54 protein-coding genes (2 of these 54 cut by a window edge) are annotated in these 56,123 nt (G+C 63.5%); 28 read left to right on the top strand and 26 right to left on the bottom strand.

The window, feature by feature from the left end; genetic code table 11:
- From J7359_RS10470 to murD, 5 genes are all read left to right on the top strand, one after another.
- Window positions 1–853 carry the 3' portion of a penicillin-binding protein 2 gene (locus tag J7359_RS10470; protein ID WP_209056588.1) on the top strand. It extends 980 nt beyond the left edge of the window, so the window shows 853 of its 1,833 coding nt (coding positions 981–1,833); its start codon lies beyond the left edge, outside the window; its stop codon occupies window positions 851–853.
- Window positions 850–2,349 (top strand): UDP-N-acetylmuramoyl-L-alanyl-D-glutamate--2,6-diaminopimelate ligase, encoded by a 1,500-nt coding sequence (locus J7359_RS10465; protein ID WP_209056587.1) that lies wholly within the window; start codon window positions 850–852, stop codon window positions 2,347–2,349. The genes J7359_RS10470 and J7359_RS10465 overlap by 4 nt, the downstream gene beginning before the upstream one ends.
- Window positions 2,346–3,731, top strand: coding sequence for a UDP-N-acetylmuramoyl-tripeptide--D-alanyl-D-alanine ligase (gene murF, locus J7359_RS10460; protein ID WP_209056586.1), 1,386 nt, complete (start codon window positions 2,346–2,348; stop codon window positions 3,729–3,731). The genes J7359_RS10465 and murF overlap by 4 nt, the downstream gene beginning before the upstream one ends.
- The gene (gene mraY, locus J7359_RS10455; protein ID WP_209056585.1) at window positions 3,716–4,798 is read left to right on the top strand and encodes a phospho-N-acetylmuramoyl-pentapeptide-transferase; all 1,083 of its coding nucleotides are present in this window, start codon (window positions 3,716–3,718) and stop codon (window positions 4,796–4,798) included. Before murF ends, mraY begins: the two co-directional genes overlap by 16 nt.
- Window positions 4,799–4,872: 74 nt before the next feature.
- Window positions 4,873–6,276 (top strand): UDP-N-acetylmuramoyl-L-alanine--D-glutamate ligase, encoded by a 1,404-nt coding sequence (gene murD, locus J7359_RS10450; RefSeq protein ID WP_209056584.1) that lies wholly within the window; start codon window positions 4,873–4,875, stop codon window positions 6,274–6,276.
- A gap of 6 nt (window positions 6,277–6,282) precedes the next feature.
- On the opposite strand, the gene J7359_RS10445 is transcribed toward murD, so the two are convergent.
- From J7359_RS10445 to J7359_RS10435, 3 genes are all read right to left on the bottom strand, one after another.
- Window positions 6,283–7,374 carry a hybrid-cluster NAD(P)-dependent oxidoreductase gene (locus tag J7359_RS10445; protein ID WP_209056583.1) on the bottom strand — a complete coding sequence of 364 codons (1,092 nt, stop codon included), beginning with the start codon at window positions 7,372–7,374 and terminating at the stop codon, window positions 6,283–6,285.
- A gap of 7 nt (window positions 7,375–7,381) precedes the next feature.
- The gene (locus J7359_RS10440) at window positions 7,382–8,614 is read right to left on the bottom strand and encodes an aromatic ring-hydroxylating dioxygenase subunit alpha (protein ID WP_209056582.1); all 1,233 of its coding nucleotides are present in this window, start codon (window positions 8,612–8,614) and stop codon (window positions 7,382–7,384) included.
- Between the two features lie 178 nt (window positions 8,615–8,792).
- Window positions 8,793–9,485: a DUF1045 domain-containing protein gene (locus tag J7359_RS10435; RefSeq protein WP_209056581.1), complete on the bottom strand. Its 693-nt coding sequence runs from the start codon at window positions 9,483–9,485 to the stop codon at window positions 8,793–8,795.
- A 41-nt stretch (window positions 9,486–9,526) separates the two neighbouring features.
- Between J7359_RS10435 and J7359_RS10430 the strand changes: the two genes are divergently transcribed.
- Window positions 9,527–10,654, top strand: a complete 1,128-nt coding sequence (locus J7359_RS10430; RefSeq protein ID WP_209056580.1) for an alpha-D-ribose 1-methylphosphonate 5-triphosphate diphosphatase — start codon at window positions 9,527–9,529, stop codon at window positions 10,652–10,654.
- 50 nt (window positions 10,655–10,704) lie between these two features.
- On the opposite strand, the gene J7359_RS10425 is transcribed toward J7359_RS10430, so the two are convergent.
- From J7359_RS10425 to J7359_RS10380, 10 genes are all read right to left on the bottom strand, one after another.
- Window positions 10,705–11,028 carry a protealysin inhibitor emfourin gene (locus J7359_RS10425; RefSeq protein ID WP_209056579.1) on the bottom strand — a complete coding sequence of 108 codons (324 nt, stop codon included), beginning with the start codon at window positions 11,026–11,028 and terminating at the stop codon, window positions 10,705–10,707.
- A gap of 100 nt (window positions 11,029–11,128) precedes the next feature.
- On the bottom strand, window positions 11,129–12,232 hold the full coding sequence (locus J7359_RS10420) for a M4 family metallopeptidase (protein ID WP_209056578.1): 1,104 nt from the start codon (window positions 12,230–12,232) through the stop codon (window positions 11,129–11,131).
- An 89-nt stretch (window positions 12,233–12,321) separates the two neighbouring features.
- The gene (locus J7359_RS10415) at window positions 12,322–13,329 is read right to left on the bottom strand and encodes a sn-glycerol-3-phosphate import ATP-binding protein UgpC (RefSeq protein ID WP_209056577.1); all 1,008 of its coding nucleotides are present in this window, start codon (window positions 13,327–13,329) and stop codon (window positions 12,322–12,324) included.
- A gap of 1 nt (window position 13,330) precedes the next feature.
- Window positions 13,331–14,179, bottom strand: a complete 849-nt coding sequence (ugpE, locus tag J7359_RS10410; protein ID WP_209056576.1) for a sn-glycerol-3-phosphate ABC transporter permease UgpE — start codon at window positions 14,177–14,179, stop codon at window positions 13,331–13,333.
- A complete protein-coding gene (gene ugpA, locus J7359_RS10405) occupies window positions 14,179–15,057 on the bottom strand; it encodes a sn-glycerol-3-phosphate ABC transporter permease UgpA (RefSeq protein WP_209056575.1) in 879 nt (292 codons plus the stop codon). Before ugpA ends, ugpE begins: the two co-directional genes overlap by 1 nt.
- A 59-nt stretch (window positions 15,058–15,116) precedes the next feature.
- Complete coding sequence (ugpB, locus tag J7359_RS10400) at window positions 15,117–16,430, bottom strand: sn-glycerol-3-phosphate ABC transporter substrate-binding protein UgpB (protein WP_209056574.1); 1,314 nt, start codon at window positions 16,428–16,430, stop codon at window positions 15,117–15,119.
- A gap of 186 nt (window positions 16,431–16,616) precedes the next feature.
- Window positions 16,617–17,597, bottom strand: coding sequence for a DUF808 domain-containing protein (locus J7359_RS10395; RefSeq protein ID WP_209056573.1), 981 nt, complete (start codon window positions 17,595–17,597; stop codon window positions 16,617–16,619).
- A gap of 154 nt (window positions 17,598–17,751) precedes the next feature.
- Window positions 17,752–18,303, bottom strand: coding sequence for a fasciclin domain-containing protein (locus tag J7359_RS10390; RefSeq protein WP_209056665.1), 552 nt, complete (start codon window positions 18,301–18,303; stop codon window positions 17,752–17,754).
- Between the two features lie 108 nt (window positions 18,304–18,411).
- Complete coding sequence (locus J7359_RS10385) at window positions 18,412–19,125, bottom strand: anti-sigma factor (protein WP_209056572.1); 714 nt, start codon at window positions 19,123–19,125, stop codon at window positions 18,412–18,414.
- Complete coding sequence (locus J7359_RS10380; protein ID WP_247740321.1) at window positions 19,122–19,643, bottom strand: sigma-70 family RNA polymerase sigma factor; 522 nt, start codon at window positions 19,641–19,643, stop codon at window positions 19,122–19,124. Before J7359_RS10380 ends, J7359_RS10385 begins: the two co-directional genes overlap by 4 nt.
- A 163-nt stretch (window positions 19,644–19,806) precedes the next feature.
- On the opposite strand from J7359_RS10380, the gene cobS reads away from it, so the two are divergent.
- The gene (cobS, locus tag J7359_RS10375) at window positions 19,807–20,778 is read left to right on the top strand and encodes a cobaltochelatase subunit CobS (RefSeq protein ID WP_209056571.1); all 972 of its coding nucleotides are present in this window, start codon (window positions 19,807–19,809) and stop codon (window positions 20,776–20,778) included.
- Window positions 20,779–20,940: 162 nt separating this feature from the next.
- Here the strand turns inward: cobS and J7359_RS10370 are convergent, their stop codons facing one another.
- Entirely contained in the window at window positions 20,941–21,522 is a 582-nt protein-coding gene (locus tag J7359_RS10370) for an NAD(P)H-dependent oxidoreductase (protein WP_209056570.1), read from the bottom strand.
- Window positions 21,523–21,667: 145 nt separating this feature from the next.
- Between J7359_RS10370 and cobT the strand changes: the two genes are divergently transcribed.
- Entirely contained in the window at window positions 21,668–23,536 is a 1,869-nt protein-coding gene (gene cobT, locus J7359_RS10365) for a cobaltochelatase subunit CobT (RefSeq protein ID WP_209056569.1), read from the top strand.
- A gap of 30 nt (window positions 23,537–23,566) precedes the next feature.
- On the opposite strand, the gene J7359_RS10360 is transcribed toward cobT, so the two are convergent.
- Window positions 23,567–25,348 (bottom strand): chloride channel protein, encoded by a 1,782-nt coding sequence (locus tag J7359_RS10360; protein ID WP_209056568.1) that lies wholly within the window; start codon window positions 25,346–25,348, stop codon window positions 23,567–23,569.
- 162 nt (window positions 25,349–25,510) lie between these two features.
- Here J7359_RS10360 and J7359_RS10355 point away from each other — a divergent pair, with 162 nt between their 5' ends.
- Window positions 25,511–26,071 carry a hypothetical protein gene (locus tag J7359_RS10355; protein WP_209056567.1) on the top strand — a complete coding sequence of 187 codons (561 nt, stop codon included), beginning with the start codon at window positions 25,511–25,513 and terminating at the stop codon, window positions 26,069–26,071.
- 8 nt (window positions 26,072–26,079) lie between these two features.
- Here the strand turns inward: J7359_RS10355 and J7359_RS10350 are convergent, their stop codons facing one another.
- Together J7359_RS10350 and J7359_RS10345 are read right to left on the bottom strand one after the other, a co-directional pair.
- Window positions 26,080–26,901 carry an NAD(P)-dependent oxidoreductase gene (locus tag J7359_RS10350; protein WP_209056566.1) on the bottom strand — a complete coding sequence of 274 codons (822 nt, stop codon included), beginning with the start codon at window positions 26,899–26,901 and terminating at the stop codon, window positions 26,080–26,082.
- Entirely contained in the window at window positions 26,901–27,794 is an 894-nt protein-coding gene (locus J7359_RS10345) for a glycosyltransferase (RefSeq protein ID WP_209056565.1), read from the bottom strand. The genes J7359_RS10350 and J7359_RS10345 overlap by 1 nt, the downstream gene beginning before the upstream one ends.
- 159 nt (window positions 27,795–27,953) lie before the next feature.
- On the opposite strand from J7359_RS10345, the gene J7359_RS10340 reads away from it, so the two are divergent.
- The 8 genes from J7359_RS10340 (at window position 27,954) to J7359_RS10305 (ending at window position 36,468) form a co-directional block, all read left to right on the top strand.
- A complete protein-coding gene (locus J7359_RS10340; RefSeq protein WP_209056564.1) occupies window positions 27,954–29,333 on the top strand; it encodes an FAD-linked oxidase C-terminal domain-containing protein in 1,380 nt (459 codons plus the stop codon).
- Window positions 29,334–29,382: 49 nt separating this feature from the next.
- Entirely contained in the window at window positions 29,383–29,661 is a 279-nt protein-coding gene (locus J7359_RS10335) for a hypothetical protein (protein WP_209056563.1), read from the top strand.
- 137 nt (window positions 29,662–29,798) lie between these two features.
- On the top strand, window positions 29,799–30,593 hold the full coding sequence (locus J7359_RS10330; RefSeq protein ID WP_209056562.1) for a GH25 family lysozyme: 795 nt from the start codon (window positions 29,799–29,801) through the stop codon (window positions 30,591–30,593).
- Entirely contained in the window at window positions 30,566–31,225 is a 660-nt protein-coding gene (locus tag J7359_RS10325) for a CPBP family glutamic-type intramembrane protease (RefSeq protein ID WP_209056561.1), read from the top strand. The genes J7359_RS10330 and J7359_RS10325 overlap by 28 nt, the downstream gene beginning before the upstream one ends.
- Before the next feature lie 60 nt (window positions 31,226–31,285).
- Window positions 31,286–33,061, top strand: coding sequence for an aspartate--tRNA ligase (gene aspS, locus J7359_RS10320; protein ID WP_209056663.1), 1,776 nt, complete (start codon window positions 31,286–31,288; stop codon window positions 33,059–33,061).
- 75 nt (window positions 33,062–33,136) lie between these two features.
- Complete coding sequence (locus J7359_RS10315) at window positions 33,137–34,507, top strand: DUF1800 domain-containing protein (protein ID WP_209056560.1); 1,371 nt, start codon at window positions 33,137–33,139, stop codon at window positions 34,505–34,507.
- Between the two features lie 4 nt (window positions 34,508–34,511).
- The gene (locus J7359_RS10310) at window positions 34,512–35,690 is read left to right on the top strand and encodes a DUF1501 domain-containing protein (RefSeq protein WP_209056559.1); all 1,179 of its coding nucleotides are present in this window, start codon (window positions 34,512–34,514) and stop codon (window positions 35,688–35,690) included.
- Between the two features lie 16 nt (window positions 35,691–35,706).
- A complete protein-coding gene (locus J7359_RS10305; protein ID WP_209056558.1) occupies window positions 35,707–36,468 on the top strand; it encodes a GNAT family protein in 762 nt (253 codons plus the stop codon).
- Between the two features lie 2 nt (window positions 36,469–36,470).
- Here the strand turns inward: J7359_RS10305 and J7359_RS10300 are convergent, their stop codons facing one another.
- Complete coding sequence (locus J7359_RS10300) at window positions 36,471–37,163, bottom strand: response regulator (RefSeq protein ID WP_209056662.1); 693 nt, start codon at window positions 37,161–37,163, stop codon at window positions 36,471–36,473.
- 173 nt (window positions 37,164–37,336) lie between these two features.
- Between J7359_RS10300 and mce the strand changes: the two genes are divergently transcribed.
- A complete protein-coding gene (gene mce, locus J7359_RS10295) occupies window positions 37,337–37,744 on the top strand; it encodes a methylmalonyl-CoA epimerase (RefSeq protein WP_209056557.1) in 408 nt (135 codons plus the stop codon).
- Window positions 37,741–38,010, top strand: coding sequence for a DUF1467 family protein (locus J7359_RS10290; protein ID WP_209056556.1), 270 nt, complete (start codon window positions 37,741–37,743; stop codon window positions 38,008–38,010). Before mce ends, J7359_RS10290 begins: the two co-directional genes overlap by 4 nt.
- On the opposite strand, the gene J7359_RS10285 is transcribed toward J7359_RS10290, so the two are convergent.
- Window positions 37,967–38,683, bottom strand: coding sequence for an EI24 domain-containing protein (locus J7359_RS10285; protein WP_247740320.1), 717 nt, complete (start codon window positions 38,681–38,683; stop codon window positions 37,967–37,969). The genes J7359_RS10290 and J7359_RS10285 overlap by 44 nt on opposite strands.
- Window positions 38,680–39,252, bottom strand: coding sequence for a nitroreductase (locus J7359_RS10280; protein WP_209056555.1), 573 nt, complete (start codon window positions 39,250–39,252; stop codon window positions 38,680–38,682). Before J7359_RS10280 ends, J7359_RS10285 begins: the two co-directional genes overlap by 4 nt.
- Before the next feature lie 97 nt (window positions 39,253–39,349).
- Here J7359_RS10280 and J7359_RS10275 point away from each other — a divergent pair, with 97 nt between their 5' ends.
- On the top strand, window positions 39,350–39,601 hold the full coding sequence (locus J7359_RS10275; protein WP_209056554.1) for a DUF167 domain-containing protein: 252 nt from the start codon (window positions 39,350–39,352) through the stop codon (window positions 39,599–39,601).
- Here J7359_RS10275 and J7359_RS10270 read toward each other — a convergent pair.
- The gene (locus J7359_RS10270; protein ID WP_209056553.1) at window positions 39,598–39,846 is read right to left on the bottom strand and encodes a hypothetical protein; all 249 of its coding nucleotides are present in this window, start codon (window positions 39,844–39,846) and stop codon (window positions 39,598–39,600) included. The genes J7359_RS10275 and J7359_RS10270 overlap by 4 nt on opposite strands.
- Window positions 39,847–39,986: 140 nt before the next feature.
- Between J7359_RS10270 and J7359_RS10265 the strand changes: the two genes are divergently transcribed.
- The 3 genes from J7359_RS10265 (at window position 39,987) to J7359_RS10255 (ending at window position 42,559) form a co-directional block, all read left to right on the top strand.
- A complete protein-coding gene (locus J7359_RS10265) occupies window positions 39,987–40,748 on the top strand; it encodes a M48 family metalloprotease (protein WP_209056552.1) in 762 nt (253 codons plus the stop codon).
- A 4-nt stretch (window positions 40,749–40,752) separates the two neighbouring features.
- The gene (locus J7359_RS10260; RefSeq protein ID WP_209056551.1) at window positions 40,753–42,045 is read left to right on the top strand and encodes a DUF2254 domain-containing protein; all 1,293 of its coding nucleotides are present in this window, start codon (window positions 40,753–40,755) and stop codon (window positions 42,043–42,045) included.
- 160 nt (window positions 42,046–42,205) lie between these two features.
- Window positions 42,206–42,559 carry a hypothetical protein gene (locus J7359_RS10255; protein WP_209056550.1) on the top strand — a complete coding sequence of 118 codons (354 nt, stop codon included), beginning with the start codon at window positions 42,206–42,208 and terminating at the stop codon, window positions 42,557–42,559.
- A gap of 39 nt (window positions 42,560–42,598) precedes the next feature.
- Here the strand turns inward: J7359_RS10255 and ilvN are convergent, their stop codons facing one another.
- The 3 genes from ilvN to J7359_RS10240 all read right to left on the bottom strand — a co-directional run bounded on the left by ilvN (window position 42,599) and on the right by J7359_RS10240 (window position 45,977).
- Complete coding sequence (ilvN, locus tag J7359_RS10250) at window positions 42,599–43,159, bottom strand: acetolactate synthase small subunit (protein WP_209056549.1); 561 nt, start codon at window positions 43,157–43,159, stop codon at window positions 42,599–42,601.
- 65 nt (window positions 43,160–43,224) lie between these two features.
- The gene (locus J7359_RS10245) at window positions 43,225–44,979 is read right to left on the bottom strand and encodes an acetolactate synthase 3 large subunit (RefSeq protein ID WP_209056548.1); all 1,755 of its coding nucleotides are present in this window, start codon (window positions 44,977–44,979) and stop codon (window positions 43,225–43,227) included.
- Between the two features lie 158 nt (window positions 44,980–45,137).
- Window positions 45,138–45,977, bottom strand: a complete 840-nt coding sequence (locus tag J7359_RS10240; protein ID WP_209056547.1) for an arginyltransferase — start codon at window positions 45,975–45,977, stop codon at window positions 45,138–45,140.
- Between the two features lie 212 nt (window positions 45,978–46,189).
- On the opposite strand from J7359_RS10240, the gene J7359_RS10235 reads away from it, so the two are divergent.
- Window positions 46,190–48,985 carry a glutamine-synthetase adenylyltransferase gene (locus J7359_RS10235; protein WP_209056546.1) on the top strand — a complete coding sequence of 932 codons (2,796 nt, stop codon included), beginning with the start codon at window positions 46,190–46,192 and terminating at the stop codon, window positions 48,983–48,985.
- Here the strand turns inward: J7359_RS10235 and J7359_RS10230 are convergent.
- The gene (locus tag J7359_RS10230; protein WP_209056545.1) at window positions 48,982–51,135 is read right to left on the bottom strand and encodes a glycosyltransferase; all 2,154 of its coding nucleotides are present in this window, start codon (window positions 51,133–51,135) and stop codon (window positions 48,982–48,984) included. The genes J7359_RS10235 and J7359_RS10230 overlap by 4 nt on opposite strands.
- A 71-nt stretch (window positions 51,136–51,206) precedes the next feature.
- Entirely contained in the window at window positions 51,207–52,355 is a 1,149-nt protein-coding gene (carA, locus tag J7359_RS10225; RefSeq protein WP_209056544.1) for a glutamine-hydrolyzing carbamoyl-phosphate synthase small subunit, read from the bottom strand.
- Between the two features lie 182 nt (window positions 52,356–52,537).
- Here carA and J7359_RS10220 point away from each other — a divergent pair, with 182 nt between their 5' ends.
- The 4 genes from J7359_RS10220 to J7359_RS10205 all read left to right on the top strand — a co-directional run.
- Window positions 52,538–53,002 (top strand): GatB/YqeY domain-containing protein, encoded by a 465-nt coding sequence (locus J7359_RS10220; protein WP_209056543.1) that lies wholly within the window; start codon window positions 52,538–52,540, stop codon window positions 53,000–53,002.
- 51 nt (window positions 53,003–53,053) lie between these two features.
- Window positions 53,054–53,245 (top strand): DUF3008 family protein, encoded by a 192-nt coding sequence (locus J7359_RS10215; RefSeq protein WP_209056542.1) that lies wholly within the window; start codon window positions 53,054–53,056, stop codon window positions 53,243–53,245.
- 132 nt (window positions 53,246–53,377) lie between these two features.
- Window positions 53,378–54,532: an RsmB/NOP family class I SAM-dependent RNA methyltransferase gene (locus J7359_RS10210; protein WP_209056541.1), complete on the top strand. Its 1,155-nt coding sequence runs from the start codon at window positions 53,378–53,380 to the stop codon at window positions 54,530–54,532.
- Window positions 54,533–54,615: 83 nt separating this feature from the next.
- Window positions 54,616–56,123, top strand: the 5' portion of a protein-coding gene (locus tag J7359_RS10205) for a PAS domain-containing sensor histidine kinase (RefSeq protein ID WP_209056540.1). It continues 592 nt past the right edge of the window; the window shows 1,508 of its 2,100 coding nt (coding positions 1–1,508); it begins with the start codon at window positions 54,616–54,618; its stop codon lies off the right edge, out of view.

The raw sequence follows: 56,123 nt of genomic DNA, 5'->3' as shown, positions 1-56,123 counted from the left end.
GCTGATTAACCCGAACTCGGGCATCAACTCGTCCAGTCCGATGAAGATCGGCAAGTATCTGATCCACGACTTCCACAACTACGGCAAGCAGCTCAGCGCGACGGATGTGATCGTGAAATCGTCGAACGTTGGGACGGTTCGCATCGCACAGATGCTGGGCGTCGAACGGCAAAAGGATTTTCTGATAAAACTGGGCCTGTTCGAACCGACCGCGATCGAGATGGTCGAAGCGCCGACCGGCCAGCCACTGGTGCCCCGGCGCTGGCCTGCGGTCACCTCGGCGACCGTGTCGTTCGGCCATGGCCTTGCAGCCAGCCCGCTGCATCTGGCCGCCGCCTATGCAACCATCGCGAATGACGGACGCCGGGTGACCCCGACACTGGTTCATGGCCGACAGCGCCCCGAAGGCGAGCAGGTCCTGTCGCCCCGTGCCGCCGAACTGGCCGTCGGCATGTTGCGGCAGGTGGTCACGCGCGGGACCGCCAGACAGGCCGAGGTCGAGGGATACGAGATCGCAGGCAAGACCGGCACCGCCGACAAGCCGCGCCCGTCGGGCGGGTATTACAAGAACAAGGTGGTCGCGACCTTTGCCTCGGTCTTTCCGGCCAGCGATCCGGAATACGTAATGATCGTGACGCTGGACGAGCCGTCGGTCTCGACCGCAGGCGGTGGCGAAAGCCGCACCGCCGGCATGACCGCCGTGCCGGTCGCCGCCGAACTTGTGCGGCGTCTTGCACCGCTGGTCGGGCTGAAGGCCAGAACCGACGAAAAGCTGCCTATCGTAGCGGCGCGGTTCCAGCCGCGTGTTGAACCTTCGCCGGGCGATGGGATAAAGCTCGTCTCGAACAAATGACGGGTGACAGGGTGAGGCACGCCACGAAGACGCTGTCGCAGCTGGGGCTGCGGGCAAGGGACGGGCGCGACCCGACGATCACCGGGATCTCGACCGACAGCCGCACCGTCAAGCCGGGCCATCTGTTCGCCGCCATGCCGGGCTCTGCGATCCACGGTGCCGAGTTCGTGTCCTATGCCCTGCGCATGGACGCCGCCGCGGTCCTGACCGATCGCGCCGGTGCCCGGATGGCCGCCGATGCGTTGTCGGGTTGGGATGGCGCCCTTGTCGTGGCCGAGGATCCACGCGCCGCCCTGGCCGGTGCGGCGGCGCTGTGGTTCGAGGCGCAACCCGATCACGTGGTCGCGGTCACCGGCACATCGGGCAAGACCTCGGTTGCCAGCTTTACCCGGCAGATCTGGCAGTCCATCGGCCACCGGTCGATCAGCCTTGGCACCATGGGCGTGCAAGGCGATTACGAGGCCAAGCTGGCGCACACCACACCCGAACCCGTCACCCTGCATCGCGTTCTTGCCGAAGCCGCCGAGGCTGGCGTGACCCATGCCGCGATGGAGGCGTCCAGCCACGGTCTGGACCAGCGGCGTCTTGACGGTGTGCGGGTCGAGGCGGGCGCGTTCACCAATTTCAGCCAGGATCATCTGGATTATCACGCGGGCTTCGACGAATACTTCGCGGCCAAGGCGCTGCTGTTCAATCACATTCTTGAAGAAGGCGATGCGGCTGTCATCAATGTCGATGACGCCCGCGGCCGCCAGATGGCCGATATCGCCGCCGATCGGCGGCTTGCCGTGACCTCGGTCGGTCGCGCCGAAAATGCGATCCTGCGAATCCTTGGCCAACGCTATGATGCGACGGGTCAGGATCTGCGATTTTCCGTGATGGGGCAGCCGCATATGGTCCGCCTGCCCTTGATCGGCGGTTTCCAGGCCGAAAATGTTCTGGCGGCCATGGGGCTGGTTCTGGCATCCGGTGATCCTGCCGATGGGGTTCTGCGATCTCTTCCCGAACTGCAGACCGTGCGTGGCCGCATGCAGCTGGTTGCGCAGCGCGACAACGGAGCGGCCGTGTTCGTCGATTACGCCCACAAGCCCGGAGCGGTGATCGCGGCGCTGCAATCGCTGCGGCCCCATGTGATGGGACGGATCGTCTGCGTCATCGGCGCGGGCGGCGACCGCGACAGGGGCAAGCGTCCGTTGATGGGGCAGGCGGCGCGGGACCACGCGGATGTGGTCATCGTGACCGACGACAACCCGCGCACCGAGGATCCGGCCTCCATCCGTGCCGCCGTCATGGCCGGAGCCGGATCCGAGGCTACCGAAATCGGCGACCGGGCCGAGGCGATCCTGCGTGGCGTCGATGCCTTGCAGCCCGGTGACGCCCTGCTGATCTGTGGCAAGGGTCACGAGACCGGTCAGATTGTCGGACATGACGTCTATCCATTCGACGATGCCGAACAGGCCTCGGTCGCTGTCGCGGCGCTGGATGGCCGGATATGAGCCTGTGGACCGCAGAAGACGCCGCCGCCGCCACCGGCGGAAAGGCACACGGCGACTGGACCGCTTCGGGCGTTTCGATCGATACACGGACCATCCAGCCGGGGGACCTGTTCGTCGCCCTGAAGGATGTGCGCGACGGCCATGACTTTGTCGCGCAGGCGCTGTCCAAGGGGGCTGCCGCTGCGCTGGTCAGTCGCATCCCCGATGACGTGGCCGCAGACGCGCCGCTGTTGGTGGTGCCGGATGTGCTGGCCGCGCTGCAGGATCTGGGCCGCGCGGGGCGTGCGCGGATGACGGGGCGGGTCATCGCGATCACCGGGTCGGTCGGAAAGACATCGACCAAGGACATGGGTCGCGTCGCGTTGGCCGGGCAGGGGCGCATTCACGCGGCCGAGGCCAGCTACAACAACCATTGGGGCGTACCGCTGACGCTGGCGCGGATGCCCGAAGACACGGATTTCGCGATCATCGAGATCGGGATGAGCCATCCGGGCGAGATTGCGCCGCTGTCGCGCATGGCGCGCCCGCATGTCGCTCTGATCACGACCGTCGCCGCCGCGCATCTCGAGGCGTTCGGCGCCATCGAGGGGATCGCCCGCGAAAAGGGCGCGATCTTCCAGGGGCTCGAGCCGCCGGGAACGGCGATCCTGCCCGAGGATCTGCCCGTCACCCCGATCCTGCGCGACTGCGCCGACGCGGCTGGTGCAATCGTCATGGGCTTCGGGCGCGAGGGCGTGGCCCGCCTGCTGCAGGCAAAGCCGCATGAAGGTAGCCTGTCATGCCGCGCAAGGATCGCCGGCGAGACGGTGGATTTCGTGCTGCAGACCAGCGGGACGCATTTCGTCCTGAATGCGGTCGGCATGCTGGCGGCGCTGTCGGCGGCCGGTGCCGATCTGCGGCGATGCGGCAAGTGCCTTGGCGACTGGTTGCCTCCGCGTGGGCGCGGCGCGGTCGAGGAACTGGCAGGCATTCGCCTGATCGACGACGCGTTCAACGCGAACCCTGCCTCGCTGTCGGCGGGCCTGGCGACGCTGGCTGGCCTTGATGGCGGACGCCGTGTCGCAATTCTGGGTGACATGCTGGAGTTGGGCGAGGATGAGATGTCCCTGCATCGCGCCGTTGCCGAAGACGCGTCGATCGCGTCCGTCGATCTGATCCACACCGCCGGTCCCCGGATGAGACATCTTCATGACGCGCTGCCCGACGCCAAGCGCGGCCTGTGGGCGGAAACCGCCTCTGAGCTTGCCAAGGATGCGGCCACCCTGGTCGCCCCGGGTGACATCGTTCTGGTCAAGGGCTCGAAATCCTCGAAAATCTCTGTCGTGGTCGACGCGCTGCGCAAAACCCTCAAGCAAGAGGACGACGAATGCTCTATTGGCTGAGCAGTTTTTCCGAAGGGGGCGACCTCTTCAACCTGTTTCGATACATCACCTTTCGCGCGGGCGCGGCGTTCTTCACGGCGCTGATCTTCGGGTTCATCTTCGGGCGACCACTGATCAACTATCTGCGGAGAACGCAGAAAAAGGGTCAGCCCATTCGCGATGACGGCCCCGAGGGCCATCTGATCAAGGCCGGCACGCCGACCATGGGGGGGCTGCTGATCCTGTCGGCGCTGTTCGTCTCGACCCTGCTCTGGGCGCGTCTGGACAACGGCTATGTCTGGGTCGTGCTGACGGTGACGGCTGGTTACGCCGCGATCGGCTTTGCAGACGATTACGCCAAGGTCAGCAAGATGAACACCAAGGGCGTGCCGGGCCGGGTCCGAATGGCGCTGGGGCTGGCGCTGGCATTTGTCGCCTCTGCCTGGGCGATGTGGCTGCATCCGGGCGATCTGACCGGACAGCTGGCATTGCCGGTCTTCAAGGACGCGCTGATCAATCTGGGCCTGTTCTTCATTCCCTTCGGCATGCTGGTGATCGTCGGCGCTGCCAATGCGGTGAACCTGACCGACGGCCTTGACGGGTTGGCGATCATGCCGGTGATGATCGCGGCCTCGACGCTTGGGGTTATCGCCTATACCGTTGGCCGCGTCGATTTCACCGAATATCTTGGCGTCCACCATGTGCCCGGAACTGGCGAGATCCTGATTTTCGTCGCCGCGCTGATCGGCGGCGGGCTTGGCTTCTTGTGGTACAACGCCCCACCTGCGGCGGTCTTCATGGGGGATACGGGCAGTCTTGCCCTGGGTGGTGCACTGGGTGCGATCGCCGTGGTCACCAAACACGAAATCGTGCTGGCAATCGTTGGCGGCCTGTTCGTGGTCGAAGCCCTCAGCGTCATCATCCAGGTGCTGTACTTCAAGCGGACAGGCAAGCGTGTCTTCCTGATGGCACCGATCCACCACCATTTCGAAAAGCTGGGCTGGAAAGAACCGCAGATCGTCATACGGTTCTGGATCATCTCACTGATCCTCGCGCTGATCGGGCTTGCCACGCTGAAGCTGCGCTGATCTTCTTCTTTGTCGAGATACCCTGCGGGGGTCCGGGGGCGCAGAACCCCCGGTCATAAGAGTCGGAGCCACGCATGATCCCTGTCGAAGGCGTCGAGGACCAGACCATCGCCGTGCTCGGCCTTGGCCGATCGGGCAAGGCCACCGCGGCCGCGCTGGCGGCGGGCGGCGCGCATGTGATCGCCTGGGATGATGGCAACGACACGCGCGAGGCGGCACAGGCCGACGGGTTGCGGATCGTCGATCTGACCCGCGACGAATCGTGGCACGGCGTCACCGCGCTGATCGCCTCGCCCGGCATTCCGCATCTGTATCCCAAACCGCATCCCGTCATCGCCAAGGCATATGCGCTGGGGGTGCCGGTCGACAACGATATCGGGCTGTTCTTTCGCAGCTACGCGACGCCCGACTGGGACGGGTTCGACCGCGCCCCGCGCGTGATCGCCGTGACCGGATCGAACGGCAAATCCACCACCACGGCGCTGATCCATCACGTCCTTGGCGAAGCGGGCCGTCCGACGCAGATGGGCGGCAATATCGGGACCGGCGTCCTGTCGCTGGAGCCTGCCATCGACGGAGAGGTCGTGGTGCTGGAACTGTCCAGCTATCAGACGGATCTGGCGCGTGCGCTGACCCCCGATGTCGCGGTCTTCACCAACCTTTCGCCAGATCATCTGGACCGCCACGCGGGACTTGGCGGCTATTTCGCCGCCAAGCGCAGGCTTTTCGCCGAGGGTGGCCCCGACCGCGCCGTGATCGGCGTCGATGAAGCGGAGGGATTGTATCTGGCAGGTCAGATGCAGATGGGTCCGGCCGACGACCGGGTGATCCGCATCTCGGCAGGGCAAAAGCTGGACCGCGCTGCGTGGTCGGTCTTTGCTCGCAAGGGGTTTCTGGCCGAGTATCGCAAGGGGCGGCAGGCCGGATCGATCGATTTGCGCCAGATCAAGGGACTGCCCGGCGCGCATAACCACCAGAACGCCTGTGCCGCCTACGCCGCCTGCCGCGCCGTGGGGCTGGCCCCCCGCCAGATCGAGGCGGCGTTTCACAGCTTTGCGGGCCTGCCGCATCGCAGCCAGCTTGTCGCCGAAATCGCGGGTGTCCGCTATGTCAACGACTCCAAGGCCACCAATGTCGATGCCGCGGCCAAGGCGCTGCAGGCCTTCAACGGGATCCGCTGGATCGTGGGCGGCCTGGGAAAGGACGGTGGCATCGCGGCGCTGCAACCCCATCTGGGTCACGTCGCCAAGGCCTATCTGATCGGACATTCGGCGCGCGACTTTGCGCTGGATATCGGCCAGACGCCGCATGAAATCGTCGACACGATGGAACAGGCCGTCGCGCTGGCCTCAGCCGAGGCGCAGCCCGGCGAAACCGTATTGCTGGCACCCGCCGCAGCCAGTTTCGACCAGTATCCCGATTTCGAGAAGCGCGGCGAACATTTCACCGCGCTTGTCGAGGCATTGAGGACGGACTGACGCCGGTCAGATGTCGATTTCGACCTTGCCCATCGGGTTTGAACAGCAGGCAAGGATATAGCCTTCGGCGATGTCGTCGTCGCTGATGCCGCCATTGTGCACCATGTGAACCTCGCCGGACAGTTTCCTGACCTTGCAGGTGCCGCACAGCCCGAAGGTGCAGCCTGACGGGATATTCAACCCGGACCGCTTGGCGACCGCCAGCACCGTATCGGTTTCCGCGCAGCGGGCGCTGACGCCGGAGGAGGCGAACAGAAGCTCTGCCCCGGCATCCTCGTCGGGCACGACATCGTCCAGAACCGGCGCCTGGGCTTCGGTCTCGACCGCCGCGCCAAAGCTTTCCTGGTGATAGTGATCCATGTCGTAGCCAAGCGAGATCAGCATCTCGCGGACCGCCTGCATGAACGGTTCGGGACCGCAGCAGAACACCTCTCGTTCCAGATAGTCGGGGGCCATCAGGCCCAGCATCAGCTGGTTCAGGCGCCCGCGATAGCCGTTCCAGGACCGGAATTCGTCGTTCTCCTCGACCGTCAGATGCAGCTGCAACCCCGATGACCGGCTTGCCATATGTTCCAGCCGATCGTGGCAGATCACGTCCGATGGGCGGCGTGCGGCATGAATGAAGACAACGTCAGGCTTGATGCCGCTATCCCACAGCCAGGTGGACATCGACAGCATCGGGGTGATTCCCGAGCCGGCGGAGATGAAAAGATACTTCTTCGCCGGATGGCGGTTAAGGCTGAAGATCCCGGCAGGACCATAGGCACGAATTTTCATGCCGGGTTTCAGGTTGGCCATCATCCACCGCGTCGCCACCGAATTCGGACCGGCCTTGGCCGTGACCGAGATTGACATGGGACGAGACGGCGAGGACGACATCGTGTAGGTCCGCTGGATATTGCCGGCCGGACCCCTGGCGGGATCGACCGGCAGATCCAGCGTGATGAACTGTCCCGGTTCATAGTCAAACCATGCCCCTGTCGGCGACCGGAAGGTAAAGGTCCATGTATCGGCGGTCTCGGGCACGATCTGGGTGCATTCCAGCAGTTCGGAATCTTCCCATGGCTCGACGGCCCAGTTGAGGCGCGGCTTTTTCATCTAGGTCTCACTCGGCAGCGGTTTTCAATCCCAGGCGGCTGGACATGATGCCACAATACCAGTCCACCAGATGAATCACGCCGGCCTCCTGGCTGGCCGAATAGGGGCCAGGTTCATAGGCGGGCGACAGGATTCCTGCCTGGTTTTCCTCGACAACCTGACGATCTTCGTTGTTGGTGTTGATCCAGACCTCGGTCAGCTTCTGAAGGTCGTAATCCCTGCCCTCGACCGCATCCTTGTGGACCAGCCACTTGGTCGTGACCTCGGTTTCCATGGGGCTGATCGGCACGATGCGGAAGACGATCGCGTGATCCGGCAGGAAGTGATTCCAGCTGGACGGGAAGTGATAGAACATCATGCTGCCCGCATCGTTCCACGGGATCGTGCCCATACGCTGCGCGACTGCGGCCTTTGTGGACATGGTAAAGCTTTCGGCGTTATCCATCAGCGGCACACGGGCCATCCGCCACTGCATGTCCGGCGCATTGACAAATCGTGCGGGCAGGTTGGCGGCATCGCAGCGGTCCCAGTGCTGCAGGATCTCGCTGCTGGCCGAGTTCGGTCCCTCCATCACCGTCATCAGCGGGTCGTCGGAATAGGTCCGGCACAAGGACGGATGAGAGCCGCCGCAGTGATAGCACTCGCGGTTGTTCTCCATCACCAGCTTCCAGTTGCCCTTCTCGATGATGGTCTGGCTGAAGGCGACCTTGGCATCTTCCAGCCCGCTGGGGGCGACATAGCGCATCAGGTTCTGGGCCAGCTCGTTGATCGCAGGCGGCACCTTGGCAACGCACACGAAAACCATGCCCTTGATGTCGATGCAGTGGACCGGCTTCAGGCCGTATTTCGACGCATCGAAGCCTTCGCCCATGTCACGCGCATAAAGCAGCTTGCCGTCAAGATCATAGGTCCACTGATGATAGGGACAGACCAGCTTGGGGCTGCTTCCCCCGGCCTTGGCGCAAAGCCGCTGGCCGCGATGCCGGCAGACATTGTGGAAGGCCCGGATGCGCCCATCGGCGCCGCGCACGATGATGACCGGATACTGGCCCAGTTGCAGCGTCGCGAAATTGCCGGTCTTGGGGATCTCGCAAGACGGGATCGCAAAGACCCATTCACGGTACCAGATCTGTTCCAGATCGTCGGAAAGGGCCTGCTGGCCGCAATACAGATCGCGGGGCAGCGAGAAGCCGGGCTGACGCATTGCGATCAGATCGGCGGTAGAACTGGGCTGTGTCATGACGCACCTGCCTTGGATGGCGCTGGTTTCGAATTCCATCCAAACTAAACCTGTGATGCGCGCGCAACGGCTGATTTGCGACATGACGGAATCGGATTCAGACATGGGCGATCCGGCGCCGCCGAAAATCCGGCGGCGCGTATTTCCGGCTACAGCCATATGGCAGGTGTATTCCGGATCAGACGCGCAGGGCGATGCGGGCGATCTGGTGAAAATCCCCGTCCGCGTCCTCGCCCGCCAGCGTCAGTGCGTCGATCGGGTGGGGATCCGGCAGAAGCGGTTCAAGATGCGGCGTCAGCGCGTCGATCACGGCCCGGACCTGATCGTCGGGCAGGCGGCAGCCAAGCGTCATGTGAAACCTGAACTGATCCAGCACCCAAGGATAGCCCCAGCGATCCAGCAGATCACGCTGCGCCTGGGTCAGCCGTTCTGGCGCGCGGCGCGCACGCTCTTCTGGCGACAGGGGCGCGCGGTGGCGGTCCAGACCCTGAACCACCCGCGCGGCCAGATCCTGAACGACCTGACTGGGTCCGCCGGGAATCAGCGCCGGAAAGCCGTCCAGCGATGCGATGCGCAGGCCGCCGGCAAGCAGGATTGCAGGTTGGCTTGCCGCGAAGTCACGCAGATCATCCAGAAGCCGATCCTCGCTGCTGTCATCATGCAGCCGGAAGGGTGGCTTCAGCGTGGCGTGAAACCCATAGCGCCGCGGCGTCTGGGTCAGGGCGTCGATGCGCGGCGGCAGTTTGCGGTGCTGCCCGGGTCTTGCGGCGACACTGCCGGCTTCGATATCCCATCCCAGCCATGCCGACCCGAATTCGCCCAAGGGACCGGGGGCAGTATAGTAGATCGCGTAACGGCGCCAATTTTTCATGCGTGCTTGACCTTCACCTCGTTTCGTCTCAGCCATGTGTCATGACGGAAACGGTCCTGACGAATGCGCGGCTGATCCTGCCTGATCGGGTGGTGGATGGCCATATCGTGCTGCGCGACGGGCGCATTGCGGAAATCGGCGACGGCGCCGCAACCGGTCAGGACATGCTAGGCGATTTCGTCTCGCCGGGTCTGGTCGAGTTGCACACCGACAATCTGGAGCAACATCTGCGCCCGCGCCCTCAGGTGGACTGGCCGCATCCGCAGGCGATCCTTGCCCATGACGCGGAACTGGCGGCCACCGGGATCACGACGGTCTTCGATGCGATGCGCGTGGGTTCGATCCGATGGCGGCCGAACTATGGCGCCTATGCAAGGGCGCTGAGCCGCGAGGTCGAGGCGATCCGGACGGCAGGTCTGCTGCGGATCAGCCATCATCTGCATCTGCGTGCCGAAATCTGCAGTGAGACCCTGGTCGAAGAACTGGCCGAATTCGGCCCCGGTGACCGCGTGCGGCTGGTCAGCGTGATGGATCACACGCCCGGCCAACGGCAATTGCGCGATGTGGCGATGGCCCGGAAGTTCATCGCGGCACGTTCGGGTATGACCGCGGATGAGGTTCAGGACTATGACCGTCGCCTGACCGCGTTGCGGGCGCAGTATGGCGACAGGAACGAGGCCGCCGCCTTCGAGTTCGCGGAAAACGTCGGGGCGGTGATCGCCAGCCATGACGACACGACACTGGATCACGTCGCCCGGTCCGCTGCCCGCGGTGTTCGGCTGGCCGAGTTTCCAACCACGCCCGAGGCTGCGCGCGCCTGTCGTGACAACGACATCCGCATCATCATGGGTGGCCCGAACCTGATCCGGGGTGGCTCGCATTCCGGCAACGTGAACGCCGCCGCATTGGCCGAGGCCGATCTTCTGGATATCGTGAGTTCCGACTATGTGCCGGCCGCGCTGCTTGCGTCGGGGCTGTTCCTTGCGCAGCTATGGGATGATCTGCCGCGTGGCATGGCGACGATCACCTCGACCCCGGCGAAGGCCGCAGGTCTGGCGGATCGAGGGCGGCTGGCGCCCGGACTGCGGGCCGATCTGATCCGATTCAGGCAGCATCAGGGTGCTGCGATCTTGCGCGAAACATGGGTCGAGGGCGCTCGGGTCGCGTGATCCTGCGACCACGAACGGAACCGGCAAGGCCTGCGGCCGATCATCGCAGACTACATCTGGTCGATGAGGTCGAGGATTTCGGCGGGCAACTGATCTTCGCGGATATCGTAAACATGCGGGCCGTCCTGGCGGTCGGTTACCGTTATCCGGTACACCATCAGATCGGCGCCACGCGAATTTCCCGACCGTGCGGCAAGCTGACGCAGATCGCGCGGTTCGAACGCCTCACAGATCTCTTGGCGCAGCGATGGTGCCTGCTGGTCCACATCGATACGCTTGTGCATGGCAGCGGCAGGGATTCCGCCGAATCCGCCGCTGGACGAGATTTCAATGATCATGGCAAAGCATCCGGCCGCCAAGGTTGCGCTACTCATTGCACAGAAGATAGGGCCGAACCTGCCATCGGGCAAGATCGCTGAAAGGACAGGGTGGTTCGCGCCCTGCCGCAGGGCAGGGCGGCGCAGGGCGGTGCCGTCAGGTCGGCAGGCCGAGCAATTTCCAGGCGCGTCGCAGCAACAGCGCTTCGGGGCTGCCGGTGCCGTAAAGTTCGATCGCGGCGGCCACGGTCTGGTCCGACCATTCGGCGAAACTGGCCATCGGATTGTTCAGTTCCTGCAAGGCCCGATACCAGATCTGACCCGGCTTTTCCCAGGAATTGCCGCCAAGCAGCATGCAGAACAGATAGAAGGCATGGTTCGGGATCCCAGAATTGATATGCACGCCGCCATTGTCATCGCTGGTGGACAGGAAACTATCCATGTGGAACGGCTGCGGATCCTGCCCAAGCAGATCGTCGCTGTAGGCGGTGCCGGGCGCCTTCATGCTGCGCAATCCGACACCCTTGATCCCTGGGCCCAGCAACTCGCTGCCGATGATCCAGTCCGCTTCATGCGCAGCCTGCCCAAGCTGGCGTTGCTGGGTGATCGCGGCAAAGACATCGGCGATGCTTTCGTTCAGGGCCCCGGACTGGTCCTGATATACCAGCCCGCCGGAATACTGGATCACGCCGTGGGTCATCTCGTGCGCGATGACGGACAGATCCATGAATGTCCGGAACAACTGGCCGTCGCCATTCCCGAATGCCATCTGATCGCCGTTCCAGAAGGCGTTGTTGTAGTTGCGCCGGTGATTGACCGTCGCGATCAGGGCAAGCCCGCCGCCATCCAGAGAGTTCCGGTCGAACTGTTCGGCATAAAGGGAAAACACCTCGCCCATCGCGTCGTACATCAGGTCCACATCGGCGTTGTCGCTGGGGGGATCGCCTTCCCCGCGCAGCAGCTTGCCGGGCAGGGCTGCTTTCTGCTGTCCGTCATGAACGCGCCGTTCTGGCGTGAAGGTCGAACCGGCCCTGGTGTTTCCACCCCTTGCAATGGCCGCTGCTGGCGCCTCGTCGCCCTGATTGCAGGGATGGGGGTGATCCTCGCGCTCCTGGCGCAGTTTCTGGTTCTGTTTCAGCAGGCTGCGCGCCATTTCGGCAGTGCGTTCATCGCCGCGAAGGGCGATCACGCGCAGCATATGTGGCGGCACGATGCACTGGATCGGATGATGCGTGCCGCCGGGGCAGACCGAAATACACATGCCTCGAATCCTTTTGTCTCAGGGACTCAAGGTTAACATGATTCACGTTCGGAACAAATGGGGAACATATGCGCTGGTGCGCGCTGTGTTCACGCCAGCCGTTTTCCGGTCTTCTCGTCGAAGCGGTGCAACGCCTCGCGCTGCGCGGACAGGCGCAACGTGTCATGCAGATCGGCGTGCGAGCCTAGTGTGATCGTCAGGTCGGCGCCGTTGGTATGGCCGTGGACCAGCCGCTGCGCGCCTAGTTCTTCGACCGCGCGGACCTGCATTTCGATCGGCCCATCAGGGTCAACGGCAAGATCCTCGGGGCGGATGCCGATGATCCCGGCATGGGCGCTGCCGGGCAGGTGCGGCACGGCGCGTGACGGGATCAGGTTCATCGCGGGGCTGCCGATGAACCCGGCGACGAAGGTCGATGCCGGGTTGCGATAGACCTCCAACGGAGTGCCGATCTGTTCGACCTGGCCACCATTCAGCACCACCAGCCGGTCGGCCAGGGTCATCGCCTCAAGCTGGTCATGCGTCACATACAGCGACGTCGTGCGCAGGCGTCGTTGCAGTTCCTTGATTTCCAGCCGCATCGCGACCCGCAGCTTGGCGTCAAGGTTCGACAGCGGTTCGTCGAACAGGAACGCAGCAGGCTCTCGGACGATGGCGCGGCCCATCGCGACGCGCTGGCGCTGCCCGCCCGACAGGGCGCGGGGCTTGCGGTCAAGGAACTGCCCGATCTGCAGGATCTCGGCGGCCTCATCGACCCGGCGGGTGATCTCTGCCTTTGATGTGCCGCGATTTTTCAGGCCATAGGCCAGGTTCTGGCGCACCGACATATGCGGATAAAGCGCATAGTTCTGAAAGACCATCGCGATGTCGCGGTCGGCCGGTTCGACCTTGTTGACGACGCGGTCACCGATGCGGACCTCGCCCTCTGTGATGCTTTCCAGCCCGGCGACCATCCGCAGCAGGGTCGACTTGCCGCAGCCCGACGGGCCGACCAGCACGATGAACTCGCCATCAGCGATCTGCATGTTCACGTCGCCCACGGCGCGGGTGCCGCCGGGGTAGACCTTGCCGAGATTGTCCAGGGTGATCGATGCCACGTTATTTCTCCGTCTCGACAAGACCTTTGACGAACAGCTTCTGCATGAAGATGACTACCGCCACGGGCGGCAACATCGCCAGCACGGCCGTCGCCATGACCAGGTGCCATTGGGGCAGGCCGTCCACGACATCCGCCATCCGCTTGATACCCGCGACGATGGTGTAATAGTCGCTGCTGGTCGTGACCAGCAGAGGCCACAGATACTGGTTCCAGCCATAGATGAACAGGATGACGAACAGCGCCGCCATGTTGGTTCGCGACAGGGGCAGCAGGATGTCGCGGAAGAATTTCATCGGTCCCGCACCGTCGATGCGCGCGGCCTCGACCAGTTCATCGGGCATGGTCAGGAAGACCTGCCGGAACAGGAAGGTCGCTGTGGCCGATGCGATCAGCGGGATCGACAGGCCGGCATAGCTGTTCAGCAATCCCAGCCCGGCCACGACCTGAAAGGTCGGCACGATCCGCACCTCGACCGGCAGCATCAGCGTCACGAAGATGCACCAGAACGCCAGTCCGCGCAGCGGAAAGCGGAAATAGACGATGGCGAAGGCCGACAGGATCGAGATCGCGATCTTTCCCAGGGCGATCGACAGCGCCATCACGAGGCTGTTGAACATCATCCAGCCGACCGGCGGTGTGCCGCTGGTGGAAAGGCCGGTGTCCAGCATCTTCGCATAGTTTTCGACCAGATGCGGGCCGGGCCACATCGGCACCGTGCCCGACATGAAATCGGTCGGACCGTGGGTCGAGGCAACGAAAGCCACCCAGACGGGCAGCGCGACGACGACGACGCCAAGGATCAGCACCAGATGGGCCAGTGCGCTCAGGCCGGGGCGGTTCTCGATCATCAGTATTCCACCTTCTTCTCGACCCAGCGGAACTGAATCACGGTCAGGCTGATGACGATCAGCATCAGGATCACCGACTGGGCTGCCGAACTGCCCAGATTCTGGCCGATGAAGCCGTCGAAATAGACCTTGTAGACCATGATGTTGGTGGCCTGTGCCGGCCCGCCCTCGGTCGTCGCGTCGATCACGGCGAAGGTTTCGAACATCGAATAGACGATATTGACGACCAGCAGGAAGAAGGTGGTCGGCGACAGCAGCGGGAAGGTGATGTCGAAGAAGCGCCGGACCGGACCTGCGCCGTCGATGGCCGCGGCCTCGCGCATCGAGGCGGGGATCGCCTGCAGTCCGGCGACGAAGAACAGGAAATTATAGCTGATCTGTTTCCAGGCGCTGGCGATCACGACAAGGATCATCGCGTCGGTCTTGGAACTGATATGGTTCCAGTCATAGCCGATCACCTCCAGCACATAGGGCATCACGCCCACCGTCGGGTTGAAGATGAACCACCACAGGATGCCGGCCACGGCGGGTGCGACGGCATAGGGCCAGACCAGCAGCGTGGTATAGGTCCGCGAGGATTTCAGCATCCGGTCCACGGCAACCGCCAGCAGCAATGCGACACCCATCGACACGACCGTGACCGAGATCGCAAAGACGGCCGTGACCTTCAAAGAGTTCAGATATTCGGGGCTGTCCAGCAGTGCCGTGAAATTCGCCAGACCGACAAAGCTTGAATTGATGCCGAACGCATCCTCGCGCAGGAAGCTTTGCTTGATGGCCTGACCGGCGGGCCACAGAAAGAAGATGAAGGTGATGGCAAGCTGCGGGGCCAGCAGAAGCCAGGGCAGCAACTGATTGCTGAAAATCGTTCGCTTCATCGAAAATCCGGTCAGAACAGGGGAAGGGGGCCGCCTTGGACGGCGGCCCCGGTTCGCGTTTACTGGCTTTGTGCCTGGAAATCTTCCAGCAGCTTGTTGCCGCGTTCGACCACTCCGTCCAGCGCCCCCTGCGCGTCCTTGTCGCCCGACAGCATCTGTTCGAATTCCTCATCGATGATGCCGCGGATCTGGACATAGTTGCCAAAGCGCAGACCCTTGGAATTCTCGGTGGGCTCGTTCAGCGTGATCTGGCGCAGCCCGGTATCCGCACCCGGATTTTCCTCGAAGAAACCGGCCATCTCTTCGCCAGCGGCCTCGGTGATCGGCAGATAACCCGAGAAGGACGCCCAGTCAGCCTGAACCTCGGGCGAGGACAGGTATTCGAAGAATTTCGCGGCACCGGCATATTCTTCGTCGGGACGGCCCGACAGGACCCACAGCGTCGCGCCACCGATGATCGAGTTCTGCGGTGCGCCTTCGATGTCGTCATAATAGGGCAGCATGCCGAAGCCCAGATCGAAGTCCTTGGCGTTCGCGATCACACCCGCCCGGCTGGCCGAGCTGTTCATGATCATCGCGCATTCCTGCGAGTAGAACATCGGGGGTGCGTTGTCGCCGCCAACCGGGCCGCCATACTTGAAAATACCCTCGTCGGCCCATTTTTTCAGGTTGCCCCAGTGCTTGACCTGAGCCGGACCGTTCAGGGTCAGCCGCGCCTCGGGTCCGCCGAAGCCGTTCTGTTCGGTGCCGATCGGCTGGTTGTGCCAGGCGCTGAAATTCTCGGTCTGGATCCAGCTGACCCAGCCGGTGGTGAAGCCACAGCTTGCGGCGTCCGATTCCATGATCTTCTTCGAGAATTCTTCCATCTCGGCCCAGGTCTTGGGCGGCTGTTCGGGATCAAGGCCGGCCTTCTCGAAGACCGACTTGTTATAATACAGGATCGGGGTCGAGCTGTTGAACGGCATCGACAGCATGTTGCCGTCGGTGTCGGTGTAATAGCCGACCACGGCCGGCAGGAAGGCGTTCGGATCGAAATTCGCACCCTGATCCTGCATCAGCTGATAGACCGGGACGATCGCACCTTCGGCTGCCATCATGGTGCCGGTGCCGACCTCGAAGACCTGAACGATCGCAGGCTGTTCCTTGGCGCGGAAGGCGGCGATCGCGGCCGTCATCGTTTCGGGATAGGTGCCCTTGTAGGACGGAACGACGTTGTATTCGTCCTGGCTTTCGTTGAAGCCCTTGACGATTTCTTCCAGCTTGGCACCAAGTTCGCCACCCATGGCGTGCCACCACTGGACATCGGTCTTGGCCTGCGCGGCGGACAACGACGCAATCAGCGCCACCGCCGACACGGTGAATAGTTTGGACATGATCTTCCTCCCATTGGAGTTGCGTTTCCCGGTCGGCCTAGCGGGCGTGCGTGACGGAAGCGCAACGTTATTGTGAAGGAAATGTGACGATTCTTGATCGTCCGGTCAATACGCGAATCTTTTCGTATTTTTTCCCGGATGTTCCAGTGCGGTGCGCGGTGCGTAACGAAATTATCGCACCAGTTCTCAGCCCTGATCCGGTCGGGCGACGACCCCGCGGATCGCGGAGATCGCCGGATTGATCATCCGCGTCGCCACCGGGATCAGCACCAGCCCCAGAAGCAGGCCCAGGATCCCGTCGAAGAAGGCCGTGGTCAGCCATGCGACAGCGCCGCCGAAACGGGGCACCGCATGGGCCGCAAGCTCGGCCATGCGGTGGATCCAGTCATAGGGCGCGTGCCAGCCAAGGTCCGCAAGACCGTGAACGACGATGTTCCCGCCAACCCACAGCATTGCCGCGGTGCCGACGATCGTCAGCGTCTTCATCAGGCCGGGCATGACCTTGACGATGCCGCGTCCCAGCGCGGCCAAGGCGCCGTTCCGTCCGGTCGCCAGATGCACGCCGACATCGTCCGCCTTCACGATCAGTGCGACCGCACCATAGACCGCGACCGTGATGCCGATAGCCACGACGAACAGGATCAACGCCTTCATCCACAACGTATCGGTGGCTGGAATTGTGGACAGGGCGATGGTCATGATCTCGGCCGACAGGATGAAGTCGGTCTTGATGGCGCCGGCTACGCGCTTTTCCTCAAGCGCGGCACCCTCACCTTCAGGGTGAATGTGCTTCTTGCTGTCATGTGCGTCGGAATGGGTGAATGTGTGCGCCACCTTTTCCGCACCCTCAAAGCACAGATAGGCACCGCCGATCATCAGCAATGGCGTGATGAACCACGGCGCAAAAGCCGACAGCAGCAAGGCCACCGGCAGCAGGATCACAAGCTTGTTGAAGATCGAGCCCTTGGCGATCTTCCAGACGATCGGCAATTCGCGGCTGGCGTGGAAGCCCTGGACATATTTCGGTGTCACCGCCGCATCGTCGATCAATGCACCGGCGGCCTTGGCGCCGGCCTTCGCGGCCTGACCCGCCACGTCGTCGATAGAAGCCGCAGCGACCTTAGAAATCGCCGCCACGTCGTCCAGAAGCGCAATCAGCCCGCTCATCTTCGTCCTGTCCCTTGAGATCCGGTGGTTCATGCGAACCTGACGGGGCAACGCGCGGGGCGCAAGTCGGTTGCGACATGAAAAAGGCCCGCGCAGAGGGGATCGCGCGGGCCAATCCGCCCTGTTCAAAGAAGGGCAGGGTGATCGTGCTGGATTACATCTTCGGCATCAGCACGGTGTCGATGACGTGGATCACGCCGTTCGACTGATCGACGTCCGGAATGGTCACGGTGGCGACATTGCCATTTTCGTCGGTCAGCTGCAGTGCGTTGTTGTCGGGGTTGATGGACGCGGTCAGGACGCAGCCGCCGACCGTTTCCACCGGATGCGCGCCGCCGTCATCCATGATCATCTTGCCGATGGCCGGCGACATCGCGTCGGCTGCGACCACATGACAGGTCAGCACCTTGGTCAGCTGATCCTTGTTTTCGGGCTTCAGAAGATCGGCCACCGCTGCCTCGGGCAGCTTCGCGAATGCCGCGTTCGTGGGCGCGAACACGGTGAACGGGCCAGGGCCCGACAGCGTCTCGGCCAGACCGGCGGCCTGCACGGCGGAGACCAGCGTGGTGTGATCGGCCGAGTTCACGGCGTTCTCGACGATGTTTCTGTCAGGGAACATCTCGGCACCGCCGACCATCGTGTTCTGGGCGAATGCGCCGGTGGCCAACGTTGCGGAAACGGCGGTGGCGGCAAGTGCGGTCATCATGCGTTTCATGGAACTTCCTCCGTGTGATCAGGGCGTTTCGTCTTGCCCTATGCGACCAGACACGGAGGAAGTTCAGATGAGTTGCGTTCTGCGGTCAGAAACGAAGCTTCACAAACTCGTGAGGTCCGCGATCGCCACTACCGGACCTGTGGCGATCCCCTGGGGCGACCCGCCGGCAGGCTCATCCGTCAGTGCGATCCTGATACCTTCCGACGGGTCCAGATCTGACGGCAAGGTCATGCGCGCATTGCCGGAATGCGGCATCAGCCCCAGCGAGATCGGGGCGCTGCCGTCCGGCCTGATCCACCAGATTTCGTAATCGCGACCTTCGGCGGGGCTGCCCTGCTCGACCGCGATTTCCATCTCGTCGCCCATCAACCTGGCCGCTACCCGCAGCGCCTCGTCTTCCGAGACAAGCTGCGCCTGATAGTCCGGGCCCAGGGGCGGAGAATCTGTCGTCTGGCCGGGCATCCACAGGAAGACGGCAACGGCGGCGATCGCGGCCAGACCGGCAAGCGCCGCACCCGGTCGTCGCCACCAGGGCGAACGCGCGGCGGGATCCTCGGCCAGCGGCGCAAGCCCGTGGCCAAGCCGTTCGCGGATCCCCTGGCGGGCGCGTGCCGGCGCCATAACGGGGGTCAGCCCCTCGGCCAGACCGGCCAGCCGTTCCTGCCAGTCGCGGACCAATTGTGCGAAGGCCGGATCATCCGACAGGCGGGCCACCGCGGCTTGGGCCTCGTCGCCCTCCAGCAGGCCAAGCGCCAGTTCCGCCGCAAGGGCATCGTCCTGCTGTTCGGGGGTCAGGGGCGCGTCTTCGGTCATTGGCTTACACAGTCCTTGAGGCGCAACAGGCTGCGGCGCAGCCAGCTGCGGACGGTGTTGATCGGCTTGCCCTCGCGTTCGGCCAGATCGGCATAGGTCACGCCTTCCAGATACACGGCGCGCACGGCACCCGCCTGCTGTTCTGCAAGCTGGGCCAGGCATTCGTCCAGAAGCCGCCTTTCCTGCGCGCGTATGGTCGCGGATTCGGGGCCGGGTTCGGTCGAGGCGACGGTTGCCGCGGCTTCGGTCGGGGCGGTCGCGGGGCGCGAACTGCGGGCGCGCAGGCGATCAATGGCGCGGTTCCGGGCGATGGTGATCAGCCACGTCATCGGCGACAACCCGTTCGACGCATAGCGCGCGGCGCTTTGCCAGACCTTGATATAGACTTCCTGCAGCGTTTCTTCGGCCTCGGGCCGGTCCTTCAGCACCGACAGGCAAACCGCATGCAGCTTGGCCGAGGTCGCGTCATAGAGCGACTCGAACGCCTGGCGGTCACCCATCGCGGTGCGCGCGATCATGTTTTCCAGTTGCAGTCTGCGGGCGTCCTGCACGCGCGGCCCTCGCCTTGGTGGTGTTGCTGCGCGACTTTATGAAGCCCGGCCCCGATCGTCAACGCGCCCTGTCTTGCACCCGGCAGACGAATGCGCGATCAAGGCGCGGATGCGAGGAAAGGGCCGAGTGATGCTGGACATGAACGCGAAACCCACCGAAGAGATCGACCTGCGCGAGGTATTCGGGCTGGACAGCGACATGAAGGTCAAGGGCTTCGCCGAACGCACCGATCGCGTCCCCGAGATCGACAGCACCTACAAGTTCGATCCTGATACCACGATGGCGATTCTGGCGGGCTTTGCCTATAATCGCCGGGTGATGGTCCAAGGCTATCACGGTACGGGCAAATCGACCCATATCGAACAGATCGCGGCGCGGCTGAACTGGCCCTGCGTGCGCGTCAACCTTGACAGCCATGTGTCGCGCATCGACCTGATCGGCAAGGACGCGATCAAGCTGGTCGACGGCAAGCAGGTCACGGTGTTCCACGAAGGGATCCTGCCTTGGGCCCTGCGCAATCCGACGGCGATCGTGTTCGACGAATACGACGCGGGCCGCGCGGATGTGATGTTCGTGATCCAGCGCGTGCTGGAGGCGGACGGCAAGCTGACCCTGCTGGACCAGAACGAGGTGATCACCCCGAACCCGTTCTTCCGTCTGTTCGCGACCTCGAACACGGTCGGGCTGGGCGACACCACCGGGTTGTATCACGGCACCCAGCAGATCAACCAGGGCCAGATGGACCGCTGGTCGCTGGTCTCGACCCTGAACTATCTGTCGCATGACGCCGAGGCGGCGATCGTGCTGTCGAAGAACCCCAACTACAACAACGAGAAGGGCCGCAAGGTCATCAGCCAGATGGTGACGCTGGCCGACCTGACGCGCACGGCCTTCATGCAGGGTGATCTGTCAACGGTCATGTCGCCGCGCACGGTCATCACCTGGGCCCAGAACGCCCGGATATTCGCCAATATCGGCTATGCCTTCCGCCTGACCTTCCTGAACAAATGCGACGAGTTGGAGCGTCAGACCGTGGCTGAATTCTATCAGCGGCTGTTCGACGAAGAGCTGCCGGAAAGTGCCGCATCCAAGGCAAAGTGATGAAACGCGGCGCTTGTCAGCGCCGCAATTCGAACCGTTCAGGTCTGGGTCATACGCCTGACCGCGTGACCTGAAAGGCAAGGGCGGCTGAAATCATCGGGTGCGCCGGTCGGGACAGGCAGGGCTTGGGCAGCCCTACCCGCAAACTAGGCCTTTGCCTGATCAGTCGCGCGCAGCCTTCGTGGCCTTGGTCCACCAGACCAATTCTTCCAGCAGCCCGTCCAGAGATCCTTCCAGATGGTCCTCGATCTCGGACATCGGGGCGTTCTCGCCCATCGGCGAAACCTTGATGAAATCGCTGCCGCCGATATGGACCGCGTTGCGCAGCGGCACCATCTGAAGCTCGATCCCGATCAGGCGCAGATGTTCGACCGCGCGGGCGCCGCCCACACCGCCATAGGCCACCGCCGCCAGCGGCTTGCGGTTCCATTCCTTGTAGGCCTGATCCAGCGCGTTTTTCAGCGCGCCGGTGATCGAATGGTTGTATTCCGCCACGACGAACACGAAGCCGTCGTAACTTGCCAGCTTCTCCTGCCATGCGACGGCGCGCGGATCCTCGGACGGGGCCCAAAGGTTCGACGCCTTCTCGTTGAAGAAGGGAAGGTCCTGGTCGCGCAGATCGACAAGGTCGAAATCCAGCTCGGGATGATTCCCGACCTTGGCCATGAACCATTCGGCGGGCTTGTCCGCGAAACGGGCGTCGCGGGTCGAACTGATGATGACGGCGATCTTCGGATTGGCCATGTCGCATTCCCTTGGTTTTGGTATCGATGTGTCCAACGTCAGGATGGCCGCAAGGTTTCAGGATTGAAAGGCGCATCGTCGCACAGCGTGCCTGCAGCCGCGCAGACCCCTTGCCCCGCGTCGCGCGTGGTGGTCTATGGAATCCATGAACAAGTCCGACAATCCCGCCGATCCGTTCAAGAAAGCCCTGACCGAGGCCACCCGTGCGCTGGCCGACGAACACGAGCTGAATGTGACCTTCAGCGCCGATCCTTCGGGCGTGGCGGGCGACACCATGCGCCTGCCGCAGATCAGCCGCAGGATGGGCCGGGACGAGATCTTGATGGCGCGTGGCACGGCCGACGCGCTTGCCATGCGTGTGCGCCACCACGATGCCGCGACGCATACCAAATTCGCGCCCTCCGGGCCGATGGCACGCGAACTTTACGAAGCCTTCGAAACTGCCCGCTGCGAGGCGCTGGGTGCGCGCGACATGCCCGGCGCATTGTCGAATATCGACGCCAGGATCGGCGCGGACGCCGAGAAAAAGGGCTACTCGCAGATCAAGCAGCCATCCGATGCGCCTCTGTCGGTCGCGGCGGGCTATCTGCTGCGCCAGGCCGCGACCGGCCGCGATTTGCCTGGCGGGGCACAGCATGTGGCGGATCTGTGGCGTCCATTTGTCGAACAGCAGGCCGGAGAGGCGTTGGAAAACGTCAACGACGTCTTGCACGATCAGGCGGCCTTCGCGCGCATGGCACGCAAGCTGATCAGTGATCTGGGCTATGGCGATCAGTTGGGCGAGGATCCGGACGAACCGGAAGACGACGACGCCGAGGACAACGCCGAACAGGACGAGGAATCGGGCGACAATCAGTCGCGCGATCAGGAAGACAGCGAAGACGCCGACAGCTCGCCCGAGCGCAGTCAGGAACAGCAGCAGGACGAACGGCAGGCCCAGGTCAGCATGGACGACCAGTCCGACGACGAGCTGACCGACGAGGCCGAGATGCCCGAGTCCGAAACCCCGCCCGACATTCCCCCGCCGGTCAGCGAAGCCTCGGCCGACTACAAGGTCTTCTCGCAGACATGGGACGAGGAAATCCGCGCCGAGGATCTGGCCGACCCTGCCGAGCTGGAGCGTCTGCGCGCCTATCTGGACAAGCAGCTAGAGCCGTTGCGCGGTGCCGTCAGCCGCCTTGCGAACAAGCTGCAGCGGCGTTTGCAGGCGCAGCAGAACCGCAGCTGGGAATTCGACAAGGAAGAAGGGGTGCTGGACGCCGGCCGACTGGCGCGCGTGGTCGCCAACCCGACCACGCCGCTGAGCTTCAAGGTCGAAAAGGACATGGAGTTCCGCGACACCGCCGTGACGCTGCTGATCGACAATTCCGGGTCAATGCGCGGTCGTCCGATCAGCATCGCGGCAATTTGCGCGGACGTTCTGGCCCGAACGCTGGAACGCTGTTCGGTCAAGGTCGAGATCCTGGGCTTCACCACCCGTGCCTGGAAGGGCGGGCAGGCGCGCGAGGCCTGGTTGCAGGCGGGACGTCCTGCCCAGCCCGGCCGGCTGAACGATCTGCGCCACATCATCTACAAGGCCGCCGATGCGCCGTGGCGCCGTGTGCGCCCCAATCTTGGCCTGATGATGAAGGAAGGCCTGCTGAAGGAAAACATCGACGGCGAGGCGCTGGAATGGGCGCACAAGCGGTTGGCGAAGCGCCCCGAGGCGCGCAAGATCCTGATGGTGATTTCCGACGGTGCGCCGGTGGACGATTCCACCCTGTCCGTGAACCCGGCCAACTATCTTGAAAAGCACCTGCGCGACGTGATCGCCATGGTCGAACGCAAGCGCGCCGTCGAACTGCTGGCCATCGGCATCGGGCATGATGTGACACGGTACTACGAACGGGCGGTGACGATCACCGATGCCGAACAACTGGCCGGGGCGATCACCGAACAGCTGGCCGCTTTGTTCGACAGCGATCCGCGCAAGCGTGCGCGCGTGCTGGGTATGTCAGCGGTGCGGCGCGGCTGATCCGCGGCAGGCGCGCCTGCCCGCGATGCGTCAGCTTCGATAATCGCGAAGCACCGCGGCGGCGATTGAATCACGGGTCAGGACGCCGATCACATTTTCGGGGCGCGGTAGCGTGTTTTCCGGCAGGATCAACAGCGCCTCGTGGTTGCGGTCTGCCATGCTGGTCATCGCGTTCTGCAGGAAGCTGCCTTCGCGCGCATATCCGACAGGGCCGATCAGCGGGCCGTGGCGGCGGCTGGGATCTTCGGGATGGACGCGGACGATGCCGACGATGTTGCGACCCTCCAGCACCACCGCATATTGCCTGTCCGACCCAAGCTGGGTGTCCACCGTGCCCTGTTCGCCCAACTCGTCGCGTTGAAGCACAGCGACCGCGGGCGACATCAACTCCTTGATCTGACGGATCGAGAACATGTGCGCACGGGTCTCGCGCGGGATGCGATGGCCGCGGCGCGTCAGTTTCAGCGTGTAGATGTCGTCCGGTGACAGGCGCTGCCGCACCCCCAGCGCGACGACAACCGCGATGATCGCCGCGACCGTGATGGTATAGTCTCCGGTCATCTCGAACAGCATGATGATCGCGGTCAGCGCACCGCCGGTCGAGGCGCCGACGATACAGGCCATGCCGATCAGCGCGAAGGTGACCGAGTGAAAGCCCAGATGTGGAAACATCAGGTCCAGCGTTGCGCCGAACGCACCGCCCAGTGCCGCGCCAAGGAACAGCGACGGGGAAAAGATCCCGCCCGACGCGCCGGCCCCGAGGCTGACCGATGTGGCAAGGAATTTCAGCACGAACAGCAGCAGCAGGAAGGCGGGGGCGGCCAGTTGACCGGTCAGGATCGCCTCGATCGTGGCGTAGCCGACGCCCGCCGTATGATATGCCCCTGTGGTTTGCAGCAAGACATACATCAGGACGCCAAGCGACAGCATCCCGGCGGCGTTCTTCAGGTAGGGATTGGCCTTCCAGTCCTCGAACAGATCCTCGATCCGGTACAGTCCGCGCACGAACCCCGCCGCCGCGACGCCCGTGACCAGCCCGAACAGGATATAGAGCGGCAGCATGTCCACCGACAGCGGCACGAAGACATCGGGCCGTTCATGCGAGGCGACCAGAAACGCGGGCGCCAGGCCAAAGGCCAGTCGCCCGACATAGGTGGCGGTGCCGGTGGCGATGACGACCGGGATCAAGGTCCGCGCGCTGACCTCGGGCAGCATAAGTTCGACCGCGAACAGCACCGCGCCAAGCGGGGTGTTGAAAGTCGCGGCGATCCCTGCACCCGCGCCGGCGGCGACCAGTGTGATCACCTGCCAGCTGCGCAGGTTGAACCATCCCCCCAGGACCGACCCGATCCCGGATCCGATCTGGATGATCGGCCCCTCGCGGCCGACGGATGCGCCCGAGCCGATCGACAGCGCCGAGGCCAGCGACTTGACGATGACGACCTGCGGACGGATACGGCCATTGCGGTAATAGATCGCGTCCATCACTTCGGGGACGCCATGCCCCTTGGCCTCGGGGGCATAGCGCCGCACCAGCCACAGCACGATCGCGCCCCCGATCACCGGCGCAAGGATGACCAATGGTCCGAAGGGCGCCGGCTCGGTCGCGATATTCGCGTCGTATTCGAACGAGAATTCGCCCAGAAAGAACAGGTTATGAATAAGCGATATCAGATAGCGCAACAGGATCGCGCCGAACCCCGTGACAATGCCAATGCCGATGGCCAGAAACGAAAGCTGGATCAGCGAGACGCGGCGATTATCTGGTTCGGCTTCGGTTCCGGCCTGATCTTGGGTCGAGATATCAGTCATTGGCTCTTGCGCGGCGGTTGTGGCCGATGAAGGCGGCCTTTATTCAAAACTGCCGGGGCGTGACTGGCCGGCGTGTCGTATTCCGTGCTAAGCCTTTGTCCGCCCGGATGCAAACCGGTAAGCCCGTGTCAAAGCCAGCCGGAAATCTTGAAGGACAGAAGAATGGCCGCGATCAGAATCAGGCGAATTCAAGGTCTCAGCCGTGGTGAACGGATTGCGGTCGGGATCTCACTGATCGCGATTGCCGCCTATTTTCTTTTATTGCGGCATCTGGACGGCAGGGCCGAAATCTATTTCAGGGACCTGCGCGAAAACGACCCCGCGACCTACCTGACCAATCTGCGCGAGGCGCAGGGATTCGAGGCATATCTGGCAGAGTATGCGGTATTGGAGGGCTTCGATGAATTCCGGCCGCAGACGCCGGGATTTCTTGTCGGGCGCTGGACGATGCGGGAATCGCCGTTGCGCCTGACGCCGGGGCAGGGGCCGGACACCTGCAGCGACCCGGCCGTGTTCGAATACGGCCTGTACATGAGTCCCGAGGCGGCACGAACCTCGACGCCGGTTCAGTACCGGCTGGAGGGAACTGACGTCCTGATGCGCGATTATTCGGATCGGGTCTATCCGATCAGCCTGATCGCCTACGGGGCGCAACTGGATCACCTGGAATTCACACCGCCTGGGCGCGAGTCGCCTGTTTACGCCTATCTCTGCGGTCGCTGAGGCAGCGTTCAGGGCAGGGCTGGCCGCAACATCGCCGGCAGGTCGGCGTGCAGACGCGCCATGCCGCCGGGGCGCCATCCCATTCTGGTCAGCACATCGCAACGCAGCGGCCGCAAGTCCTGCACATCGGCTCGGTCAGGCAGCGGATGACGGCTGCCCGACAGGCGGCGCACCGCGTCCAGAAGATCATGACGGTCAAGGATCAGGTCGGATGCGTTCACCCTTGGCGGCGGTGCGTCATGTTCCAGCAACATCAGCAACGCCTGGGCCAGATCATAGCCATGCAGTTCGGTGCCCACCCTCGGCGCAATGCGGTTTCCCGACAGGTAGTCGCGAAACAGGCCCAGCCACTTGTGATGTGGGCTCGGGCCATAGATCCCGGTCGCACGGATCGAGGTACCGGAAAGTCCAAGCGCGGCAAGATGTTCTTCGGCCCGCGCCTTGATTTCCCCGTAAAGATTGGCGGGGCTGGCGGGCAGGTCGTCGGTCAGCGCCGTTCCGGGCGGGTGTCCGTCATGGACGGCACGCGAGGACAGGAACAGGATGCGGCCCACGCCCGCCTCTGCCGCGGCATCGAACAGCCTGATCGTGCCATGCAGGTTGTCGCGCCGAAATCCCGCCGGGTCGCCGCCCTCGCCCCCGCGATAGCGGCCGGGACTGTGGGCGAACGCGCAATGGATCAGCGCGTCTTGACCGGCCAGGTCTGGCGCATCGCCAAGTACGAATCCGGTGCGCCGGTCCAGCGTGGTGACCTGGTGCCCTGCGACGCGCATCGCATCAAGAACGAAGCTGCCGACAATTCCGCTGGCCCCTGTCAGTGCGATCCGCATCAGGCGGCAGGGCGAACCTGAGCGGCAAGGTCCGGCATCTGCTGACCAGCCGCAATCGCACGCCAGAGGTCGATCAGCGGCTTCAGCAACGGCACCTTGTCATGATCCTGCCACGGTTTTTCGTATTGGAAATGCAGGATGCGGATGTCTTCCCAACTCCACAATTCGGGCATGTTGAACCACACATACTGCAACATGTTGTGGTGGATCGACAGGCCCTGCCAATCCTGGAAATAGTCCTGCAGGAAACTTTGATCGGTGCGCCGCCAGAAGACGCCGGGCCGATCCAGCCGCGCCAGCATGTCGTCATAGGTGCGCGGGTCTGGCCGCGCCGTGAAGACACCGGAATTCATCCGGTGAAAACCGTCCAGACCGTCATAGACATTGGGCGCGGCGCAGAATTCGGGCATCTCGAACAACTTGTCCACCGGGCGCAGCACCACCGCGTCGGCGTCGATAAATACGCAGCGGTCATAGTCCAGCTGCCACAGCCGCAGCTTCACGAAATTGTCCAGAGGAGTATGAAAATCGGGTTTCCCGCCCCGCGTGAATGCAGCGCGCTTGTGCAGTGCATCACGCGCATGGGTCCGGTCGAACGCCTCGGAAGTCGGCAAAAGATCAGCGGCGATCAGCCTTGCACCAAGTGCGCGCAGCCGGGCAAGATGCGCTGCATTCAGGCCCCGATGCATCACGACCAGATCCGCCTTGCTGCCGGTCAGCCGAAGTGAGCGCAACAGCGCCTCGGCGCCGGGCAAATAGTCAGGGTTGCTGACCAGCGTGACATAGGCATGATCGGCCAAGGCCGAGGTTTCGGCGCTCAGCCCTTCCAAAGGCGATACGCGCCTGAGTGTCGAAGCCTTTTGGCGCGGCGGCGAGATCCAGGTCGTGTTCATAACTTTCAGCGTCCTGCCTTCTGAACTGCGGAACGGGGTCAGCGGTCGGTTCGGCCGCCACGCTATGGCGTTTTCGTGAACCGTTCATGACAGAACGCGCAAGGGTTTGCCAAGGTTCAATTCGGCGCTAACGTGCTGAACACAAGCGGAGGATTGCCGATGACACTGCCCGATGACGCTGCCACGCGGCTTGAAGTCTTGCTGGGGTCGCGCCTGTCGCGCGGCGCCGCAGACCGCGATCACCATGCCCTGTCGGAAAGCTTCCATCGCGCGCCGCCGCCCGACGCGGTCGCGTGGCCCGAGACCGCAGAAGAGGTGGCCGAGATCGTTCGGATCTGCGCTGCCGCGCGGGTGCCGGTGATCCCGTGGGGTACCGGCACGTCGCTGGAAGGACATGCATTGGCGACGCAGGGTGGTGTCACGGTTGATCTGTCCCGGATGGACAAGGTGGTGGATATTCGCGCCGAGGACATGCAGGCCAGCGTTCAGCCAGGCGTCACGCGAGAGGCGCTGAATACGGAACTGCGCGCGACCGGGCTGTTCTTCCCCGTCGATCCGGGCGCCAACGCAAGCCTGGGTGGCATGGCCTCGACGCGGGCGAGCGGCACCACCGCTGTCCGCTATGGGACCATGCGCGATAACGTGCTGGGCTTGCAGGTCGTGCTGGCGGACGGGCGCATCATCCGCACCGGCAGCCGCGCCGCGAAATCCAGCGCAGGCTATGATCTGACGGGCCTTTTCGTTGGCGCGGAAGGGACGTTGGGAATCATCACCGAACTGACCCTGCGCCTGCATGGTCAACCCGAACAGGTCGCCGCTGCCGTCTGTTCATTCGACAGTCTGGAACACGCGGTCGAATGCGTCAGCGCGACAATCCAGTCAGGCATCCCGATGGCACGGATCGAATTCGTCGATGCGGTGACCGCGCGGGCATTCAACCTGCACTCGGGCAGCGACATGCCCGAAACCCCGCATCTGATGGTGGAATTCAACGGCTCTCCCGGCGCGGTGCGCGAGGATGCGCAGATGTTCGGAGAGATCGCGTCAGAGTTCGGTGCCCAAGGGTTCGACTGGGCCACCACGGCCGAAGATCGCGCGCGGTTGTGGCGGATGCGGCACGGGGCCTATCATGCCTGTCTTGCGCTGCGTCCGGGGGCGACCGGGGTCGTGACCGATGTGTGCGTGCCGATGTCGCATTTGCCCGCAGCGGTCGCGGCGGCGGCCAAGGACATCCGCGATTCGGGCCTGATCGGGCCAATCGTGGGGCATGTCGGCGATGGAAACTTCCATTCGCAGATCCTGGTCGATCCCGGAAACCAGTCCGAGATCGCGACAGCCAAGGCAATCGCCGTGCGGATGGCGGAACGTGCCTTGCAGGTCGGCGGCACGATCACCGGCGAACACGGTGTGGGCATCGGCAAGCGCGGCATGATGGCCGCTGAACATGGCGATGCCTGGCAGGTGATGGGCACGATCAAGGCGGCGCTTGATCCGCAGAACATCATGAACCCAGGCAAGCTTGTGCCGGACCGGAACTGACGCGCGTCCCACAGGTTGGGTATCGGACCTGACCGAAAAGGAGACGCGAATGTCTTTCAACGACAACGATCCCGAACGTGCCGCCCGCAACCATCGCCCCGCGATCATCGGTATCGTCGTTGCCTTGGTCGTGGCGGCAATCGCGTATTTCGCCTTCATGCCTGGCACGGATGAGCAGAATGAGGGCATTGCGACCACCCCGCCCCCGGCCGAGACGACAACGACCGACGCCGAGGGTAACGAAGGCGGTGCCACCCCGGACATTGCGCCTGACAGCGCCGCGCCCGTCACGCCCGATGGCGATGCCGCCGAGGCCAACGAGAACTGAGATCTTCCCTGCAACCGCCCGGCGGTTGACATGAAGTTGACCATCACCGGGCGGTGACTTTCTGTCACGGCTTTGCGATAAGCAAAGAAAAGCGGTGACCGGAACGGCACCTATACCGGGCAGAAAAGAGGGCAGGGATGCGCCACCTAACGAAGATTGTTCTGGGGCTGATGCTGGTGTTGGCGGTGGCCTGTTCCAGAACACCGCCCGGCGGAGGCCGGGGCAACGCGGTCTATGTCGGCGGAACCGTGCCGCAGTTGGGCGACAGCCGGCCGCATGAATGGCGCAACGGGCACCCCTATAATCATCAGGTCCACGGGATCGACATTTCGCGCTGGCAGGGCGAAATCGACTGGGGCCGCGTGAGGGGCGCGGGCATCAGCTTTGCCTTCATCAAGGCGACCGAGGGTGGCGACCACAGCGATCCTTCGTTCCAGCGTTACTGGCGCGAGGCTGCGGCGGCGCGGGTCCCGCGCGGAGCCTATCATTACTACTATTTCTGCCGCACCGGTGCCGAACAGGCGCGCTGGTTCATCCGCAACGTTCCGCGCGAACGTGGATCGCTGCCGCCGGTGCTGGATCTGGAGTGGACCAACTCGAAGACCTGCCCACGCCGTCCCGGTCCGGCAGAAGTCAAGCGCGAGGCGAACGCGTTTCTTGACATCGTGGGCCGTCACTATGGGCAGCGGCCGATCATCTACACGACAGTCGATTTCTACCGCGAGAATCGCCTGAGCGACATGCGCGCGGAATTCTGGCTGCGTTCGGTCGCGGACCATCCGCGCATGACTTACCCGGGACAGCGTTGGGCGTTCTGGCAATATACCGGCACCGGCACCGTTCCGGGCATTCAGGGCGATGTCGATCTGAACGCGTTTGCCGGCAGTTCTTCGGATTGGGCAAGATGGCTGTCGACGCGCCTGACGAGGTAAGATCACGCCCGTGGCTGGCGATCGAGTTTGCGGCGCTTTACCTTGGGGCGCCGCTTGCGATCGCGTTGCTGCTGCCGCCCGACAGGTTGTTCACGGCGCTGTTCATGTTCAGCGTCGTCGGTCTGATCCTGCTGTGGCGCACCGGCGGTTTCGATTGGCGCAGCCTGATCCGGGGCCACCGCATTCCTTGGCTCGAGGTGCTGGGGATCGCGGTGGCGACACTGGTTTCGGGATCGCTGATCCTGTGGTTCTCGCGCCCGGATGCGCTGTTCGCGATGGCGCGCGCCCGACCCGATTTCATGCTTCTGATCTGGTGCTTCTATCCGTTTCTGTCGGCATTGCCGCAGGAACTGATCTTCAGGCCGCTGTTCTTTCATCGTTATGGCGGGCTTCTGCCCCCGGGCAAGGCGGCGATCGCCGTAAATGCCACGATCTTTTCCTTCGCGCATCTGATGTACTGGTCGTGGGTCGTCGCCATCCTGACCTTCGCGGGGGGCTGGATCTTTGCGCGCGCGTATCTGCGTCACGGTTTTCCGGCTGCATGGCTTCTGCATGCCGTCGCCGGCAACATCCTGTTTGCCGTGGGCATGGGATATTATTTCTACAGCGGCAACGTGGTGCGGCCGTTCTGACCGGTTGACTTCCCGCCTGTCGCGCTGTTGATGCGGGGGCTGAACAAGTGGGGACCGATCATGCACGCCTATCGCAGCCATACCTGCGCCGATCTGACCGCCAAAGATGCCGGGGAAACCGTCCGTCTGTCGGGCTGGGTTCACCGCGTCAGGGATCATGGGGGCGTGCTGTTCGTCGATCTGCGTGACCATTACGGCATGACTCAGGTGCTGGCCGACAGCGACAGCCCGGCCTTTGCCGCGATGGAACGTCTGCGCGCCGAAACCGTGATCCGCGTCGATGGCCGTGTGAAGCTGCGCGACGCGGCGCTGATCAATCCCAAGCTGCCGACCGGCGAGATCGAGGTCTATGCGACCGATATCGAGGTTCTGGGCGCGGCCGACGACCTGCCGCTGCCGGTCTTCGGCGAACAGGACTATCCCGAGGAAACCCGGCTGGCCTATCGCTTTCTGGATCTGCGGCGTGAAACGCTGCACAACAACATCATGCTGCGCAGCCATGTCGTGCGGTCGCTGCGCAATCGCATGTGGGATCAGGGCTTTACCGAATTCCAGACCCCGATCATCACCGCGTCCAGCCCCGAAGGTGCGCGCGATTTTCTGGTGCCCTCGCGCCTGCATCCGGGCAAGTTCTATGCGCTGCCGCAGGCGCCGCAGCAGTTCAAGCAGCTGATCATGGTCGCGGGCTTCGACAAGTATTTCCAGATCGCGCCCTGCTTTCGTGACGAAGACCCGCGCGCCGACCGCAGCCCGACGGATTTCTACCAGCTGGACCTGGAAATGTCCTTTGTGGACCAGGAAGACGTCTTTGCCGCGATCCAGCCGGTCGTGCAGGGGCTCTTCGAGGAATTCGGCGGCGGCCGCGCCGTCGATGCCGATTGGCCGCGCATTCCCTATGCCGAGGCGATGCTGAAATACGGCAGCGACAAGCCCGACCTGCGCAACCCGATCGAGATGCAGGTCGTCAGTGATCATTTCCGCGGCTCGGGCTTCGCGATCTTCGCCAAGCTGCTGGAACAGGACGGCACCGAAGTTCGCGCGATCCCCGCACCGACCGGCGGCAGCCGCAAATTCGCCGACCGCATGAACGCCTTTGCCCAACAGCAGGGCCTGCCGGGCATGGGTTACATCTTCTGGCGCAAGGGAGAGAATGGCGAGACCGAGGCCGCGGGCCCGATCGCCAAGAATATCGGCCCCGAACGAACCGAGTCGATCCGCCGGCAACTTGGTCTTGGCGAAGGGGACGCGGCCTTCTTCCTGGGCGGCAGGCCCGAAAGCTTCGAGGGCGTCGCAGGCCGTGCGCGCAACGAGATCGGCCGCGAACTGGGCCTGACGGATGAAAACCAGTTCAAGTTCGCCTGGATTGTCGATTTCCCGATGTACGAGAAGGACGACGAGGGCAAGATCGACTTCAGCCACAACCCGTTCTCGATGCCGCAGGGCGGGATGGACGCGCTGAATGGTGATCCGTTGAAGGTGCTTGGCTATCAGTACGATCTGGCCTGCAATGGCTATGAACTGGTCAGCGGCGCGATCCGGAACCACAAGCCCGAGATCATGTTCAAGGCGTTCGAACTGGCGGGCTATCCCGCGTCGGAAGTCGAGAAGCGTTTTGGCGGAATGGTCAAGGCGTTCAAGTACGGTGCGCCGCCGCATGGCGGTTGTGCGGCGGGGATCGACCGGATCGTGATGCTGCTGGCCGACGAGCAGAACATCCGCGAAGTCATCATGTTCCCGATGAACCAGCGGGCCGAGGATCTGATGATGGGCGCCCCGTCCGAACCCAGCAATGAGCAACTGCGCGAGTTGCGGCTGCGGGTTTTGCCAAAAGAGTGATCTGACATCCGATCCCGGATCATGCGATAGACGTGGCACGGATATTCCTGCCACGTCATCGGTGCGGCCCGGCTCATGAATTTCAACCCCGACATCGCTGCCATACGGCTTGGCTACGGTCTTTCCGCGCGCGTGCCGCCGCCACAGACGGCAGATGCGTTTCTGCGATCCGTCGCCTTGTCGGTGCCTGACGATCATGCCGTCAGCATGGATCATGTGCGCGCCGAGCAGACCATGCTTTCCGATCTGAACAGCCTGCGCAAGAAGGACCCGGAAGCCGCTTCCGTCAAGGAGATCCGCCAGCAGCAGCGCCAGATGCGCATCCAAAGCGCAGAAGCGGTCCGGCATCGCTTTGCCCGTGCGGCCGGTGATCCGGGCGGTTTCGGCGAAAGGCTGGTGCAGTTCTGGGCGGATCATTTCACCGTCAGTGGTGGCTCGCCCTATCATGATCTCATGGCGGCAGCTTTTGTGGACGAAGCAATCCGCCCGCATCTGCAAGGCAGTTTTGCGCAGCTGATGTTCGCCGCTGAAACGCACCCGCGGATGGTGACGTATCTTGATCAGGACAGGTCTTTTGGCCCGCATTCATGGCTCGCGCGACGCAGGAAGGGGCGCGATCTTGGTTTGAACGAGAACCTTGCCCGCGAGATGATCGAACTTCACAGCCTTGGTGCCGATGCAGCCTATTCACAGAAGGATGTGCGCCAACTGGCCAAACTGCTGACCGGCCTCAGCTTTCATCTGCGGCGGGACGGCAATTTCCGTCCGGTCATGGCGGAACCCGGGGCCGAAACCGTGCTGGGCCAACAGTATGGCGGCGATCGGCCGGCCAGCCTCGACGACATCCGAGCGGTGATCAAGGATCTCGCCGCGCATCCGGCGACGTCCCGACATCTGGCGCGCAAGCTGGCGGTTCATTTTGTCGCGGATGACCCGCCACAGTCTCTGGTGGATCGGCTGGACGCCACCTATCGCGAGACCGGCGGCAATCTGCCATCGCTTTATGCGGCACTGCTGGACGGGCCGGAACTTTGGAGGCATTTCCGCCAGAAGGTCCGTCAGCCCTTCGACTTTCTGGTCGCGGCGCTGCGCGCCCTGGGTCTGGATCAGCAGCGCGTGCTGGACCTGCCGATGCGGCAGGTCAATGCGCGCCTGATCCGCCCGTTGACGAATATGGGGCAGGACTGGGCGATGCCGCGCGGCCCTGATGGCTGGCCGGAAGCGGCGGAAAGCTGGGCGACGCCACAGGGAATTGCACTTCGTATCGACTGGGCCATGCGTCAGCCGCGCGTCCTTGTGCCCAAGCTGCCAGATCCGCGCGATTTCCTGCAGGCGGCGTTAGGTGAAACGGCGTCCGAGGCCCTGAAATGGGCCGTTCCGCGCGCTGAGTCCGCGCGCGAGGGGCTGATGATCGTGCTGGCTTCGGCTGATTTCAACAGAAGGTGATGCCATGCTGTCACGACGCCTGTTTCTGAAGTCCACAGGATTGATCGGCTGCTCGGCCGCGGCGCATCCGATCCTGTCCAGCATCGCCTTTGCGTCTGCGCCGGGTGAAAACAGACTGGTCGTCATCATCCTGCGCGGCGCGATGGACGGGTTGGACGTGTTTCAACCCTATGGCGATCCTCGGTTAAGGAAGCTGCGCAAGACCTTGTCGGCGGGACCAGAGAATGGCGCGCTGGATCTGGACGGATTCTTCGCGCTGCATCCGCGTCTTGAACCCCTGATGCCGCTTTGGCAGGCGGGCGAGTTGGCTTTCGTGCCCGCCGTCTCGACGCCCTATCGCGACAAGCGCAGCCATTTCGATGGCCAGGACATGCTGGAGGCCGGAACCGGGACTGATATTGACTTGCGAAATCAGCGCGATGGTTGGCTGAACCGCCTGTTGCAGCAGATGCCGGGATTGCGTTCCGAGACCGCATATTCCGTGGGAGTGTCCGACATGCGGATTCTGGACGGGCCAGCCCCTGCGAAAAGCTGGGCACCCGAAGCCGAGTTCGATCTTGGCCCTCAGGCGCAGCGCCTGCTTGAGCGTGTCTATCATGATGACCCGCTGTTTCGCGTGGCGGGCGGGCAGGCGATGGAAATCGCCGCCGAAGGCATCGGCCGCACGGTGGCTGACGCCGGTCCATCGCGCGATGTGCGTGCATTGGCAAAGTTTGCCGCCGACCGTCTGAACGATCAGACGCGCATCGCGACGTTCTCGATCTCGGGATGGGACAGCCATGCGCGTCAGCCGCAGGTTCTGGGCCGTGCACTGGATCGCCTGGCGGATGCCGTGCTGACGCTGAAGCAAGGGCTGGGTGCGAACTGGTCGCAAACGACCGTTCTGGCAATGACCGAATTCGGGCGTACCGTCGCCGAGAACGGCAGCGGCGGAACCGATCACGGAACCGGCGGCGCCATGCTGATTGCCGGTGGCGCGGTGCGGGGCGGGCGCGTGGTAGGGCGCTGGCCGGGGCTGGCCGAAGGCGATCTTTATGCGGGGCGCGACCTGATGCCGATGCGCGACATCCGCGCCTATGCGGCGTGGGCGCTGCGCGATCTTTTCGGCCTGTCACGCGATGCATTGGAGCAGGCGGTTTTTCCCGGTCTCGACATGCAGGACAATCCGCGCATTCTGGCCTGAACAGGATTTGATGGGGATGGGGCCGTTGCATCACGGCGAGGGTGGGCCTGAAGAACTGACCGAGCGCGACGATCATAAGGGCGTAAGACCAGTCGGCGAACCGGTTCACGGATTCGCACCGCCCCCGTTGCCGGGCGCGGCGCCGATCCTGACGCGCTGGGTGCGGCTTGAGCGGATGTCTGCCGAACGTGACGCCGCTGCAATCCATGCTGCAGTCGTAGGGCGGGATTGGCTGTGGGACTATATGCCGAACGGCCCGTATTCCACCGCGGAAGATCTGCTGACCTGGATGCGGGACGTAGCGGGCGGCGAGGATCCGTGTTTCTACTGCATATTCGATCCGGACGCGGCTTCTTCGGCGGCGTTGGGTTATGCCGCGTTCATGCGCATGGATCGCGGCGCGGGCGTGATCGAGATCGGCAATATCATGCTGGCGCCGGCCATTCACGGCGCGCGCATCGGCAGTGCCGCGCTGATGGCGATGATCGGATGGGCCTTCAAGGCTGGCTATCGCCGTGTCGAATGGAAATGCAACGCGCTGAACGCCCCCTCAAGACGCGCGGCGTTGCGGTTTGGTTTTCGTTTCGAGGGCGTGTTCCGGCAGCACATGATCGTCAAGGGCAGAAATCGTGACACGGCGTGGTTTGCCATCACCGACCGTGATTGGGTGACGCTGTCCCACGCCCATGACGACTGGCTGTCGCCCGAGAATTTCGATCGCCGCGGCCAGCAACTGCGCAGCCTGTCGGGAATGACCCGGACTGGCCTGCAGGGCTGACGTCACATTTCGGCAACGCTGGCCAGCCTGTCCTGAACCATGCTGCTGATCCGTGCCAGATCGCTGGCCAGTGCGTGCCCTGCCTGGTGATCCCGCGCCAATGCGGTTGCGGCCTCTTCCAGCGCGGCGTCATGGGCTGATCGCGCGACGCCTGCCAGGAACCTGGCGATATAATCGATCGCAGCTGTGTCATGGGCGTTGGACAGGATCTCGGCCACATGCGCCAGATCGTCGCGCAAGCCTGAGGTGTCGGGTTGAATGACATCGTCGGGAAGCAGGCGCGGGCCGCCAGCCTGCGCTTCGGGCGGCAGTGCCGAAAGGATCGCCTGCTGGAAAGTCGCAAGGCTTTCGACCGGTTTGGTCAGGAAGCCGTCGGCGCCTGCCGACATGGCGGCATTGCGGCCATCAGGGTCGCCTGAAAGTCCAAGGACCACCGGCACGCGCGGTTCTGCAGATGCGATCTGTCGGATCAGCCCGGCGCCATCGCCGTCTGGCAGGCCCAGATCGACGATGACCACCGCCGGGCGATAGGTTCGCAGATGCCGTTCCGCCGATCGCAGGCAGTCGGCCCGTCGGATCCGGGCCCCCGAACGCAGGCAAAGCAGGCGCACTGCCTCGCTGGCGAACCGCGAATCCTCGACCACCAGTACGGTCAGCCCGGTCAGAGGGCGGCCGGGCAGCGCCATGCGCCACATCGGCAATGTGTCCTTCGGTCCGGCTGTCAGATCGGTCAGCATGTCTGTCCCCGTGTATTTGCCGCTGGTGGAACCAGATAAGCGCCGATTCCCTAAGAAGCCGTTAATGTGATCCTGTTTTCCTTTCGTCCGGGCGCCGAAGCCCTTATTAAGGCCCGCAAACGGAGGCTTGCATGATCGGACGTCTGAACCATGTCGCCATCGCCGTGCCGGACCTGTCGGCTGCGGCGGCGCAATACAGGAACACACTTGGCGCGACCGTGCACCCGCCGCAGGATGAACCCGATCACGGAGTGACGGTCGTGTTCATCGACCTGCCCAACACCAAGATCGAACTGCTTTACCCTCTTGGCGAAAACAGCCCGATCCAGGGCTTCCTGGACAAGAACCCGTCGGGCGGCATCCACCACATGTGCTTTGAGGTCGACGACATCATCGCCGCGCGAGATCGTCTGAAATCCGAAGGCGCGCGCGTTCTGGGCAATGGCGAGCCAAAGATCGGGGCGCATGGCAAGCCGGTGCTGTTCCTGCATCCCAAGGACTTCAATGGCTGCCTGATCGAACTGGAGCAGGCATCATGAATCTGACAGGTGGCGTCGTCCTGTATGCGATCCTTTGGTTTCTGACACTGTTCGTCGTGGTGCCGATCGGTCAGCGCAGCCAGCAGGACGCAGGTGAGATCGTGCCCGGAACGCCGGCCGGCGCGCCCGAGGGCACGCCGTGGAAGCGCAAGCTGACCCAGACGACGCTGATCTCGGCCGCGCTCTGGGCGGTGATCGCGGGGGTTATCTTTGGCGGGTTCGTCAGCCGCGCGGATATCGCAGGGTTTGACCGTCTGCTGCGCTGATCAGGTGAAACAGATGGGTGAACGCGGCGGCGGCCAGCAGCGGCACCGCGATATTCACCAAAGGCACCGTCAGCGCCACCGCGACCAGCGCCCCCGCCGCGGTGATCCGGAACCCGTTGCGGCGGCGCAGGTCGTCAGCCTGCGCGGGCTGCAGGTGCCGCCGTGCCGCCATCTGGAAGAATTCGCGTCCCAGCAGCCAGCCGTTCGCACCGTAGAACAGAACTGGCGCGAAGGGACCAAGGAAGGGCGTCAGGATCAGCGATAGAATCGCGACGCCCACGATCGCGGCCATCACGGCCAGCGATTCAAGGAAACCATCCAGAAAATCCAGCGGCTGGCCGCGGCGCGCGGGATAGTGGATCGATTCCACGGCATCAGCGACTCGTTCGGCGAAAAGTCCTGCGAAACCCGCTGCGACGGGTGCCATCAGAAAGAAACCCATCAAGGGAAACAGCGCCAGCGATCCCCATGACAAGGTGTTTCCGACATCGATGACGCCGATCCAGGGCAAGGCCAGGCTGCCGGGCGCGAACAGCCGGATCAGCCAGAACGTCGCCGCCTGCAAGATCACGAACAGCACCAGCGTCAGGGCGATGCCGGTCAGCACCAGCGACAGGATGCGCGGACGCAGCAGATCGCCCCATCCCAGCAGCAGGGCACGCAGAGCGATCATTCCAGAAAGACCGACTTGGACTTGATATCAGGGCGGGGGCGCTCCGGCGGGACGGCCGCGCGGCTGCCGATATGGATCAAACCGGCGATTCGTTCGCCGTCTTTCAGGCCCAGATGCGCGCGACCGAAACCCGGATTCGTTGCCGCAAAGCCGGTCAGCCACGCTGCCCCCCAGCCTGACGCCAGTGCCGCGTTGACCAGCCCAAGACAGACCGCCCCCGCCGACAGGATCTGTTCCCATTCGGGGATCTTGTCGCTGGCCACTGGGGCCGAAATCACCGCGACAATGACCGGCGAGGCAAAGGCTGACGCGGCTTTTTCAGCGGCCGCGCTGTCTTGACCGGACCCCAGAACCTCTTGCCGCAGAATCGGCGCAAGTCTGTCCAGTGTCTTTCGTCCCAGCACCACGAATCGCCATGGTTCCAGCTTGCCATGATCGGGCGCGCGCGCGGCCAGCGTCAGAAGTCGCATCATTTCGGCATGATCCGGTGGCGGTCCGGCAAGCAGCTTGGGCGGGTGAGATCGACGGCTGGCCAGAAAATCCAGCGCGCCCTTGTTGCGGTGTTCCATCTAGGTCTCCTGTCTGGCGCCGTTTTCCCATTGGCATGGATCGGGCGCAAGCTGCAGTGGCCTTGCGGTATGCGAAACGCCCGACGATAGAAGGGGAATGACAGACCTTTCTGACCTGGCTATTGAAGGCGCCCGATTTCGCGTCCGTGTGACGCCGCGCGCACGGCGCAATGCAGTCAGCGTCTGCGATGACGGCACCATCCAAGTTCATGTCACCGCGGTTCCTCAAGACGGCAAGGCCAATGCCGCAGCCGGGCGGCTGCTGGCCGCAGCGCTGGGTGTCGCGCGGACGCGGCTGGTCCTGATCCGAGGCGCCACCTCGCGCGACAAGCTGTTTCGACTGGACTAGCCCTCTGGCTTTTCCAGCCGGTAGTTTCCTTCTGGCAGGTTCAGCGCCAGCCGCAATTCGGTCAGCTGCTGCATCGTCAGGGTGATTCGGGCCACCTCGTCGCCTTCGGGGTTCATCTGCTCGATCACGACGCGGTCGTCGAATGTCAGGATGACGACATCCTCGTTCAGTGGGCGGGTATTGGCCTCGGTTTCGTCGATCAGGGTGATCACGGTGGCGTCGAAATCGTGCTCGATAGTGAACATCGGTGTCTCCTTGCAGAGCCATGACAATCGCGCGAAGCGTGGCTGGCAGCAACCCGCTGGGTTTGCACCCTTTCAAGCGCCGCTATAAGCTGCAACCGAAGCCGAACAGGATTTGGCGGACCAGATAACAAGAGGCATGAATGAGCAGGGCAGGCGGCACAGTTCGGGTGGCGGTGGTGATACTGGCGGGGCTTTTGGCGCTGTCCGGCTGTGCACCGATTCCCGTGCAGCAGACGGCCGGGCAACCGCCCGAACCCGCCCCGTCGCAGTCGCCCTACAGCGCCGGATCGCCGCAAAATGCCGCCCGGACCTTTGTTGCGGTCATGCGCCGGATGGAGCCGGCCGTGGAACGTGAATGCCTTCAGCGCCGCACACAGCCGATCAATTGCGACTTCCAGTTCGTCGTCGATGACCGGCCGGGATTGGAGCCGAACGCCTTCCAGACCGTCGATGACAACGGCCGGCCGATCATCGGATTCACGCTGTCGCTGATCGCCGCGACCCGAAACGCGGACGAGATTGCGTTTGTCGTCGGGCACGAGGCAAGCCATCACATCCTGAACCACCTTGAACGCAAGACTGGCGCCGCCACCGCGGGCGCGGTCATTCTGGGCAGCATCGCCTCGGTCTATGGCGGCGACCAGTCGGCCATTGAAACCGCGCAGCGCATCGGCGCGTCGGTCGGATCGCGTTATTATTCAAGGGAATGGGAATTGCAGGCCGACTATCTTGGCGCGATCATCGCGGTGAATGCCGGCTTCGATCCCGTTCTGGGATCGCAGTTCTTCCTTCGCATTCCCGATCCCGGCGATCATATCCTTGGAACGCATCCATCCCGCGCATCAAGGCTGGCGCAGGTCAATCGCGCTGTCGCGGATGTCGCCAGCGGTCGGGTGCGATAAGCCAATGGCGGCGCGCGGCGGCAGAACCGGCAAGCTGCGTTTTCGGATCCGGGAACTGTCCCGCGAGGTGTGGGTACGGGTCACGGCGTTCGCCGTGCTTGGGGCGTTGACCGCGATCATCGGCTATTTGGTAAAGGATTTCATTCCGTCCGACCTGCCTGCCAAGATCGGTGCCGAGGCCATTGAATCGATCCTGCAGATCCTGGCTTCGTCGATGCTGACGGTCACGACCTTTTCGTTGTCGATCCTGACGGCTGCCTATGCGGCCGCCGGTTCGACCGCGACGCCGCGCGCGGTGCGGCTACTGGTATCCGATCCGGTCAGCCAGACGGTGCTGGCGACGTTCATCGGCGCATTCCTGTTCAGTCTGGTCAGCATCATTCTTCTAAAGACCCAGATCTATGGCCAGTCCGGGCGGCTTGTGCTGTTCGGCGCCACCTTGCTGGTGGTCCTTGTCGTGGTCGTGTCGCTGCTGCGATGGATCGACCATCTTGGTCAGCTTGGCCGCGTCGGCGACACGGTGGGCCGAGTTGCCAGGGCCGCATCCGAGGCGCTGGAAACCAGGCTCGAGGCGCCGTGGCTGGGCGCGAACCCCCTACGCGGCGCGCCTCCGTCGGGAACGGTTCCGGTTTGCCCGGAAACAGTCGGATACCTGCAGCACTGTGACATGGCTGGCCTGTCCAAAGTGGCGGACGACAATGATGTGCTGATTTATCTGACCACGACGCCGGGCGACTTTGTAAGCCCGGCGACTGTCGTCTTGCATGTAAGTGCCGTGCCGCACGACCCAGACGACAAGGCAAGGCTACGCAAGCGGCTGCTGGCCTGCCTGACGATCGGCGAAGAGCGGAATTTCGATCAGGACCCGCGCTTCGGAATCCAGGTGCTTTCCGAAACGGGTCAGCGGGCGCTGTCGCCGGGCATCAATGATCCGGGCAGTGCGGTTCTGGCTGTGGGTCACCTGGTCGGCGTTCTGTGCAAGTGGCGAGAACAGGTCGCGCCCGCGGTCGAATATCCGCGGATCTACATGGCGTCGCTTACCGCCATCGAGCTTCTGAAAGATGGCTTTCTGCCGCTTGCCCGGGACGGCGCGGCAAACTTTCAGGTGCAACGTGCCTTGTTGGAAGCGATGAAGTCTCTCGGCAGGATTTCGCCGTCGGTCTATGCGGCTGGTGTCGTCGAATTGTCACGGGAAATCATGCACTACAACCGGGATTCTGTTGCATTGAAGTCGCAGCGCGCTGATCTTGTTTCAATATTTGAAGAAATTCTAGATATTTCTCAGCCGCTTGAGTGATTTTCCTTTGTTCCCAGGCGTGGGCTGTAAAAAATTGCGGGATACGCAAAAGAAAAAACTGGAATATCGGCGGATTTCTGCTTTAGTCGCGTTAACCATGCACATTTAGACGGTCGAACCGGGGTTGCATGGTGGTGGCGTGACGGAAGGAAGAAAGCTGATGATCGGGGTGGTGGTCTGGAGCAGCGATGCACGAGAGAAAGCAGTCATCTGGTGCGAGGACCAAGGTGCGCTGGCCTACCTGCAAGGCCGAGACAACCTGATCTGTGACAGGCGTTGGCCGGAACCAGGTGACCTGTTGGAGCTTGATTGCGAACTGATCGGTGATCTGCGCCACGCGCGAGATGTTTCGATCCTTTCGGAACAGGTATGCCCCCATTTGCCAGGAATGCTGCGCAATGTGCAGTGCAATAAATCCCCAGCGACTCAACTTCGTCTTGTCGCGTCGCGCGAACCGGACGAGATTCTTGAGACATGTCCCGCGCCCACCCTGCGGGTCGGCGCGGTCCGCTAGCCCGGACTCGGGCGACGCGACCGGGCGTTCAGGATTTGCTTAGGCGCCGCGAGCCAACGCCGCCACACCCGTGCGCGCCAGATCCGCAAGTCCCAACGGGCGCATCAGATCGGCAAACGCATCCAGCTTCGATGGGGTGCCCACAAGTTCGAAAACGAAGCTTTCCAAGGTCGAATCCACGACGTTCGCCCGGAATATCTCGGCGATACGCAGCGCCTCGACGCGCTTGTCGCCCTGACCGCGCACCTTGAACAGACCCAGTTCGCGTTCGACCGACGGACCCTCGACCGTCAGGTCGTGGACTTCGTGCACCGGCACGATTCGACCAAGCTGCGCCTTGATCTGTTCGATCACCGCGGGCGTCCCGCTTGTGACCACGGTAATGCGGGACTGGTGGCCGGTATGATCGACCTCGGCGACGGTGAGGCTGTCGATGTTGTAGCCGCGACCTGAAAACAGCCCGATCACCCGCGCCAGCACGCCTGGTTCGTTCTCGACCAGCACGGCAAGCGTGTGGCTTTCGACGATTTCTGCATTCGGGTCACGCAGGTCATAGGCTGAATGACTCGACATGCCCTTCTGGATGTTCAACGCGTTCATGGCCTGCCCTCTTCTTCTTCGCGGATATTTCCCGGGATGCGGGGGTGCGCCCCCGCAACGACATTTCAGACCAGAACCGCGCCCTGCGATTCGATGACGCCCTGCGTCTCGGCCTCGCCCAGCAACATCTCGTTATGCGGCTTGCCCGAGGGGATCATCGGGAAGCAGTTCTCATGCTTCTCGACCAGAACATCCAGGATGAACGGTCCGTCATAGTCGATCATCTGCTGAATCGCCGCGTCCAGATCGCCGGGATCGCGCACCTGAGCACCCTTGCAGCCAAAGGCTTCTGCCAGTTTGACGAAATCGGGCAGGCTGTCCGACCACGACTGGCTATATCGTTCACCATGCAGCAATTGCTGCCACTGGCGGACCATGCCCAGACGTTCGTTGTTCAGGATGAACTGCTTGACCGGAAGGCGGAACTGGACCGCCGTGCCCATCTCTTGCATGTTCATCAGCCAGCTTGCGTCGCCGGCCACGTTGATGACCAACGCCTCGGGATGCGCCATCTGCACGCCGATCGATGCCGGCAGACCGTAGCCCATCGTCCCAAGCCCACCCGACGTCATCCAGCGGTTAGGCTCATCAAAGCCCAGATACTGCGCGGCCCACATCTGGTGCTGGCCGACCTCGGTCGTGATGTAGCGGTCATGACCCTTGGTCAGCGCCTCAAGCCGTTGCATCGCGTGCTGCGGCTTGATGATCTTGTCGCTGTTGCGGAAAAACAGGCAGTTCTTCGACTTCCAGCCCTCGATCTTCTCCCACCATTTGCCAAGCGCAGGCGTGTTGACCTTGCGTCCCCGCGACTTCCAGACCTTCAGCAGATCCTCCAGCACATGGCCGACATCTCCAAGGATGGGAATATCGACACGGATCACCTTGTTGATCGACGACGGGTCGATATCGACATGCGCCTTGACCGAGCCGGGGCTGAAATCCGCGATGCGCCCGGTGATCCGGTCGTCGAAACGCGCGCCCAGATTGATCATCAGGTCGCAGTCATGCATGGCCAGATTGGCCTCGTAGAGGCCGTGCATCCCCAACATCCCGATCCAGTTCTTGCCGGATGCCGGGTAGGCGCCCAGACCCATCAGGGTCGAGGTGACCGGGATCCCCGTCGCATCCGCCAGTTCGCGCAGCAACTGGCTGGCAGCGGGGCCGGAATTAATGACGCCGCCGCCGGTATAAAGAATCGGGCGTTCGGCCTGTTCGATCAGTTCCACCAGCCGGGTGATCGCCGCGATGTCGCCCTTGCGCGCAGGCTGATACTTGGCGGGTTCGATCTGTTTGGGGCCGACATAATCGGCGGTCGCAAACTGGACGTCCTTGGGAATGTCGATCAGGACGGGGCCGGGACGGCCCGAGGTCGCGACATGGAACCCCTTGTGGATCGTCTCGGCCAGCCGCGCGGGATCCTTCACCAGCCAGTTGTGCTTGGTGCAGGGACGGGTGATGCCGACGGTATCGGCCTCCTGGAACCCGTCGGTGCCGATCAGGAAGGTCGGAACCTGTCCCGACAGAACGACCAGCGGGATCGAATCCAGCAGCGCGTCGGTCAGTCCGGTAACGGCATTGGTCGCGCCGGGGCCGGATGTAACCAGAACCACGCCCGGCTTGCCGGTGGATCGGGCATATCCCTCGGCCATGTGCACGGCACCCTGTTCGTGGCGGACCAGGACATGCGTGATGTCGTTCTGCTGAAAGATCTCATCATAAATGGGTAGCACTGCCCCGCCCGGATAGCCGAATACGGTATCGACGCCCTGATCGCGCAGCGCTTCGACAACCATTCTCGCACCCGTCATGCTTCGGGACATCTTCTCTACTCCATCAAGTCAATGCTCGGCTCTTGACGCACCCGGTCAGAGCGTCGGCGCAAACTATGGAGGAGGCAAGTCAGGGTCAATGGGGGTTGGTGGAGAAAATGACGCAGGGGGGCAGCAAATTGTAATTTTCTTTCCCAGCTTGCCGTGGGTCAGCGGTCGAACTGCGGCAGAGCGATGCGCGCCACCTGTTCGACGATCGGATCGACGGACAAGGGATGGGCCTCGTTCGAATGATCCTCGGGGTCGCCGATATCCTGCCAGACCCCGCCCTTGTATATTTCCAGCGCCGAGAAGCGCGCCTTGTAGTCCATCTTGCGGCTGCCGGGCACCCAATAGCCCAGATAGACATAGGGCAACTTGGCGGCGCGCGCGATCTCGATGTGATCCAGAATGACATGAGTGCCAAGGCTGGCCGCGGCAAGCGCCGGATCGTAGAAGCTGTAAACAAGGCTCAACCCGTCATCCAGCACGTCGGTCAGACAGACCGCCGCCAGATGATCGTCGCCCGGGGCGATCTTGCCTGGCTCGGCTCCGTCGCAGCGGTATTCGATCACACGGGTCTTGACCGGCGTTTCCTCGATCATCGCCGCGAATTCGAAGATATCCATATCGGCCATGCCGCCATCGGCGTGGCGGTGGTCCAGATAGCTGCGGAAAAGATCGAACTGTTCTTCGGTGGCCCATGCGCTTGTCGCAAGTCGCCGCAGTGCGCCATTCTTGCGCATCAGGCGGCGCTGTGTCCGCGAGGCGTGAAAATCCGCAACCCGGATTCGCGCCGACATGCAGGCCACGCAGCTTTCGCAGCTGGGGCGGTACAGGACGTTCTGTGACCTGCGGAAGCCCTGCCGCGACAGCGCGTTGTTCAGCTCGGCCGCGTTTTCGCCATGCAATGCCGTGAACAGTTTACGCTCGGCCCGGCCGTGAAGATACGGGCAGGGTTGCGGTGCCGTCACATAGAATTGCGGCGCGTGCGGGACGGTATGGCGCATCAGATGCGATCCGTGTGGCGGATGGACGAGTCAGAACTTGTCATGCGTGTGCTGCGAGTCCGTGTGCGCCCGATTGTTGATCTGGCCGAAAGCCTAGCAACGAAAATCCGATGCGCCAAGCCGGGAAAGAGTTAACGCAAACCTGCGGCGCGGGATGATTGCAGACAAGTCTTCGCGTTGACGGGACAAAGGCTTCGGCTAGTCTGGCGCGCATGAAATTCGATGCCGCCATCATCCGTATGCCGCTGCCCGTCGATCAGGACCGTGCCCACGACATCCGCGAACGGTTCGGCGACCTGCCCGACCGCCTGACAGATCTTCTGGCAGCAACCGCGGGATGCAGCCCGTATCTTGCGGGGCTGATCGAGAAAGAGGCCGACTGGTTGCGCTCGGGGGCGCTGGATCACGCTGACGTCGTCATGCGCGAGACCGAAGGATTCGATGATCTTGACGCCCCCGAACTGGGCGCCGCGCTGCGTCGGGCAAAACGGCGCGTCGCGCTGCAGACGGCATTGGCCGATCTGGGCGGGGTCTGGCCGCTGGAAAAGGTCACCGGCGCGTTGTCCGATCTTGCGGACCGTGCGGTGGACCTGGCGTTGCGCATTCACGTCGCGGCCGAGGCGCGGCGTGGAAAGTTGCCGCAAACCGATGCTGATGCGGGCGGCATCTTCGCGCTGGCAATGGGCAAGGGTGGCGCATGCGAGCTGAACTACAGCTCTGACATCGACCTGATCGTGTTGTTCGATGAAACCGCCTATGCCGAGAAAGATCAGCACGAGGCGCGGTCGGCGCTGATCCGTGCGACGCGCAAGATGGCGGCCACGCTGTCGGACGTGACCGAGCACGGCTATGTCTTTCGCACCGACCTCAGGCTGCGTCCCGATGCCTCGGTCACCCCGGTCTGCATCTCGACGGCGGCGGCGCTGGCCTATTACGAGGCCGAAGGCCGCACATGGGAACGCGCGGCCTTCATCAAGGCCCGCGCGGCCGCGGGCGACATAGCCGCGGGTCAGCGTTTCCTGGCCGAGTTGCGCCCCTTCGTGTGGCGCAAGCATCTGGATTTCGCGGCCATCCAGGATGCCCATGACATGCGGCTTAGGATTCGTGACCACAAGGGTCTCGGCGGCCGGCTGGAGGTGCCGGGCCATAACATGAAGCTGGGTCGAGGGGGCATTCGAGAGATCGAGTTCTTCACCCAGACCCGGCAGTTGATCGCGGGGGGGCGTGACGCCGATCTGCGCCGTCGCGATACGGTCGGCGGATTGGCGGCACTGGCTGAAAAGGGGTGGATTCCGACCGACGTTGCGGACGAGCTGACGGAACATTATCGCCGCCACCGCGACATTGAACATCGCATTCAGATGGTGAACGACGCGCAGACCCACAGCCTGCCCAAGGATCGTGACGGGCTGTCGGTGATCGCCGCCATGATGGGCGAGGGCGATGTGGACGACTGGTCTGCAGGTCTGAAATCACGGCTTGAACGGGTTCACGACCTGACGGAATCGTTCTTCGCGCCGGGAGAGACGGCCGAACGCCCCGAGTTGTCGGACGAGGCGCATGCCATCATCGACAGCTGGCAGGGCTATCCAGCGCTGCGATCGACCCGCGCGCAGCAGATCTTCAAGCGGGTCGAGCCGGAATTGCTGGCAAGGATGGCGCGAACAGGACATCCCGACGAGGCGTTGGCACGTTTCGACGGTTTCCTGTCCGGGCTGCCCGCCGGGGTGCAGCTGTTTTCGCTGTTCGAGGCCAATCCGCAACTGATCGAACTGATCGTCGATATCTGCGGGACCGCGCCGGGCCTTGCGGCCTATCTTGCGCGTCATTCCGCAGTTCTGGACGCGGTGCTGGGCGGCAGCTTCTTCGCACCATGGCCGGGCATGGCGGGGCTGGACGAGAATCTGGGACGTATCCTGCGATCCGCGCTGGACGCGCCGGATGGCGGTTATGAACGCGCGCTGGATGCCGCGCGGCGGTGGGCGCATGAATGGCACTTCCGCATCGGCGTGCATCACCTGCGCGGTCTGATCGATGCCGACGAGGCGGGGACGCAATATGCCGATCTGGCGGATGCCTGCGTGCGGGCGCTGTTTCCGGCCGTGACAGACGAATTCGCGCGCCGTCATGGCCCGCCGCCCGGAAACGGGGCCGTGGTGATGGGGATGGGCTCGCTTGGCGCGCGGATGTTGAATGCGGCGTCGGACCTTGATCTGATCGTGATCTACGACGCGGACGGGGTGGACAGTTCCGATGGCCCCAAGCCCCTTGCGACCCGGGCCTATTATTCGCGGCTGACACAGGCGATGATCACGGCCCTGTCCGCGCCGACCGCCGAAGGGCGGCTATACGAGGTGGACATGCGGCTGCGGCCGTCGGGCCGGCAGGGCCCCGTCGCCACCTCGGTGCAAAGCTTCGAGAACTACCAGATGACCGAGGCCTGGACGTGGGAGCATCTGGCCCTGACACGGGCCCGCATCGTTGCCACTGCAGGGGCCGCCGGCACCGATCTTGCAGAGCGTGTAGAGGCGCTGCGCCTGAAGGTGCTGCGCGACAGGGGCAAGGACGCGCGTGTCATGCCCGACCTTGCCCAGATGCGCGCACGGATCTTTGCGGCGAAGACCCCCGATGGCCGGTGGGAGGCCAAGACAGGCCCCGGCAGATTGCAGGATATCGAACTTCTTGCACAGTCCTGCGCGTTGCGTGCCGGCGATCCGTCCCGGGCCACCCTGGCTCAGTTACGGTCGGGCAGGCGGGCTGGACTGCTGGATCGGGATCAGGCGGACAGCTTGGCGTCGATCTGGCGCCTTCTGTGGCGGCTGCACGCGTCGGGGCGGCTTTTGACCGAACGGCCCCTGGACATGACGGAGTTGGGTCGAGGCGGCCAGGAACTGCTACTGCGTGAAACCGGGCAGGGCGATCTGGATGCATTGGCGGAAAGGCTTGACGCGGCGCTGTCGGCGGCCGCGTCGATCATCGGTTCCTGCGTGCCCGGTCCGGCAACTTAGCCAGCTGCCTGCCGCAATCCGATCTTTGGTTGATCGGCAGGTGCTGTGACCGGGCGCAAAGCGCCCCCGCCCCCAACCTCGGCAAGTGGCAGAATTGCGCCCGGAGTCGGTGTGTTGTTTCCCGTTTCCACCGCCAACTCGGTCAGCGTCCGCCCGCCGATCTGGCCCAACAGAGGCAGTTGAACCGTCCCATTGTCCAATTGTGGCGACGTCTCGTCGGTCTCGGTCGCCTCGAAAATGCCGTGCGCGGTCTTGTCCCAATAGAACGGTTTGACGACGACTTCGTAGATCGCCTTCCACCCGGCCAGGCAGCCAAGCGGAAAATAGACATGCAGCGTCGGCACCCATGCAATCAGGTGTCGATGCTTGACGCCCCGCACGGCCCACATGTTGATGCCGATGCTGATCAGTTCCGAGATCACGAAGATCGCGAACAAGGCAGTGATCGCATGCCCGCCCCAGATGCCCGACAACGGCGCACGCAGCGGATGCGGCACTCCAAGGCTCAGCAACCAGAAGCTCCACAGCACCGGGGCCAGCAGATACTGAGAGAGGGTGCCGAAGAACTGGATCTGGAATCCCCAGAACCGCCACGCGCCCAGATCGCGCCACAACGCGACGGGATTGCGCATGTGGACGCCCCAGGTCATCGCATAGCCCTTTAGCCAACGAGATCGCTGCTTGACCCACGGCAGGGCGCGGCAGTTCGCCTCTTCGTCGGTGGTGGTATCAAGGATCTCGGTTCGCCAGCCGCGCCGGGCCAGCCGGACGCCCAGGTCCGCGTCTTCGGTGACATTCCATGCATCCCATGCATCGACCGCCTCCAACGCGTCGCGTCGGAAGAACAGGGTGGTGCCGCCCAGGGGAACCACCAGCCCAAGTCTGGCCACGCCGGGCAACAGGACCCGGAACCACGCCGCGTATTCGACCGTGAAGCAGCGCGCCAGCCAGTTGGTTCGCGGGTTATAGTAATCCAGCGCGCCCTGAAGGCAGGCGACATCGTCCGCCGCGAAATGAAATCCGCGCGCCACCTTGTGCAGTTGATCGGGGTCGGGCCGATCCTCGGCGTCCCAGACGCCCACGATCTCGCCCCGACAGAAATTCAGCGCATAGTTCAGCGCACGCGGCTTGGTCTGGATCGGACCTTCTGGCACCTCGACGACGCGCAGCCATCCGGGTAGCCGGGCGCCTTCCAGCGCCTTGCGCGTCACTTCGTCGTCGGCCTCGATGACCAGCAGGATGTCGGTCAGTTCGCGCGGATAGTCCAGACGCGCCAGCCGTGCCACCAGCTTGCCCGCGACATCGCTTTCCCGAAACAGCGGCACCATGACCGAGATCACCGGCAGCGCCCCATCCATCTGCGGCAAGGCGATTCGTCCGGCACGTGCCGCCCGCCGAAGATCGCGCTGCTCGGCGCGGATACGAAGTGCGGCGAAGAACGCGCCAAGCTTCAGCGCGGTTTGGGTCAGCAATGTCAGCGCCGCCCAGGCGGTCAAGGCGGTCAGCACCAAGACGGGCACCATCCACAGACCCAGCGCGATCGCAGCCATGACCGCCAGTGCCAGCTGGCCGGTGCGGCGTTCGTTGCGGGTCCGGCAGCTTTCGCCGGCGGGAACGCGCAGCTCGGCGGCACGGACCATGGCGCTGCGGCGTAGCGACAGGATCGCGTCCTGCACTTGTGCTTCTGAGCACAGCAACATGCGGATCTGTCCGAATTCGGCGGGTAGCGACGGGCTGAGCGCCTGGAACAGTTCCGGGCGTGCGGTGGCGATCCAGGTGACGCCGCCGATGCGCCGCCAAGGCAGAATGCCGTGGGTCAGGCAGAATCCGGCACCGACGGCATCGATCAGACGCGGATCGGCGGGCGTCGCCGCCGGATCGACCAAGGTGGTGCGCCATTGCCGCGACAGCGCACGGGTCAGCGCCTCGGGCGTCACCCAGCCCTGCGACTGCAGGATCTGTCCAAGCCGCGCCTTCTGACGCTGCCGCATCACGACCGCCTTCAGCAGGTTCCCCGGCTCGACCGCGCCGTCCTCGAGAAGGATCTGACCCAGAGGCAACCGATTTCGCGGGGCGAATGTCGGCGCCGCACGCTGCGGATCTACATGGTCCAGCGGGGTGGACGGGGTCAGCTCGGCGAGTTCGGACATGGACGATTCCTTCCGGGAACGCCCAGTCCTGTCACGAAAGCCGTTAAGAAGAGGTTAAGCGCAAGGCCTGCTCAGCCGCGCCGGGTACGCATCGAATCGGCGAAGCGGCGGAACAGATACAGACTGTCCTGCGGTCCCGGTGAGGCCTCGGGATGGTGCTGCACGGAAAAGACCGGCTTGTCGCTGACCCTGATACCGCAATTGCTGCCGTCGAACAGGCTGACATGGGTTTCGACCACGCCCGTTGGCAAGGTCTGACTGTCCACTGCGAAGCCGTGATTCATCGACGTGATCTCGACCTTGCCGGTCTCGTTGTCGCGCACGGGGTGATTGGCGCCGTGATGGCCGTGGCTCATCTTGACGGTCTTCGCACCCAGTGCCAGCGCCAGCATCTGGTGCCCCAGGCAGATCCCGAAGATCGGCATGTCGCGTGCCAACAGGTCGCGGATCATCGGCACCGCGTATTCGCCCGTGGCGGCCGGATCGCCCGGGCCATTCGACAGGAACACGCCTTCAGGTTCGTGTGCCATCACCTCTTCGGCGGTGGCGGTCGCCGGCAGCACGGTGACGTCGGCGCCATGAGAGACCAGCGACCTGAGGATGTTGCGCTTTGCGCCATAATCCAGCGCTACGACCTTGAAGGGTTTTTCCTCGGGCGACGTGCCGAAGCCCTGGCCCCATTCCCAGCCACCTTCCTGCCAGCGATACCCTTGCGCGCAGCTGACCTCTCGCGCCAGGTCCAGCCCGACCAGCCCCTGCCAGTCGCGCGCCTTCGCAATCATCGCTTCCAGATCGAAGTTGCCGTCCGGATCATGGGCCAGAACGACATGCGGGGCGCCCTGTTGCCGGATCGCGCGTGTCAGCCGGCGCGTATCCACGCCGCCGATCCCGATGCGACCGCGCCGCGACATCCATACGGGCAGCTGGCCAGCCGCGCGCCAGTTCGAGGGCTGCGTCGGGTCCCAGCGCACGACAATGCCGCTGGCGACAGGGTCGGCCGCCTCGTCATCTTCGCCGGTGACGCCGGTGTTGCCGATATGAGGAAAGGTGAAGGTGACAATCTGGCTGGCGTAAGAGGGATCAGTCATGATCTCCTGGTAGCCGGTCATCGCGGTGTTGAAGACCAACTCGGCTACCACCTCTCCGGTGGCGCCGAAGCCATGGCCGTAGAAGACGGTCCCGTCGGCAAGCGCAAGGCAGGCGGTCGGTTTTGCGGCCATGTCGGCACCTCTGGTCTGAAATCAGCCGGTGAATATGTTCGACGCGCAGGAAGGTCAAGCCGCGCCGGACCGCCGCGCACGGCATGGCGGCTTGATTCCCGCGCGCCTTGCGCCTACATCGCCTGCTTTGCGGCGTGTGCCAGAAGCGCGCGCCCCAAGGGATATTCCCGGGAGACTGTCTGATGGATCTGCGAGCAAGACTGCAAGCCGCCACCAAGGATGCAATGAAGTCACGCGACAGCACAAGGCTGTCCACGCTGCGGCTGATCGGCGCGGCGGTCAAGGATCGCGAGATCGCCCTGCGCGGCGGGGATGGCGAGGGCGGCGAGATGACCGAAGCCGAGCTTGTCGCGATCATGTCCAGGATGGTCAAGCAGCGTCAAGAATCGGTGCGCGCCTACGAAGAGGGCGGCCGGCTGGAGCTTGCTGCGCAAGAGCAGGAAGAAATCGAGATCATTCAAGAGTTTCTGCCAAGACAGCTAAGCGAGGCAGAAACCGTGTCCGCGATCGACAGCGTCATCAGCGATCTGGGTGCTTCAAGCATCCGCGACATGGGGCGTGTCATGGCCGATCTGCGGCAGCGCCATGCAGGTCAGATGGATTTCGGTATGGTCGGTCCGATGGTCAAGGACAGGTTGCTGAACTGATCTGTGGAAACCCTCGGCAGGTTGATGACGTTCACCTGTCGGAGGTGTCTCATGCCAGCAAGATCCAAAGCCCAGCAACGCGCCGCCGGCGCAGCGTTATCGGCAAAACGCGGCGAGACCAAGGTCGCCGATCTTCAGGGCGCGTCCCGCGAGATGTATGACAGCATGACCGAGGACGAGTTGGAGGATTTCGCCTCTACCGACCTGGACGGCTTGCCGGACCATGTCGAGGATGATCGCTGACCGCACAGGTCTTCGAGGGTCCGGCGCAGGGGCCGTCAGAGCGGTCGGTGACACTTCGTTTCGGTTCAGCTATTCACATTGGGACAGATGTGGCAGGAACGTTGTCGTGACGATCTCAGGACATGATACCGAATGACACCAGCCGCCAGGATCGCCGCTGCGATCGATATTCTGGACCATGTTCTGGACGGCGAGCCCGCTGAACGTGCGCTGTTGCGCTGGTCGCGCAACAGTCGTTTCGCGGGATCCGGCGATAGGGCTGCGGTTCGAGACCTTGTCTTCGATGCGCTGCGGCGACGCGACAGTCTGGCCCGGTTGGGCGGCAGTGCGACTGGCGGCAGGGGGCTGATGCTGGGTCATGTGCGCGCGTCTGGTCGCGATCCCGATGAGGTATTTACAGGTGTCGGGCATGCGCCTTCGTCCCTGACATACGAAGAGCGTCGTCATATGCCCGACGTTGAACAAGAGTTGGACGTTCCAGACTGGCTGTGGCCGCAATGGAAAGCCTCGCTTGGGGCCGATGCGGCAGCGGTGGCAGAGGCGATGCGTCACCGCGCACCTGTATGGCTGCGGGTCAATCCGCGTCGTTCAAGCGTCGAGGAAGCGATGGGATCGCTGCGTGCAGCGGACGTGCATGTGGAACGGCATGGTGTCCTGCAGACCGCTCTGCGGGTCTTGGAGGGTGAGCGCCGGATCGCGAGAAGCGAGGCCTATCTGAAGGGGCTGGTCGAGTTGCAGGACCTGTCGCCGCAACTTGCCTGTGCCACGGTTCCATTACGGTCGGGCGATCACGTCCTGGATTACTGTGCCGGCGGCGGTGGCAAAACCCTGGCGCTGGGTGGGCGGCAGGACGGGTTGCGCCTTGTTGCCCACGACGCCGCTACCGAGCGGATGAAGGATCTGCCTGATCGCGCGGCGCGTGCGGATCTGCGGGTCAATATTTCCAGCACGCCACAGGGACCGTTCGATCTGGTCGTCGCCGATGTTCCATGTTCCGGGTCTGGCACGTGGCGCCGCAGCCCTGACATGAAATGGCGGCTGACGCCCGGTTCGCTTTCCGCGCTGGTCAGAACCCAGTCGGAAATTCTGGATCGGGTCGCCACGCTGGTGCGCCCCGGCGGGCACTTGGCCTATATGACATGCTCGGTTCTCGATGCGGAAAACGATGACCAGATCGCCGGGTTTCTGGATCGCGACACTAGGTATCAGCGGGTCCATCGGCAATCATGGACTCCGCTGGATGCGGGGGACGGCTTCTACCTTGCCATACTGTGCAGAAAGGTCTGATAGGCCGGGGGCATCCGAATTAACGCGCTGTTAAGCGAAGTTGCGCTAAAGCTGACGGGAAAGACCGCAGGAAAGCGATTCGGATGGCGCATTGGGACGATCAGTCGGGTATTCCTCGCAGCGCATTGGCGGCACTGCCTCTGCTGATGCTGCCATTGCTTGTCGGGGCGCTGTTGCTTGTGATCCTGCCGGGAAGTGGCGCGGGTCGCGCGGCGATCGTTTTTTCGACCATCGCTGTTGCCTGGTACGTCCTCGGGGGCGCGATCGCGCTGTCACATGGTTGGCGAAAACTGTCCGGCAGGCGCGCCCTCTCGGCGATCAGGGGCGAGGTTGCTGCAGCGCCAGAGCCGGTGTGGATCTGCGATTCGGACGGGTTGGTGCTATTTCAGAACGCGGCTGCATGCCGGGATTTCGATGATATTACCGGACAGAATGTGCTGACCCTGGTGGCCCGGTTGCGCGCGGACGCGGAAAGCGATCTCGCGGATCTGTCGGCGCGCGCGTTGCGGCACGGCTCGGCCGAGATCGACTTGTCCGAAGGTGAGGTTCTGGCGCTCAGCCGGGCTGCTGACGCACCTCTGCAGGTGTGGTCCTATCACCGGCCAGGCGATGGTTTGGAAGATGAGACACTTGCAATGGACCTGGAGGACGGCGAAGCGCAGGATGAATTCGAGGCGTTGCCGGTCGCGCTGTTGCGCCTTGCACCAGAGGGGCATATTCGCGGTGCGAATGCGGCCGCGCGCGCGCTGCTTTCTCTGGATCAGGCTTCCACGCAAGGCGCTGTTCATCTGGGAAGCGTCCTGGAGGGACCGGGCCGCCCGGTCGGGGACTGGGTCTTGGATGCGAGTGCGAGGCGCATCGATGGGCGCCCGGAAATGTTGCGTTTGCGCGGGAATGACGGGGATGAAGACGTGCATCTTCAGGTGACCCTGGCCCCGGATCCGACGGTTCGGGCCGGGGTGATCGCGGTGCTGAATGATGCCAGTGCGCTGAAGACGCTGGAGGCGCAGTTCGTCCAAAGTCAGAAGATGCAGGCGATCGGTCAGTTGGCGGGCGGTGTTGCACATGATTTCAACAACTTGCTGACAGCCATCAGCGGACATTGTGACCTGCTGATGCTGCGCCATGACAAGGGGCATCCCGATTACTCTGATCTCGATCAGATCAGCCAGAACGCCAACCGCGCCGCCGCTCTTGTCGGGCAGTTGCTGGCCTTCTCACGCAAGCAGACGCTGAAGCTGGAGACGTTGGACCTGCGCGACACGCTGGCCGACCTGGCCCATCTTCTGAACAGGCTGGTTGGTGAGCGCGTGGCCCTGACCATCAACCACGACCCCGCCTTGCGCCCGATCCGGGCCGACAAGCGTCAATTGGAGCAGGTTATCATGAATCTCGTCGTCAATGCCCGCGACGCAATGCCCGAGGGTGGCGAAATCAGGATCGATACAGAGAATGTGCATCTTTCCGACGCCTTGCGACGCGACCGGGTCGCGCTGCCCGCCGGTGACTATGTTCGTGTCCGCGTGATCGATGAGGGCTGCGGCATATCGCCAGATCACCAGGCAAAGATGTTCGAACCCTTCTTTACGAC

It is taken from the genome of Paracoccus sp. R12_2 (assembly GCF_017744015.1).
In the GTDB taxonomy this organism is placed as follows: domain Bacteria; phylum Pseudomonadota; class Alphaproteobacteria; order Rhodobacterales; family Rhodobacteraceae; genus Paracoccus.
The sequence above is the reverse complement of the archived record's forward strand: the minus strand, read 5'-3'. Positions and strand labels throughout refer to the sequence as shown.

Bases quoted from the DNA above. Each gene is read 5' to 3' on its own strand.
- J7359_RS10465 (WP_209056587.1), top strand. From the start codon at position 850: ATGACGGGTGACAGGGTGAGGCACGCCACGAAGACGCTGTCGCAGCTG.
- murF (WP_209056586.1), top strand. From the start codon at position 2,346: ATGAGCCTGTGGACCGCAGAAGACGCCGCCGCCGCCACCGGCGGAAAG.
- mraY (WP_209056585.1), top strand. From the start codon at position 3,716: ATGCTCTATTGGCTGAGCAGTTTTTCCGAAGGGGGCGACCTCTTCAAC.
- murD (WP_209056584.1), top strand. From the start codon at position 4,873: ATGATCCCTGTCGAAGGCGTCGAGGACCAGACCATCGCCGTGCTCGGC.
- J7359_RS10445 (WP_209056583.1), bottom strand. From the start codon at position 7,374: ATGAAAAAGCCGCGCCTCAACTGGGCCGTCGAGCCATGGGAAGATTCC.
- J7359_RS10440 (WP_209056582.1), bottom strand. From the start codon at position 8,614: ATGACACAGCCCAGTTCTACCGCCGATCTGATCGCAATGCGTCAGCCC.
- J7359_RS10435 (WP_209056581.1), bottom strand. From the start codon at position 9,485: ATGAAAAATTGGCGCCGTTACGCGATCTACTATACTGCCCCCGGTCCC.
- J7359_RS10430 (WP_209056580.1), top strand. From the start codon at position 9,527: ATGACGGAAACGGTCCTGACGAATGCGCGGCTGATCCTGCCTGATCGG.
- J7359_RS10425 (WP_209056579.1), bottom strand. From the start codon at position 11,028: ATGAGTAGCGCAACCTTGGCGGCCGGATGCTTTGCCATGATCATTGAA.
- J7359_RS10420 (WP_209056578.1), bottom strand. From the start codon at position 12,232: ATGTGTATTTCGGTCTGCCCCGGCGGCACGCATCATCCGATCCAGTGC.
- ugpE (WP_209056576.1), bottom strand. From the start codon at position 14,179: ATGATCGAGAACCGCCCCGGCCTGAGCGCACTGGCCCATCTGGTGCTG.
- ugpA (WP_209056575.1), bottom strand. From the start codon at position 15,057: ATGAAGCGAACGATTTTCAGCAATCAGTTGCTGCCCTGGCTTCTGCTG.
- ugpB (WP_209056574.1), bottom strand. From the start codon at position 16,430: ATGTCCAAACTATTCACCGTGTCGGCGGTGGCGCTGATTGCGTCGTTG.
- J7359_RS10395 (WP_209056573.1), bottom strand. From the start codon at position 17,597: ATGAGCGGGCTGATTGCGCTTCTGGACGACGTGGCGGCGATTTCTAAG.
- J7359_RS10390 (WP_209056665.1), bottom strand. From the start codon at position 18,303: ATGATGACCGCACTTGCCGCCACCGCCGTTTCCGCAACGTTGGCCACC.
- J7359_RS10385 (WP_209056572.1), bottom strand. From the start codon at position 19,125: ATGACCGAAGACGCGCCCCTGACCCCCGAACAGCAGGACGATGCCCTT.
- J7359_RS10380 (WP_247740321.1), bottom strand. From the start codon at position 19,643: ATGATCGCGCGCACCGCGATGGGTGACCGCCAGGCGTTCGAGTCGCTC.
- cobS (WP_209056571.1), top strand. From the start codon at position 19,807: ATGCTGGACATGAACGCGAAACCCACCGAAGAGATCGACCTGCGCGAG.
- J7359_RS10370 (WP_209056570.1), bottom strand. From the start codon at position 21,522: ATGGCCAATCCGAAGATCGCCGTCATCATCAGTTCGACCCGCGACGCC.
- cobT (WP_209056569.1), top strand. From the start codon at position 21,668: ATGAACAAGTCCGACAATCCCGCCGATCCGTTCAAGAAAGCCCTGACC.
- J7359_RS10360 (WP_209056568.1), bottom strand. From the start codon at position 25,348: ATGACTGATATCTCGACCCAAGATCAGGCCGGAACCGAAGCCGAACCA.
- J7359_RS10355 (WP_209056567.1), top strand. From the start codon at position 25,511: ATGGCCGCGATCAGAATCAGGCGAATTCAAGGTCTCAGCCGTGGTGAA.
- J7359_RS10350 (WP_209056566.1), bottom strand. From the start codon at position 26,901: ATGCGGATCGCACTGACAGGGGCCAGCGGAATTGTCGGCAGCTTCGTT.
- J7359_RS10345 (WP_209056565.1), bottom strand. From the start codon at position 27,794: ATGAACACGACCTGGATCTCGCCGCCGCGCCAAAAGGCTTCGACACTC.
- J7359_RS10340 (WP_209056564.1), top strand. From the start codon at position 27,954: ATGACACTGCCCGATGACGCTGCCACGCGGCTTGAAGTCTTGCTGGGG.
- J7359_RS10335 (WP_209056563.1), top strand. From the start codon at position 29,383: ATGTCTTTCAACGACAACGATCCCGAACGTGCCGCCCGCAACCATCGC.
- J7359_RS10330 (WP_209056562.1), top strand. From the start codon at position 29,799: ATGCGCCACCTAACGAAGATTGTTCTGGGGCTGATGCTGGTGTTGGCG.
- J7359_RS10325 (WP_209056561.1), top strand. From the start codon at position 30,566: ATGGCTGTCGACGCGCCTGACGAGGTAAGATCACGCCCGTGGCTGGCG.
- aspS (WP_209056663.1), top strand. From the start codon at position 31,286: ATGCACGCCTATCGCAGCCATACCTGCGCCGATCTGACCGCCAAAGAT.
- J7359_RS10315 (WP_209056560.1), top strand. From the start codon at position 33,137: ATGAATTTCAACCCCGACATCGCTGCCATACGGCTTGGCTACGGTCTT.
- J7359_RS10310 (WP_209056559.1), top strand. From the start codon at position 34,512: ATGCTGTCACGACGCCTGTTTCTGAAGTCCACAGGATTGATCGGCTGC.
- J7359_RS10305 (WP_209056558.1), top strand. From the start codon at position 35,707: ATGGGGCCGTTGCATCACGGCGAGGGTGGGCCTGAAGAACTGACCGAG.
- J7359_RS10300 (WP_209056662.1), bottom strand. From the start codon at position 37,163: ATGTGGCGCATGGCGCTGCCCGGCCGCCCTCTGACCGGGCTGACCGTA.
- mce (WP_209056557.1), top strand. From the start codon at position 37,337: ATGATCGGACGTCTGAACCATGTCGCCATCGCCGTGCCGGACCTGTCG.
- J7359_RS10290 (WP_209056556.1), top strand. From the start codon at position 37,741: ATGAATCTGACAGGTGGCGTCGTCCTGTATGCGATCCTTTGGTTTCTG.
- J7359_RS10285 (WP_247740320.1), bottom strand. From the start codon at position 38,683: ATGATCGCTCTGCGTGCCCTGCTGCTGGGATGGGGCGATCTGCTGCGT.
- J7359_RS10280 (WP_209056555.1), bottom strand. From the start codon at position 39,252: ATGGAACACCGCAACAAGGGCGCGCTGGATTTTCTGGCCAGCCGTCGA.
- J7359_RS10275 (WP_209056554.1), top strand. From the start codon at position 39,350: ATGACAGACCTTTCTGACCTGGCTATTGAAGGCGCCCGATTTCGCGTC.
- J7359_RS10270 (WP_209056553.1), bottom strand. From the start codon at position 39,846: ATGTTCACTATCGAGCACGATTTCGACGCCACCGTGATCACCCTGATC.
- J7359_RS10265 (WP_209056552.1), top strand. From the start codon at position 39,987: ATGAGCAGGGCAGGCGGCACAGTTCGGGTGGCGGTGGTGATACTGGCG.
- J7359_RS10260 (WP_209056551.1), top strand. From the start codon at position 40,753: ATGGCGGCGCGCGGCGGCAGAACCGGCAAGCTGCGTTTTCGGATCCGG.
- J7359_RS10255 (WP_209056550.1), top strand. From the start codon at position 42,206: ATGATCGGGGTGGTGGTCTGGAGCAGCGATGCACGAGAGAAAGCAGTC.
- ilvN (WP_209056549.1), bottom strand. From the start codon at position 43,159: ATGAACGCGTTGAACATCCAGAAGGGCATGTCGAGTCATTCAGCCTAT.
- J7359_RS10245 (WP_209056548.1), bottom strand. From the start codon at position 44,979: ATGTCCCGAAGCATGACGGGTGCGAGAATGGTTGTCGAAGCGCTGCGC.
- J7359_RS10240 (WP_209056547.1), bottom strand. From the start codon at position 45,977: ATGCGCCATACCGTCCCGCACGCGCCGCAATTCTATGTGACGGCACCG.
- J7359_RS10235 (WP_209056546.1), top strand. From the start codon at position 46,190: ATGAAATTCGATGCCGCCATCATCCGTATGCCGCTGCCCGTCGATCAG.
- J7359_RS10230 (WP_209056545.1), bottom strand. From the start codon at position 51,135: ATGTCCGAACTCGCCGAGCTGACCCCGTCCACCCCGCTGGACCATGTA.
- carA (WP_209056544.1), bottom strand. From the start codon at position 52,355: ATGGCCGCAAAACCGACCGCCTGCCTTGCGCTTGCCGACGGGACCGTC.
- J7359_RS10220 (WP_209056543.1), top strand. From the start codon at position 52,538: ATGGATCTGCGAGCAAGACTGCAAGCCGCCACCAAGGATGCAATGAAG.
- J7359_RS10215 (WP_209056542.1), top strand. From the start codon at position 53,054: ATGCCAGCAAGATCCAAAGCCCAGCAACGCGCCGCCGGCGCAGCGTTA.
- J7359_RS10210 (WP_209056541.1), top strand. From the start codon at position 53,378: ATGACACCAGCCGCCAGGATCGCCGCTGCGATCGATATTCTGGACCAT.